Here is a 48,763-nt window from a genome sequence, read left to right on the forward strand (position 1 = left end):
GTGTTGGAGGCGTTGTTGGGTGTGGTGGCGGAGAAGACGGGTTATCCGGCGGAGATGTTGGAGCCGGGTATGGATCTGGAGGCTGATCTGGGGATTGACTCGATCAAGCGGGTTCAGATTCTGGGTGCGTTGCAGGAGCGGTTCCCGGTGTCGGGTGATGTGGATCCGGAGCGCTTGGGTGAGTTGCGGACCCTGGACGACGTCGCCGGCTTCCTCAGCTCCGCCGCCGCGCCCGCCGCGGTGAACGTCCCCGTCCCCTCGCAGGCCCTCCTGGTGGTGGACTACCCGAGCGCCCCCGGCGTCGGGCGGACCTTCGCCTCGGTCCAGGAACTGCCCGCTCCCTACCGGGTCGTTGAGGCCTACGCGGACAACCGGACCGCGCTCGTCGTGGACGACGGGTCGAAGCTTGCCAGGCCGGTGATCGGTGCGCTGCGCTCCGAGGGCTGGCGGGTCGAGGTCGTGGGGCTGCCCGGTGAGGTGGCGTCCACGCAGGGCGCCGACTCGGTGCAGCAGCTGCGGACCTGGGACGCGGCCGAGCTGGCCCGTACGGTGACCAGCGGGCGCATCGACCTGGTCGTGCAGCTGGTGGCCGCCACCGGTCAGGAGTGGGCCGACGCGGCTCAGCGCCTGGCGCACACCGTGCTCGTGGCGAAGCAGACGCAGCCCGCGCTGAAATCGGCCGCCGCAGCGGGCAACAGGGCCGGCTTCGTGGCCCTGACCCAGCTCGACGGGGCGAACGGCTATCGCGGGAGCGAATCCGGGTCGCCGCTGCTGGGCGGGGTCTCCGGGCTGGTGAAGACCCTGGGCATCGAGGTGCCGGAACTCTTCACCCGTACCGTCGACTTCGCACCGGGGCTGGACGACCGGACGATCGCCGACCGTTTCCTGGGCGAGATAGGCGACCTGGCCACGGACCTCGCGGACGTCGCCCATGACGCCCACGGTCGTCGCACGGTCGTCCCCTCGGCCGAGGCCCCCGCCGGGAGCCTCGCCGCCGTGCCGGAGATCGAAGCGAGTGACCTGCTCGTGGTCACCGGCGGGGCACGCGGCATCACGGCGGACTGCCTCCAGGCGCTGGTCGACGCACGGCCCGCCGGGCTGCTGCTCCTCGGCCGCAGCCAGGTGGCGCCCGAGCCCGAGTGGGCGGCCGGTCTGGAAGGGGCCGGTCTGAAGGGCGCGATCGCCAAGCGGATCGCCGCGGCCGGGGAGAAGCCCACCCCGCGCGGGGTCGAGGCGGTCTACCGGGAGGTGACCGGCAGCCGGGAGATCACCGAGAACCTGCGCCGGCTGCGGGCGAGCGGCTCCACCGTCGAGTACGTCGTCGTCGACATCACCGACGCCGCCGCCGTACGGGCCGCGCTGGCACCGTACGCGGGCCGGATCACGGGTGTGGTGCACGGAGCCGGTGTGCTGGCGGACCGGCTGATCGTGGAGAAGACCGCGGAGGAGGTCCACCGGGTCCTCGGTACGAAGATCCTCGGCCTCGGCCATGTGCTGGACGCGCTGCGCGGTACCGCGAACCTGCGGCACCTGGTGTTCTTCTCCTCCGTCGCCGGCTTCTTCGGCAACCGGGGCCAGTCGGACTACGCGGTCGCCAACGAGGCGCTGAACCGGCTCGCCGTCCGGCTGAAGCACGAGCTGCCGTCGGCCAGGGTGACCTCGGTCAACTGGGGCGCCTGGGACGGCGGGATGGTCACCGACGACCTGCGGCGGATGTTCGCCTCACGCGGTGTGGAGCTGGTCCCGGTACGCACCGGGGCCGGGATCTTCGCCGAACAGTTCACCGCCGAACGCGGCCACGACACGGTCATCGTCGCCGGTCCGCTGAAGCCGCTCTCGGCCGCGCCCGCCGCCGGTGCCGCGGTCTCGCTGCTGGCCGACCGCGATCTGGCGGAGCTGGCGGCGGACACCCTGCTGAGCGATCACACGATCGACGGCAAGAAGGTGCTGCCGGCCACCGCCGCGCTCGGTGCCCTGATCGGTGCCGCCGAGACGGCGAGCGGGAAGACGGTCTCCGAGGTGAGCGGCTTCCGGGTCTTCAAGGGAGTGGTCCTGGACGGGGAGGACGAAGCCCCCTCGCGGCTGCGGCTCTTCCTGGAGCCGGGCCGGGACTCCCGGCCGGACACCGTGGACGTACTCGCGTCCGCCGTGGACGGGGCCGGACAGAGCCGGCCCGCGTACGGCGGCAACGTCGTCACCGGCGACGCCGGAGCCGGCCTCGCCGACCGTACGGACCTGGCCACGACCGCCCGTGGGGCGGCCGGCACGGACGCCGGCCCGCTCTACCGCAACGGCACCCTCTTCCACGGTCCGAGCCTGCGCGGCATCCGCCGCGTCCTGTCCTCGGACGCGCAGGGCCTGCTGCTGAGCGCCCGGCTCACCGACGGGCGGCCGGCCCGCGGCGCGTACCACGGAACGCTGCACAGCCCGGTGCTGGCCGATCTGCTGCTCCAGGCCGCCCTGGTCTGGGTCCGGCAGCACCGCGGCCGGGCATGCCTGCCGATGGAGATCGCCAGGACCCGGTTCTTCGCCGGACTCCCCGCCGACCAGGACTTCCTGATCGCCGTGGAGAACATCGAGGAGGTCCGGACCGGCATCACCTGCTCGGTCACCGCGCTCGACCGTGAGGGCCGCGTGCTCCAGGTCATGGACGGGGTGTCCGTGGTGGAGGACCCGCAGCTGGAGGGCAAGTTCGGGCAGCCCGTGCAGGTCGCCGCCGGCACCGTCGCGGTCTGACACCCCGCGCGGTGCTCCCTCACCCACGGCCCCTCACCGGGCCCCCGACCGGACCCATTCGGACAATCGGAGGCTGACCCCTCATGGGCAAGTACGCGATCGTCGGCCTGGCCTGCCTCTTTCCCGGCGCCGGGACCCCCGACGACTACTGGCGGAACCTGATCGGCGGCGTGGATTCACGCACCGACGGAGACAGCCGGGTCTTCGGGCACTCCCCGCAGGCCAGGGAGACCGATCCGGAGGACAGACACCGTATCTACTGCCTCCGGGGCGGTTTCCTCGACGAGCACGACGCGAGTTCCCCGTCCGCGGGGACCGCGACCGGAGCCGACGACGCGGCCCGGGGCGACGGCGCCCCGGGCACCGGCCCCGGGGACCTCAGCGAACCGAATGGGTACCTTCTCCCACCCGACTACCTGGCCGGCCTCGACCGCTCGTTCCACTGGGCGCTCGGAGTGGCCAGGGACGCGCTGGCCGACGCAGGCTATTCCCCCGTGGCCGCGGACGGTCGGAGCAGGCGGAGGACCGGGGTGGTGTTCGGGAACTACCCGTTCCCCACCCCGGCCTCCGGCCGGCTCGTCGGAGAACTCTGGGACTCGGCGGTGGCCGACGGACTGGCCGGCGCGGGCTTCCCCGGAGACACCGATACCGCCGTACAGCCGGGCGGCTCGTCCGGAGACACCGATACCGCCGGCCAGGGGGACGGCTCGTCCGACGGCGTGGCCGCCGCCCACAACCTGTGGGCGGGCGGCATGCCCGCCCAGGTGGTGGCAGCCGCGCTCGGTCTGGAGGGCCCGCGCCTCACCCTGGACGCGGCCTGCTCGTCCGCGCTGTACGCGCTCAAGCTGGCCTGCCTCCACCTGGAGACCGGCCGCGCGGACGTGATGCTCGCCGGTGGCGTCTGCGCCCCCGACCCCACCGTCGTCCACCTCTCCTTCTCCGATCTGCGGGCCTACCCGCAGGACGGGTTCAGCCAGCCCTTCGACGCCCGCTCCCGCGGCATCGTCACCGGCCAGGGCGCCGCGATGATCGCGGTGAAGCGGCTCGCCGACGCCGAGCGCGACGGCGACCGGGTGTACGCGGTCATCGACGCGGTCGCCCTCACCAACGACGGCCCCGGCAAACACATGCTGGCGCCGAACGCCGCCGGCCAGCACGCCGCCTACGAGCTGGCCTACCGCGAGGCGGGCGTCGCCCCGTCCGCGATCCAGTACCTGGAGTGCCACGCCACCGGCACCCCGCTCGGCGACAGCACCGAACTCGGCAGCGTCGAGGAGTTCTTCGGACGCGGCCCGCTGCTGGGCTCGGTGAAGGCCAACCTCGGGCACCTGCTGACCGTGGCGGGCATGAGCAGCCTCATCAAGGTCGTCCTGGCGCTCGCGCACGGCACCATCCCGCCCACCATCGGAGTGCGGGAGCCCCTGCCCGGCACGGTCGCCGACCGTGTCGTACGGGAGCTGCGGCCCTGGCCCGAACCGGAGGCGGGAGCCCCGCGCCGTGCCGGCGTATCGGCCTTCGGCTTCGGCGGTACGAACGCCCACGTCGTGCTCTCGGCCCCGGCCGGAACGGAACACCTCGCGGACGACCGCGAGGACCGGGACGCCCCCGCCGACCCGCCGGCCCTCGCCGTCATCGGCATGGGAGCCCACTTCGGTTCGTTCACCACCCTCGACGCCTTCGAACGCGCCGGATACGAAGGGCTCGACGCCGTACGCGAGCTGCCCGAGCAGCGCTGGCGCGGTTTCGAGACCGTCGACGGCGGGCCGCTCGACCGGGCGGGACTCGCCAAGGACGGTGTGCCCCGGGCCGCGTACATCGAGGAGTTCGAGGTCGACGCGACCTCGTACCGCATTCCGCCCAAGGACCTTGACCACTTCAACCAGCAGCACCTGCTGATGATGCGTGTCGCCGAGGAGGCGCTGCGCGACGCCGGGTACGAGCGGCCCCGCCCCGGCCGCGGCGGCGCAACGGACCCGCGCCGGGTCGGTGTGGTCCTCGGCATGGAGATGGAACCCAGCGCACACGGCCACGGCTCCCGGTACGAACTGGGCCGCAAGCTCACCGAATGGTGCGAGAGCGCGGGCGTGAAGCCCTCGCCCGAGCAGCTGGCCGAGCTCACCCGGGCCGCGCGCAACGGCATCCACGACTCCATCGAACCCAACGAGGTCCTCAGCTACATCGGCAACATCATGGCCAGCCGGGTCTCCTCGCTGTGGAACCTCAACGGCCCCTCCTTCACCCTCTCCTCCGACAGCGCGGTCGGGGTCGACGCCCTGGACGTGGCCCGGCTCCTGCTCATGGACCCCACGGTGGAGGCCGTCCTCGTCGGCGCCGTCGACCTCGCCGCCGGACCGGAGAGCACCCTCGCCCGCGAACTGCTGGAACCCGGCACCGTCACCGGCGGACTCCGCGTCCTCGGGGAGGGCGCCGGCGCGGTCGTCGTGACCCGGCCCGAATCCGTGCCGGACGAACGGACCGTGTACGCCACGGTGGAGGCCCTCGCCGTCCGCCACTCGGCGGGCGTCGCCCCGGGCACCGACCCGGAGCTCGTCACCGCCGCCGCCGAGGACGCGCTCGCCGCCGCCGGGCTCACCCCCGGCGACGTCGAACTCGTGGAGGCGGGGGCGGCGGACCCCGCCACCCTCGAAGGCCTGGCCGCCACCTGGACCACCGACCGCTCCGGCGGCGAGCTGCGCACGGCCCTGTCCGGTGTGCACGGCTCCATCGGTGACAGCGGCTGCGCCTCGGCGCTCGCCTCCGTCATCCGGGCCGCCCTCTGCCTGCACCACGGCTACTTCCCGGTGGCGCCCGGCGGTGTCGACACCGCTCGGCTCGAAGGGTCCGCCTTCTTCCTCGCCGCCGACTCCCGGCCCTGGCTGCGGGCCCACCGCGAAGGCCGCAGGGCCGCATCCGTCAGCGTCACCGGTACGTCCGGCAGCCACGCGCACGTCGTGCTCACCGGCGGCCAGGTGCGCGGCGAGGTCACCGAGACCGACTGGGCGAGGTCCGGTGGCGGACTGGTCGTTCCCGTCGGCGCGGACGACATCGCCGGGCTGCTCCGTCGGCTCGGCGAGCTGCGCACGGCTCTGGACGGCGACTGGGCCGCCCGGGCCGAGGACCGGCCCGCACCCCTCAAGGCGGTGCTCGTCGCGGAGGACGCCGACGGCCTGGCCCGGCAGATCGACCAGGCGCTCAAGGACCTGCCCGGTGTGTGGGGATCCGGCGGCGAATGGCTCTCCCCCTCCGGCAGTTACTTCACCGCGCGGCCGCTGGGCGCGCAGGGGAAGGTGGCTCTGGTCTTCCCCGGGGCGTTCAACTCGTACCTGGGGCTCGGGCATTCACTCTTCCGCTCGTTCCCCGGCCTGCTGCCGCGCTTCGAGGCCCAGGCCGAACTCCCGGCCGAGCTGCTGCGCAGTGCCTCCCTGTACCCGCGCTCGCTCGCCCCGATGGGGCGGCGCGACCTGATGAAGCGGGAAGCCGAACTCGTCGAGGACATCCCGCTGATGCTGGCGGCCGGCACGAGCTACGCACTGCTCTCGACGGATCTCGTGCGTGAGGTGCTGGGCATCCCCGTGGACGGGGCGTTCGGCTACAGCCTCGGCGAGAGCAGCATGCTCTTCGCCACCGGCGGCTGGATCAAGAGCGCGCGCGGCGACGAGAAGATCAGCGCCTCGCCCCTCTTCGACGACATGCTGCGCGGCCCCAAGCGGACCGTGCGCGAACTGTGGGGTCTCGGAGACGAGGTGCCCGACAACGAGGTCTGGTCCACACACGTGCTCCTCGCACCCGCGGCGGACGTGCGGGCCGTCGTCGAGCGGTTCGAGCGGGTCTTCATCACGCACGTCAACACCCCGCTGGAGGTGGTCGTCGCCGGTGACCCGCGCCAGTGCAAGGAGGTCATCGCCGAACTGGCCTGCCGCAGCGCCCGCTCCCCGGCCAACCACGTCATGCACTGCTCCGTGGTCGACGGGGTGCTCACCGACCTCGCCGACCTCAACCACTATCCGACGGGCGACGTCGGGGACCTGGTGCTCTACAGCAGCCGGCACTACGCCCCGGTGACCGACTTCGACGCGGACACCGTCGCCGGGAACATCGCCGTGACGCTGCGCGAGACGGTGGACTTCCCGAAGCTGGTGCGCCGCGCCTACGAGGACGGCTTCCGCTCCTTCATCGAGGTCGGCCCGAGCAGTACGTGTGCGCGCTGGATCCACGAGACGCTCGGCGACGAGCCCCATCTGGCGGTCTCCGTCGACCGGCGGGGCGCCCGCGGCTCGACGGACATCGCCCGGCTGGTGGCCCGGCTCGCCTCCCACGGCGTACCCGTCGACCTCGCCCCGTTCGCCCCGCCCGTCGCGTCCTCGGACGCCCGGGGCGCCCTGGGGCTGCGCACCTTCACCGTGGGCGGGGCGCCGGTCCCGCCGCTGGTCGCCGAGGGCGCGGCGGCCACGATCGCCACGCTGCCCAAGCCCACAGCCACACGCGCACCCGCGGTCACCGCCGCAGCGGCGGTCACCGCCACACGCGCACCCGCGGTCACCGCCGCGGCGACGACGGACGTCGCCGTCGCCGCCGAAACGCCGGTGACCGTCCAGGCCACCACCGCGGCCGCACCGGGGTCGGGGGCCCCGGACGCAGCCCTCACGGCAGCCGCCCCGGTCACCACCGCGCCGGCCACGGGCGGCACGTGGACCGCCGCCGCGGCCGGACCCGGGCTGCCCCCGGCTCCCGCCACTCCCGCCCCCGCAACTGCAGGGGGCGCCGAAACCGCCACGGAATGGGACTCCGCGATGTCGATCCGCCCCGCCGCCCCACCGTCCGCATCAGCAATCGAGCTGGAGCGGGAGCCCATCACGATGATCCCGGCCGCAGCCGCGCCCGCACCACCTGCCGCCCCGTCGCAGGAGCCGCCGCGGCCGGCCATCTTCGGAGCACCGCTGCCCGCCGCTCCCGCCCGGACCGCCGAGGAGAGCACCCTCACCCTCGTACGTGGACTGCGCAGCGAGATGCTGGAGGCGCACCGGGAGGTGCTGGACGCCCAGCAGGCCCTGCGCGAACAGCTCTCCGCGCTGCTGGCCGCCGCGCCCCCCGCCCCCGCACCGGCCGCCGCTCCCGTCGATGCGGCACCCGCCGCCCCCGCTCCCGCCGCCCCCAGGCCGCCCAAGCCCGAAGGGGTCATCTGGGACGAGCACGACCTGCTGGAGTTCGCCACCGGGAAGATCGGCGACGTCTTCGGGGAGCGGTACGCCGAGATCGACGCGTTCCGCCGACGGGTGCGGCTGCCCGCGCCCCCGTACCACTTCGCGACCCGGGTCACCGCGCTGGAGGCCGAACCCGGCGAGTTCAGGCCCTCGTTCATCCGGACCGAGTACGACGTACCGGTCGACGCCTGGTACGCCGTGGACGGGCAGGTGCCGCCCGCGGTCACCATCGAGGCCGGGCAGTGCGACCTGCTGCTGATCAGCTACCTCGGGGCGGACTTCACCAACCGGGGCGACCGGGTCTACCGGCTCCTGGACAGCAGTCTCAGCTTCGTCGGCGACCTTCCGCAGGTCGGCCAGACCCTGCGCTACGACATCTGGATCGACCAGTTCGTCCGGCAGGGCGACACGATGCTGTTCTTCTTCCACTACGACTGCTACGCCGACGGCAAGCTGATCCTCAAGCTGAACAACGCCTGCGCCGGGTTCTTCACCGACGAGGAGCTGGAGAGCTCCCTCGGCATCATCCAGGGCAAGGCCGTCCCGCCCGCGGAGAACGCCGTCTTCTCCGGGTCCAGTTCCTTCAAGCCGCTGGCGACCACCGACCGTACGTCACTCACCCCCGAGGACCTGGCGCTGCTCGCCGAGGGGCGGATCGGCGAGGTCTTCGGGCCGGGCCACCGCAAGCCGGAGGGGACCAACAGCTCACTGAGGCTGCCCACCGAGCAGCTGCGCATGGCCGACGAGGTGACCCTCATCGACCGCAAGGGCGGCGCCGGGGGCCTCGGCCGGATCGAGGCGGTCAAGCATCTGGTGCCGGACGGCTGGTATTTCACCTGCCACTTCCCGGACGACCCGGTCCTGGCGGGCTCGCTGGTCGCCGAGGGGGCGGTGCAGCTGCTTGAGACGTACGCGTTCTCCCTCGGCCTGCACCTCTCCCTGCCCGACGCGCGCTTCCAGCCGGTCCCCGATCTGAAGACCGAGGTGAAGGTGCGGGGACAGATCACCCCGGACACCGAGCGCATCGAGTACCGGATCGACATCACCGACCTGACCCTGCTGCCCCGCCCCGCGATCACCGCGGACGTGATCGTGCTGCGCGACGGCAAGCCGTCGATCAGCGTCACCGGGCTCGGTATCCGGCTGGTGGAGAAGGCGGGCACGCCCTACCGCCCGGAGGCCGGCGGCAAGGTGCCGCACTTCCTGGGCCGGCTGAGCCCCGCCACCGGTGAGCGGGCCCTGCTCAGCGAGTTCCACATGGCGCACGCGGCCAAGGGCGATCTGGCGACCGCCATGGGACCGGAGTTCGAGGTCTACGCCGACAGCCGGGCCCCGTACATCCCCAACGGCGACTTCCTCTTCGTCGACCGGGTGATGGAGCTCGAAGGCACCCGGGGGGTGCTCAAGCGCGGAGCCGTCATGGTCACCGAGTACGACTCCCCGGCGGACGCCTGGTACTACGGCGACAACGGCTCGCCCTCCATGCCCAACTGCGTCTACATGGAGTCCAGCCTCCAGGCGGCCATCCTGCTCGGCTACTACCTGGGCGCCACGCTCCCGTTCCCCGACGAGCAGTTCAGCATCCGCAACCTCGACGGCCGCGCCACCCTCGTCAAGGACATCGACCTGCGCGGCAAGACCATCCAGCACCGCTCGACCCTGCTCTCCAGCGACCAGATGCCCGGGTCGATCCTGCAGAACTACCGCTACGAACTCTCCGCCGACGGCGAGGTGTTCTACACCGGGGAGTCGCTCTTCGGGTACTTCAACGCCAAGGCCCTGGAGAACCAGGTCGGTCTGGACAAGGGCAAGCACGTGCTGCCGTGGCTCGACCAGCAGCCCGACCGCCCCGCCGGGGTCCGCCGGGTCGAACTCGCCGGGTACCGGGCCGCCGAGCCCGCCCGCGGCGGCCCCCGGCTGGCCGGCGGCCACCTCGACCTGGCCGAGTGGATCGACGTCCTGCCCGGCGGCGGCAAGCACGGGCAGGGCTATCTGCGCGGCCACCGGTCCATCGCCCCCGACGAGTGGTACTTCTCCTGCCACTTCCACCGCGACCCGGTGATGCCCGGCTCGCTCGGCGTCGAGGCCCTGCTCCAGGGGCTCCAGCTGTACGCCGTCGAGACGGGGCTCACCGAAGGGCTCGTCAACCCCCGCTTCGCGATGCTCTCCGGCGTGGAGACGACCTGGTCCTACCGGGGCCAGATCCTCCGCGACGACCCGGACATGGAGTTCGACGTGCACGTCAAGGAGGTGCGCCGCACCCCGGGCCGGATCGTGCTGCTCGGCGACGCGAGCGTCTGGAAGTCCACCCTGCGGATCTACCAGCTGGGCGGCATCGGCATCGAGATCCACCACGACGGGGCCTGAAGTCCCGCCCGCGGAATCGAGATCCACCACGACCGGGCCCGAGGCCTCGTCCGACCCGACAGGAGACCAGGCATGACCAGCGACCACCAACGGCCCAGGTGGACCGGGACCGCGGCACCCGCCGTCGGCGACACCGGGGTGCACGAAGCCCTGATGCGGCTCGGGGAACCCGTCTACATCGTGCGCGGACCCTACGGACTGGGCGCGGTGAACGGCGGCGCCGTCACGGCCGGCGGCGAGCACGAGATCGTCGCCACCGCCCCGCCGCTGGGGCCCGAACGCCTCGGCAGCGCCGCGTTCCTGGCCGCGCACGGCCTGCGCCAGGCCTATATGAGCGGGGCCATGGCCAACGGCATCGCCTCCGCCGACATGGTCATCGCCATGGCGCGGGCCGGACTGCTCGGCTCGTACGGCGCGGCCGGACTCCTCCCGGAAGCGATCGAGAAGGCACTGATCCGCTTCCGGGACGAGATCCCCGGACTCCCGTACGCCTGCAACCTCATCCACAGCCCCAGCGAGGAGCGTCTGGAGCGCACGGCGGTCGACCTGTTCCTGAAGTACCGGGTGCCCTGTGTGGAGGCTTCCGCCTTCCTCACCCTCACCCCGCACATCGTGCGCTACCGGCTCGCCGGTCTCCGCGCCGGCGGCCCGGACGGTGTCGTCGCGGAGAACAAGGTCATCGCCAAGGTGTCCAGGCCCGAGCTGGCCGAGCTCTTCATGCGGCCCGCACCCGAGGCGATGGTCCGCGCCCTGGTCGACGAGGGATCCGTCACCGAGGAGCAGGCCCGGCTCTCGCGGCTCGTCCCGGTGGCCGGTGACATCACCGTCGAGGCCGACTCGGGCGGGCACACCGACCGCCGGCCGCTGCCCGCGCTGCTGCCCGTCATCATGCGCCAGCGCGACGCGATCATGCAGGAGCTCGGATACGCGCAGCGCGTCCGGGTCGGCGCCGCAGGCGGCATCGGCACGCCCGAGGCGGCGGCCGGCGCGTTCGCGATGGGCGCGGACTACATCGTCACGGGATCGGTCAACCAGTCCTGCCTGGAGGCGGGCACCTCGCCGCGGGTCAAGCAGATGCTCGCCCAGGCCGGCATCGCCGACTTCGAGATGGCGCCCGCCGCCGACATGTTCGAGATGGGCGTCGAGCTCCAGGTGCTCAAGCACGGCACGTTCTTCCCGATGCGGGCCAAGCAGCTGTACGAGCTGTACCGCGGCTACGAGGGCATCGAGGAGATCCCGTCCGCGGTACGCGAACGCGTCGAGAAGCAGATCTTCCGCCGCCCCCTGGACAGCGTCTGGGAGGAGACCGTCGACTACTTCACCCGCCGCGACCCCGACCAGCTGGCCCGTGCCGCCGACCACCCCAAGCGGCGGGCCGCGCTGATCTTCCGCTGGTACCTCGGCATGGCCTCGCGCTGGGCGAAGACCGGTGAGGCGGACCGGGCCGTCGACTACCAGATCTGGTGCGGACCGGCGATGGGCAGCTTCAACGCCTGGGTCCGCGGCACCTACCTGGCGGCGCCGGAGCACCGCCGGGTCGCCGACGTGGCACGGCAGATCATGACGGGGGCCGCCTTCCACCAGCGGCTCGCGGTGCTGCGCGGCGCGGGCGTCACCTTCCCGACGAATCTCGCCACCCGCCCGTCCCCCGAGGACGCGACGGTCGTCGGCCCGGTGGCCGGAGCACGCCCATGACCACGTCGTCGCCGCCCGCCGCCGAGGGGCGGGGCCACCCGCGCGAGGAAGCGCCGCAGCACCCCGCCACGCGCCCGCACGGGCTGACGGCACTGCCCGGCGGGGGCGAGGCGGCGGGCCCCTACCCGCGCGCCGAGCGGCTGGACGCCGCACTGGGCGACCCGTGGCCGGCGGACAACCCGTACGGGTTCGCCGCCGGAGTGGCACGGGACGCCGCCGAGGAGTACCCGGCCCGGGCGGAGGCCAGGCTGCGCGAGGCCGGTCTCCACCTCGGATATCTGCCGAAGTCCCTGGGTGGCACGCTCCGCTCGCTGGAGGAGACCCAGATCCTGGTCCGGGTCGCCGCCCGGCGTGACGTCAACGTCATGCCCGCCACGATGTTCAGCATCTCCGCCGTCATGACGGTGCTGGCCGCGGGCACGCCCGAACAGCACCGGACCGTCGCCGGCTGGGTGCGCGCCGGCCGCACGATCGCGTTCGGGCTCTCGGAGGAGCGGTCGGGCAGCGATGTGCTGGCCAACACCTGCCGCCTGGACGAGGACCGCAGACTCACCGGCACCAAGTGGCTGGTGGGCCGCGGCTCCACCGCCGAGGCGGCGGTCGTGGTGGCCCGTACGGCGGAGCGCGGGCCCGCGGCCTTCACCGCCGTGCTGCTCGGCCCGGAGGAGCTGGCCCATCCCGGAGTGCGACGGCTGCCGCCCAGGCGGACGACCGGCATGCACGGCATCGACTTCGCCGACCTGGAGTTCACCGGAGTCCCGGTGCCGCAGGGCGCCGTCGTCGGCACGGTCGGCAGCGGGCTCGCCGGGGCGATGCGGGCCCAGCAGGTCGTCCGGCTGATGAGCACCGCGGGCTGCCTGGCCACCGCCGACACGGCGCTGCGCACCGCCCTGCGCTTCGCCCGCATCCACCGCACCGGCGGGGTGCCGGTCGCCGACACCCCTTACGGCTCCCGCGAACTGGCCCTGGCCGCCGCCGAACTGTGCACCGCCGACCTCACCGCACTCGTCGCCGCCCGCGCGATCCAGGTCGCGCCGGGCGCGTTCGCCCTGTCCTCATCCGTCGTCAAGCACGTCGCCACCCGGCTCACCTCCGCATCCGCCGCCCGCAGCCGCGCAGTGGCGGGGGCGCGGGCCGTCCTGCGGGAAGGCCCAGGAGCCGTCCTGGACAAGGCGGTTCGCGACAACGCCATGGTCGAGGTCATCGACACCAGCCTGCTCGGCAACCTCCGCGCCATCGCGATGCACCTGCCGTCCTACGCGCCCGCGTACGACGGGGGAACGGCCCAGGAGGCCGGCGGCCGGGAGTCGGCGGAACGCAGGATCCGGCTCGACGCGGTCCTCGCCCTCGGCGACGACTCCTGCCTGCCACCGCTCGACCCGGCCGCCCTCGACCTCGGCGTACGGGCCAGGGACGACATCCTGCTGGGCTTCGCCGAGTACGCCGAGGAGATCGCCGCGGACCTCGTGCGGCGGGGCGACGCGTCCGCCGCCGCCTCGGTGACCGGACTGCGCGCCGACATCGCGGCCACGATCGGGTCCGCCGCCGAGGCGCAGCGGGACCGGTCGCGCTCGCCGCGGACATCCCCCGACACCCTCGACCTCGCCGACCGCCTCTGCCTGCTGTACGCGGCCGCCACGGCCGCCCTGACGTGGTGGTTCCACCGCGACCGGCCCGGCCTCTACGGCGATCCGGAGCGGGGTGGCACCGGCTGGCTCAACCCCGTGCTCGTCCTGGCCCGTGCGCTGGCCGACGGACGCGATCCGCGCCGGGCGGGGCCGGACATCGCACCCCTGGGCCGTCTGGTCACCGCGCTCGACGACCGGCGACGGCTCTTCACCGCACTGCCGGTCCGGCTGTGCGACAGCCCCCCGAACGGGGATCCGTGCCTTTTGGAGGATGACAGGACATGACTGATCTCCATGCGCTGATGGCCGATCTGGAACGGCACCTCGGCGACCCCCACGACCCCGCCGGACCCATGCCGTTCAGCCGCATCCTCGAACTCGACGAACTCCAGGAGTACCCGCACGAGTTCGTCGACCTGGTGGCCTCCTGGGGCCTCTACGACTGGATGGTGCCCGCCGCCAACGGCGGAAAGGCCGTCAACGTCGAGGACGGCTTCAACCTCTACCGGCTCGTCGCCCGCCGCGACCCCACCACGGCCACCGCGATGACCCTGGCCAGCATCAGCTACATGCCGGTGTGGATCGGCGGCACCCCGGAGCAGCGGCAGCACTTCGCCGACGTGATCAGGGGCGGCGGAAAGCTCGCCTGGGGCCTCTCCGAGCGGCTCCACGGCAGCGACATCCTCGCCAACGAGACCACCGCCCGGCGCACCGAGGGCGGCTGGCTGCTCAACGGTGAGAAGTGGACCATCGGCAACGCCACGGTCGCCGACGCGGTGATGGTCTTCGCCCGCACCTCGGAGAAGGGCGGCCCCGGCGGGTACTCCATCTTCGCGGTGGAGAAGGCGGGCCTGGCGGCCGGACAGTGCGAGCATCTGCCGGACGAGCCGCTGCACGGGCTGCGGGGCCTGGACATGAGCGGTGTCAGGCTGCGCGACTGCTTCGTACCGGACAGCGCACTCATCGGCGGCAAGGGCAGGGGCCTCGAAGTCGCCCTGAAGAGCGGGCAGCTGGTGCGGATCGCGATCTCCGGCATCGCGATGAGCTGTGCCGACACGGCGCTGCGCACCACCCTGGACTTCGCCGTGGAGCGGAAGATCTTCGGCGGCCCGGTCTCCGAGATCCCGTACTCGCAGCGTCAGCTCGTGGAGAGCTACGCGGACCTGCTGATCGCCGACGCGCTGACCCTCGGCGCCGTACGGAGCCTCCAGCTGAGCCCGGACCAGGCCAGTGTCTGGTCGTCCGTGGTGAAGTACTTCATCCCCACCTTCCTCTCCCCGTCGATCAGCCGGCTCGCCGTCGTCCTCGGGGCCCGCCACTACCTGCGGTCCCATCCCCGGCACGGGATCTTCCAGAAGGTCATGCGGGACTTCGTCATCTCCGACTTCGCCGACGGCAACACCGTGGTGAACCTCAAGAACGTCGCCCTGCAACTGGAACGGCTGCTCGCCAACGCGGTCGAGCAGGTCCCCGAGGTGGTGGCCGGCGCCACCGCCAGGACCGCGCCCCTCTTCGACCCGGCCCATCCCATGGAGCCGTACCGGCCGACCGAGCAGCAGCTGTTCAGCCGGGGCGTGGACGACCCGGTGGTGGCGCTGCGTCCGGCCGTCGCCGAACTGCGCCTGCTGGCCGCCGCGGCCTCCGGAGCGGACGCGGCCCGGCTGGCGGGCGCCGCCGAAACCGCCGCGGTGATCGTCGGCGAACTGGACCGGCTCGCCGAGGAGCACCGCAAGATCAGTGCCGAACTCGGCAAGTCCGTCGCCCAGTCGGCCGAGCTCTTCGACCTGGCCAAGCAGTACACGACCGTGTCCGCCGCGGCGGCCGTCGTCCACCTCTACCTCAACGGGCGGGAGAGCATCGCACCCCAGCTGCGCTCCCCGGCCGTACTGCTGGTCTGCCTGGAGCGGCTGCTGCGGCAGTTCCGCCCCACCGAGCGGACCGCGGGCCCCGAGGAGATCGCCGAGGTCGCGGACGCGATGCTGCACGCGCACCGCGAGGGGCAGCTCTTCTCCCTCCGCGCCTTCCACGTGAACCGGTGAACCCACGATGCAGACAGCACCCATGGACCCCGAGGAACGGCTCCCCGACCCCCTCGCCGACAGCGCCGAGGTCTGGCTGCTCGCGGAGGAGGACGTGGAGCGGTTCGCCGCCGCGACGGGCGGCCTCGAACTCCTGACCGATGACGAACGTGCGCGGCACGACCGGCTGCTGTTCCCCGCCGCCCGGCTCCGCTTCCTGGGTGCCAGGCTGCTGTCCCGTCAGGTCCTGTCGCTGTACACCGCCGAGCCGCCCGGCTCCTGGCGGTTCCGCACCGGCAAGTACGGCCGGCCCCAGGTCGAGGGCGCCAGCTGGGGACTCGACTTCAACATCACCCATACCAACGGCCTGATCGCCGCCATCGTCGTGCGCGGCAGGATCGCCGGAGTGGACGCGGAGGCCACCCCGGCCCGGCCGGAGGCGATGCAGTTCGCCCCCAAGGTCTTCACCCCGCTGGAGAACGAGGTGCTGCGCCGAAACCGGGAGGACCAGCGCGGCCACGCCTTCGCCGACTCCTGGGTGGCGAAGGAGGCCTACACCAAGGCCACCGGCATGGGCATGTGCCGGGGCTTCGACGCCTTCTCCGTGCACCGGCTGCGCGACGGCGGCCTGGCCGTCGTCGACGACGAGATCCCGGAACCCGAACGCCCCCTCTGGCAGGTCCATGTGCTCCAGGTGTGGGACCGGTTCGCCCTGGGCGTGGCCATCCGCGGCAGCGCGGACGACGCCGGTCCGCTGCCGGTGCGGCTGCGCTCCGCGATGGCCGAACTCCTGCCGGGAAGGACCCCGGCATGAGGCCGCACGCACGTACCGCGGCGGGGTGCGCCACGGGTGCTGTCCACCTCCGGCCAGTCCGCTACCTGACCCCCGGAGAACTTGCCCCCGGCAGTCGGCGAGGGGTTGCATGGAATACACATCCGTCGAAAGACAGATCAATTCCACACGGAGGACTCCCAAATGGCCCGTAAAGGGAATGCGGAGATTCTGGCGGGGTGTGAACGCGGCGAACAGGCCGCATGGGACGAGATGGTCGACCGTTTCGGCCGGCTCATCTGGTCCGTCATCCGCGGTTACCGGATGAATGACGTGGACGCCGAGGACGTTCGGCAGCTCACGTGGTTCCGGCTCGTGCAGAACGTAAGTCGTATTCGTGATCCGGAACGGGTCGGTGACTGGCTCGCGACGGTCGCGAGGCGTGAATCGATCAAGGCGGTGACCCGGGGGAAGCGACTGGTGATGGTGGGGGACAGCGAAACCCTCGAAGGGCTGTCCGGACACCACGAGAGCCCCGAGCAGATCACCTTGCGGGCGCACCACAACGAGGAGGTCCACAGGGCCGTCTCCACCCTGTCCGAACAGTGCCGCGGAGTCCTGACACTGGCCCTGGAGGATCCGCCCGCCTCCTACGAGGAGATCTCCGCCTCGCTGTCCATGACCGTCGGCTCGGTCGGTCCGATACGGACCCGCTGCCTGCGCAGGCTGCGCCGGGTCCTGGCCGCGGCCGAGGCCGGGGAGCCGCTGCCGCCCGTGAGCGCCTGCGTCCGCTGCCCGGCCGGGCGGGCGGGTGCGGAGGTGTCCGTTCCGCGGCGCCGGGCGGATCTGGTTGGCGAAGGCCCCGAAGCCGCAGCCGGACAGGAGTGACGCACATGTCTGAATACGACGTCGAAGGAGTGGTGCGGTCCGTCATCGTGGAGGCGATGGGACTCCCGCCGGACAAATACACCGAGGATCTCTCGTTCTCGTCCGACCTCGGCCTGGATTCACTGGACCTGCTCGATGTCTTCTTCCGTATCGAATGCTGTGTGCCGCTCATACTCACCGTCGAGCGGTGCGGCCGCTATTTGCAGGGGGAGGTGCCCGATACGGAATTCTGCGACGAGAACGGTGTCATCAGCAGGCGCGGTCTGGAAAGGCTGCACATCGTCATGCCGCAGATCGACCCGGACATCTGGGCCGGCCGGCTCACCCTGGACCGGATGCTGGACCGGCTGACCGTGGGCAATCTGGTCGCGATGGTCGAGCACATGCTCGGCAAGGAGCGGCCGGTCCATGTCTGAGGGCGCACGGACCGTGGTCCGGGTCGGCAGCTACGACCTGAGCGTCGAGTCCTTCGACCGGCTGGTGGCGTGGCACGGGGCCGAGGCCCTGCGGCTTCCGGCGGGACGCACATCGGCCGTCGGCTGGACGCTCCGCCAGGCGGCACTGCGGGCCCTGGCCGCGCCGCCCGCGGTCGGCTGCCACTGGGGCGACATCGACGTACGAGGACCCGAGGACGGGCCCTACACGCTGCTCTTCAAGGGCGAGGTGGCCCGCTTCGCCGACTCCGTGCTGCACGGCGACGTCCAGGTGTCGGTCACCACCGGCCGCGGCCGGGTCACCGCCTACGCCGTACTGACCCGGGACGCGGCCCCCGCCGCCCCGGCCGACCGCACCGAACCCGCCGCAGACGGCGCCGACGAGGAAACAGAGGTACGCAGGTGAGCACAGTCACCGAAGCCGCGCTGCTGACCAGCCGGGAGATCACCACGGGCGAGGAACTGGGCACGGTCCCGCTCGCCGGCGCCGGCGCCGTGGTGGCGGCGGCCCGCCGGGCGGCCGCCGCCGCCCCAGGCTGGGCCGCGCTGCCCGCCGCCGACCGGGCGGCGATCCTCACCCGGGCCGCCGACCTGATGCAGGAACGCGCCCCGCGTATCCAGGAGTTGCTGGTACGGGAGGGCGGATCCATCCCGGGCAAGGCGTTCTTCGAAGTAGGCGCGGGCGTCGCCGAACTGCGGCACGGAGCCGAGCTCGCCACCGCCCCCGAGACCCCGCACGGCCCCGGTTCCGACCCCGGCCGGCAGGACGAGGTCCGGCGCGTGCCGCTGGGCGTCGTCGGCGTGATCGTCCCCTGGAACTTCCCGCTGCTGCTCGCGATGCGTTCGGTCGCCCCCGCCCTGGGCCTCGGCAACACGGTGCTGCTCAAGCCCGATCCGCACACCCCGCTCTCCGGCGGCCGGGTCATCGCCGAGGCGCTGGCCGGCGCCGGCCTCCCGCCCGGCGTGCTGGAGGTGGTGTACGGCGACTCGGAGGCCGGCCGGGCCCTCGTGGACGCACCCGACGTGGCGATGGTGTCGTTCACCGGCTCCACCGAGGTGGGGCGCGAGATCGGCGCGTCCGCGGGACGGCTCCTCAAGCGCGTCGTCCTCGAACTCGGCGGCCAGAACGCCTTCGTGGTGCTGGCGGACGCCGATGTCGAGCAGGCCGCGTCCGCCGGTTCCTGGGGCTCCTTCCTGCACCAGGGCCAGATCTGCATGGCGGCCCGCCGCCACCTCGTCCACCGGGACCGGGCCGAGGAGTACACCGAGACCCTCGCCCGGCACGCCGCCGCCCTGCGGATCGGCGACCCGTTCCGCGAGGACGCGCAGATCGGGCCGGTCATCGACCGCTCGCAGCTCGTCGGGATCGCCGCCGCCGTCGAGGACGCCGTCGCCCAGGGCGCCCGGCTGGTGACCGGCGGACGGGCCCGGGGCGCGTACTTCCCGCCGACCGTGCTGGCGGACGTCACCCCGAAGATGGACATCTTCCGCCGCGAGGTCTTCGGCCCCGTCGCGACCGTCACCGCGTTCGCCGACGACGAGGAGGCCGTGGCCCTGGCCAACGCCTCCGACCACGGACTGACCGCGGCCGTCTACACCTCCGACGCCGCCCGCGGCCGGGAGCTCGCCGGACAGCTGCGCTGCGGCGTCGTCCACGTCGGCGACCAGCCCGTCAACCACGACCCCAGGCTGCCCTTCGGCGGGGTCGGCGCCTCGGGCAACGGCGCCGGATTCGGCGGCCGTGCCGCGCTGGAGGCCTTCACCCGCTGGCACACGCTCACCGTCAGCAACCCCGCCCGCAGCTACCCGTTCTGAGAGAGGAGACCCCATGGCCAAGGTCGAGACAGTGCCCCAGGTGGCGGACCCGCCGGAGGGAGCGGTCGTGTTCCTCATAGGCATGCGGATCAACAGCTTCTGGAAGGTGCACCGCTGGCTGCCCTCCTTCATCGCCATGGTCCCGATGCTGATGGAGCTCAACAAGAACAAGGAGCACGGGTTCCTGGGCTCCCGCACCTGGATCAACCGCACCGTGATCGTGCTCCAGTACTGGCGCAGCATGGACGAGCTGATGGCCTACTCCCGCACCATGGACGCCTCCCACCGCCCCGCCTGGGCCCGCTTCAACCGCACCATCGGCAACAACGGCGCCGTCGGCATCTACCACGAGGCGTACGAGGTCGACCCCGCCCGGATGCACACCGTCTACCGCAACATGCCGCCGTTCGGCATGGCCAAGGCCACCGCCGGCAGGCCGCAGCGGACGTCCACGCCCGTGGCGGACCACGAATAAGGGGAGGGACAGGGACCCATGGCACAACAACAAGGACCGGTGCGGGCCGGACAGGACGTCCAGTGGCGCAAGTGCGGGGCCTGCGGGGCGTTCGTCTACGGCAAGCGTTTGGACCGCAACCGCAAGGTGTGCCCGGAGTGCCAGTTCCACTTCCGGATACCTCCGCAGGTGCGCGTCGACGAGCTCGCCGACCCCGGCAGCTTCGAGCCGCTGCCCGACGACTACCGACCGCGCGACCTGCTCTCCTTCACGGACAGCAAGCCCTACCCCGACCGGCTCCGGGACGCCCGGACCAGGACCGGCCGCAACGACGCGCTGCTCAGCGGCCGGATGACGATCGAGGGCTGCCCCCTGGTGGCGGCCGTCCTCGACTTCAGCTTCATGGGCGGCAGCATGGGCTCGGTCGTCGGCGAGGGCATCGCCGCCGCGGCCCGCCACGCGCTCGCCGAACGGCTCCCGCTGCTGCTGATCGCCGCCTCCGGCGGCGCCCGCATGCAGGAGGGTGCGCTCTCCCTGATGCAGATGGCCAAGACCTCGCAGTGGATCGCCGCCCTGCGCGAGGCGGCACTGCCGGTCATCAACCTCAACACCGACCCCACCTTCGGCGGCGCCAGCGCCTCCTTCGCGATGCTGGGCGACGTCATCCTCGCCGAGCCCGGCAGCCTGATCGGATTCGCCGGACCGCAGGTCATCCGCAACACCATCCGCGAGGAGCTGCCAACCGGCTTCCAGAGCGCCGAGTTCCTGCTGGAACACGGCATGATCGACGCGGTCGTGCCCCGCGAGAACCAGCGCGAGTACCTGGCCCGGCTGCTGACCCTGCTCGGCCCCTCGGTCCCCGAACTCCCCGAGGGCACCGGGTCCGCCCTGCTCACCGAACCCGTCCCGGCCGTCCGCAGCACCCGCGAGACCGTGGCCCTGGCCCGCAACATCCAACGGCCCACCGTGCAGGACTACATCGGCTACGTCTTCGACGACTTCGTCAGCCTGCACGGCGACCGGGCCTTCGCCGACGACCGGGCGCTGACCGGCGGCATCGCCCGGATCGGCGGCCAGAGCGTGGTGGTGCTCGGACACCAGAAGGGCCACGACACCGCCGAACTGGTCCGCAGCAACTTCGGCATGCCCAACCCCGAGGGCTACCGCAAGGCACTGCGTCTGATGCGGCTGGCGGACCGGTTCGGCCTGCCCATCGTCGCGTTCATCGACACCCCCGGCGCCTTCCCCGGCATCGGCGCCGAGGAGCGCGGCCAGAGCCTGGCCATCGCCGAATGCATCCTGGAACTCTCCAGGGTCCGGGTGCCGGTGGTCTCCATCGTGACCGGCGAGGGCGGCAGCGGCGGTGCGCTGGCACTCGGCGTCGCCAACTCCGTGCTGATGCTCCAGAACGCCTATTACTCGGTGATCAGCCCCGAGGGCTGCTCGACCATCCTCTTCGGCACCGCCGAACAGGCCGGCCGGGCCGCCGACGCGCTGCGCCTGACCGCGTCCGACCTGCTGCGCCTCGGCGTGGTGGACGCCATCGTGCCGGAGCCCGTGGACGGCGCGCACACCGCCCCGTACCCCACGGCCCTCAACGTGAGAACAGCCCTCGTACAGACCATGGCCCCGCTGCTCGAACTGGCGGGCGACCGCCTCGTCGAGATCCGCCGGGACCGGTTCGACCGCTTCGGGGACCCCGAACGGCAGCCGACAGTCGACTGGGAGAAGAGTGATGAGCACTGAGACCAAGCCCGCCACGGAGGCCATGTCCGTGGAGGAGCTGCGGGCACAGACCCGGCTGCTCGCCGACGAACTGCCCGGCACCCTGCGGCGGATCACCCTGCGGGCCGGCGGGATCAGTGTGGACGTCGAGTGGGAGAACGCCCCGGCCGCCGCGCCCGCCCCCCCCCACCCCCCCCGCCCCCCGGGCGCCCCCGGCCCGGAACCCCCCCCCCCGCCCCCGCCGCCGTTCCGAGAGAGACCCCATGCACGCAGTGGCACCACCTCGCCGCACCGCCGCCGTCCGCACCGCCCTCCTCTTCCTCCTCGCGGCCCTGGCGTTCGGTACGTCCACCGGCCCGGCGCGGGCGGCCGGGGGCGACGTCACCTGGACGGTCCGCACGGCCGCCAACGACTACGGGGAGGACCGGTCGAGCTTCAGCTACGCCGTCAACCCCGGCGGCGAGGCCGAGGATGCCCTGATCGTGGCCAACCACGGCACCGACCCCCTGACCCTGGCCGTCTACGCCGCCGACGGCTTCACGACGGAGAAGGGACAGCTCGACCTCCTCACCGAGGGCAAGAAGTCCCACTCCATCGGCTCCTGGGTCCGGCCCGGCAGGAAGAGCGTCCGGATAGCCCCGGGCAGGAGCGCCGAGATCCCCTTCACCGTCGAGGTCCCGGGCAACGCGACCCCCGGCGACTACGTGGGCGGCATCCTGACATCGCTCAAGCAGGCCGACGACACCGAGGGCATCGCCGTCGACCGCCGGCTCGGCATCCGGATCAAGCTGCGTGTCAGCGGCGCCCTGCGGCCCGCGCTCGCCGTCGAGGACGTGCACGTCGGCTACAAGGGCTCCGCCGTCCCGTTCGCCCACGGCGACGCCACGGTGACCTACAGCCTCCACAACACCGGCAACGCGGTGCTCTCCGGCACCCAGAAGGTCACCCTCACCGGCCCCTTCGGGACGCTGAGCACCGAGGCCGGCAAGATCCCCGCGCCCCCGGAGCTGCTGCCGGGCGAGCGCTGGAAGGTCAGGGTCCCCGTCCACGACGTCACCCCGGCCGTCCGGCTCACGGCCACCGTCGCCGTCACCCCGCTCGTCACCGACGCCGCCGGCTCCACCACCGCCCTGGATCCCGTCAGGACCACGGCACACGGCTGGGCCGTTCCCTGGACGCTCCTGCTGTTCCTGGTCCTCGTCCTGGGCGCGGCGGCGGCGGCCTTCGTGCTCGTCCGCCGGGCGCGCGCCCGGCGGGCACGACGTGAGGAGGAGCGGGTGCGCGAGGCGGTGGAACAGGCCCTGCGGGACAAGGCGGAACAGCGCTCCTGAGAGCCCGGGGCGCGCCGGCCGGCCGCACATACGCGAACGGGCCGCCCGGCGTGCGGGCGGCCCGTCCTCATGCGTACGGCGGGTGACTCAGGAGATCAGCTCGACCTCCGCCAGCGTCGCCGCCTGCGTGCTCACGAGCCGGTACTTCGCGTACGCCCGTGGCGCCTGCACCGAGAACACCCGGGTCTGCTTGTCCCAGGCGAAGGTCTGGCCGGACCGCTTGTCGAGGTCCTTCCAGGAGGTACCGTCCGCCGATCCCTGCAGGACCCAGCCCGTCGGTGCCTTCGCCGCCGCGGCCGAGGTCAGCGTGTACTGGACCGCCTTCGTGCCCGCGGGGGCCGGCAGCTCCACCGCCTCGACCGATGCCGAGGTGGCCGAGGTGTCGTCGAAGAGGGCGCCCGCGCCCTTCAGGACGTCCTTCTTCGGCGAGGGGACCTTGTCGTCCTTGGTGATGGAGACCGGGGCGTCGTTCTTGCCGGTGCCCCAGGCCGACGGCTCGGGACCCATGTCGAAGTCCAGCACGCCGCCCTTGGCCAGCAGGTCGTGCGGCAGCGAGGTGGAGGTCCACTTCTTGCCGTTGACCTTCAGGCCCTGGACGTAGATGTTCTTCGAGCTGTTCTTCGGTGCCCTGACGACCAGGTCGTGGCCGTTCTCCAGGTGCACCGTGGTCTTGGTGAACAGGGGGGAGCCGATCGCGTACTCGCCACTGCCCATGACCAGCGGGTAGAAGCCGAGCGAGGAGAAGAGGTACCAGGCCGACTGCTCGCCGTTGTCCTCGTCGCCGTGGTAACCCTGGCCGATCTCGCTGCCCGTGTACAGGCGGCTCAGGACCTCGCGGACCTTCTCCTGCGTCTTGTACGGCTGCGAGGCCGCGTCGTACATGTACGTGACGTGGTGCGCGACCTGGTTGCTGTGACCGTACTGGCCCATCCGTACGTCACGGGCCTCCGTCATCTCGTGGATGACGCCGCCGTACGAGCCGACGAACTCCGGGCCCGCCGTCTCGGGGGTGGAGAAGTACGTGTCCAGCTTCTTCGCCAGAGCGTCCCGGCCGCCGTACAGGTTGGCGAGGCCCTTGCTGTCCTGCGGAGCGGTGAAGGCGTAGCCCCAGCCGTTGGTCTCCGTGTAGTCGTAGCCCCAGACCCGCGGGTCGTACTGGTCGGACGGGAGCCGCCAGTCGCCCTTGGCGTCCTTGCCCTGGAAGAAGCCCGCCTTGTCGTCGAACAGCTCGACGTAGTTGCGGGCCCGGTTCATGAAGTACTCGGACTCGTCCTTGTAGCGCTGCTTGTGCGTCTTCTTGTAGAGCGCCTGGCCCATCTGGGCGATGCCGTAGTCGTTGACGTAGCCCTCCATCGACCAGGACATGCCCTCGTGCGTGTCGGTGTTCGCGTAGCCGACGAACGGCGAGGTCTCCATGCCCTTGCGGCCGACACCCGAGGACGGCGGGACGACCGTGGCGTTCTTCAGGGCCGCGTCGTACGCCGCCTCGGCGTCGAACTTCACGCCCTTGACGTACGCGTCCGCGAACGCGACGTCCGACGAGGTGCCGGTCATCAGGTCCGAGTAGCCCGGGGAGGACCAGCGGGAGATCCAGCCACCGTCCTTGTACTGCTGGACGAAGCCGTCCACCATCTCGCCGGCCTTCTTCGGGGTGAGGAAGGAGTATGCCGGCCACGTCGTCCGGTAGGTGTCCCAGAAGCCGTTGTTGACGTACACCTTGCCGTCGACGATCTTGGCGCCGGTGTGCGTCGGGGTGTCCGAGCCGACCTGCGGTGAGAACGGCGAGGCGTACTTGTCCTTGCCGCCGACCTTCTCGAAGCCCGAGTTCGGGTAGAGGTAGAGCCGGTACATGCTGGAGTACAGCGTGGTCAGCTGGTCGGCGGACGCGCCCTCGACCTCGACCTTGCCCAGCAGGTCGTCCCAGGCGCCCTGGGCCTTGTTCTCGACCCGGTCGAAGGAGCGCGAGGCGGGGATCTCGGCGGCCAGGTTCTGCTTCGCCTGGTCGACGCTGATCAGCGAGGTGGCCAGGCGCAGATTGACGGTACGGTCCTTGCCCGCGTCGAAGCGCAGGTAGCCGGTCACATCGTCGCCGCCGCCCCCGGACAGCTTGCCGCTGCCGGTTACGGGGGCGTCGAAGACGCCGTACACGAAGAGCCGGGTGGCACCCGTCGATCCACCGCTCTTCACATCGGAGAACCCGGTGAAGGAGCTGGTCTCCGGATCGAGCGTGAGCCCGCCGTCGTTGGAGACGTTGTCGAAGACCATGCTCGCGTCCTTGCCCGGATACGTGAACCGCATCCGTGCCGCGTGGTCGGTCGGCGTCATCTCGGCCTTGAGGCCGTTCTCGAACTTCACCCCGTAGTAGTGGGGCCTCGCCGTCTCGTTCTCGTGCTTGAACGGCAGCGCGCGTGCCTCGCGGGAGGCGTCCGGGGTGCCGGAGGCCGCCGACGGCATCAGCTGGAACGTCTGCCGGTCGCCCATCCAGGGGCTCGGCTCATGGCTGGCGGCGAAGGCCTGCAGGGTGGGCAGGTTGTCCGCGTTGTTGCCGTGCGCGTAGTCGTACAGCCAGCTGGTCGATCCGGCGTTGGTCACCGGGGTCCAGAAGTTGAACCCGTTGGGGACCGCGGTGGCGGGGAAGTTGTTGCCGCGCGAGAAGCTGCCGGTGGAGTTGGTGCCGCGGACGGTCGAGGCGTAGTCCGAGAGGTGCGCCTTGGGCTTCTCGGGCGTCTTCGGGGCGATCTTGACGTCGTCGATCCAGCCCTGGAACTTCGACGGGCCCTTGGGGGAGTCGTACGCCACGAGGATCCGGTCGACGGTCTTGCCCGCCGCGACCGTGCCGATCTGCGAGTCGACCTTGTTCCACTGGTTGACGTACAGCCGCTTGGCGTCGGCCTGGCCCTGGGGGGTCAGCAGACCGCCGTTGGAGTCGGTGGCGTGCAGATCGCTCAGGTACGTGCCGTCCGTGAACGCCAGGTCCACGGCGACGTGCGTGGCCGGGTAGGACAGGTCCGTCTCGCCCATCTGGGGGTAGACCAGGTAGGAGAGCGTGGTGTCCCGGGTGACGGCCGTGTTGACGTCGAAGACCTTGTTGTACGAGTAGGCGTGGCCGTCGGCCTTGTGCGTACCCGCGTACCGCAGCGCCTTCTTTCCGGTGAATCCCGCGCCGGACTTGGCGGTGGGGGAGCCGGAGGGGCCGCGGTCGACCTGGCTGCGCATCTCGTCGGGGGCCGGGGCGGAGGTGTCCCCGTCGGAGAACTGGACGTCGGCGAGCTGGGTCGCGTCATCGGCGCCGTTGTTCTTCGTGATGTCCAGCCGGAAGTGCTGGTAGGCCTTGTCCGTCGTGAAGTCGTACGACTTGGTCTGGAGGCGCTCGGAGAAGCTCTGACCGGTCTGCGAATCCAGGTCCGTCCAGGTCTTGCCGTCCTCGGAGCCCTGCAGGGTCCAGTCCTTGGGGTCCCGCTCGTCGTGGTCGTCGGCCGAGGTCAGCGCGTACGTGACGACCTTGACGGGCTCGGAGAGATCGAACTCGGCCCAGGCGGTGGACTCGAAGGACAGCCACTTCGTGCCGGATTCGCCGTCGATGAGGTTCTCCTTGACCTCACCGCCGCTGGTGTTCTCATCACTCGCGCGGACATCTGTGACCTTGTCGGTCACATTGCCCGGGATTCCGGAGGAGAAGGCGCCATCGATACCCGATGTCCGCTTCTTTCCGTCAGGGCCTTCTTCGACGGTATTGCGCCAGTCCGGCTGCTTCTCGTCCGCCTCGAAGGATGAACTGAATATCCGGTCACCTGCAGGCTTATGACCCTTTTCTCCTGACCCGGCCGACTGAGCGGCGGCCGCGGTGGGGGCTGTCACGACCAGAACCAGTGAAGCCGCGATCAGCGCGGCCAGACTGTTTTGTCTCTTGCGAGAACCGTGTCGGGGCTGCATGCCGAGCCATTCCTCCCGAGGAAGTGCGCTTGGACAACGTTGTCAGAAGCGTGCGCAGGATCTAGTAGGGAGTGAAGTGCCTGGTGGTGTCAAGGGTGTTGGATGAGGACCGCCGGTCGAATCGACCGTATTGCGGAAATCGTTACATCCGGAGGAGGCCGTGCGGTGCCGAGGTATCCGCGAGGTCTCAACTCGGGAAAGACTGCCGCCCAAACCTGCATTCGATCTTGCTCAGTTGGCGACAAGTGGACTATACCTGTCGGCGTCTGCACAGGAGTTTTACGACTGCGCGACAGGGGGACACGGGGGAGGGCGACTGGGCGCCGCAGATGCGCCCGCTGCCCGGTCCCCGACGCCCCCCACTGCAATGGCTAGCCTGAAATCTGCACCACCCAAGCGCAACTGACCGCGGTGGCGGGGCCCTTCGCCTGAGGCGAATATCCAAGGGCGACCGATACACACCGCCTGAGTCCTGGAGAAGGCGAGGACTTGAGCATGGGATCCACCTCCGCCCACAAGAATGAGGGCCTTGGCCGTCGCGACGTGATCAAGCGGTCTGCCGCACTCGGTCTGATCACCGTCCCGACAATGAGCTTCCTGTCGGCCTGTGCGAGCAGCGACAGCGGCAGCGACGACTCGGTCAAGAAGGGCAAGACCAGCGCGAAGAACCCGCTGGGCGTCAATGAGACGGCCGCACTCGACGTGGTCATCTTCGACGGCGGTTTCGGCGAGCAGTACGCGATCGACGCCGAGAAGAAGTACACCGCGGCGTTCCCGAAGGCGAAGGTCAAGCACTCCGCGACGCAGAAGATCCAGTCGCAGCTGCAGCCGCGCTTCAACGGCGGCACCCCGCCCGACCTGATCGACAACTCGGGTGCCGAGCAGATGGACATGGGTGTCCTCGTCGGCAAGAAGCAGCTGCTCGACCTGACGCCGCTGATGGACGCCCCGTCCGTCGACGACCCGGCCAAGAAGGTCCGCGACACGCTGCGCCCGGGTGTGCTGGAGATGGGTCAGTTCGAGGGCGACCCGGTCTGGGTCATGTACTACGCGTACACCGTGTACGGCGTCTGGTACTCGCAGACCGCGCTGGACAACCTGGACGCCCAGTACCCCGAGAACTGGGACGACATGCTCGCCCTCTGCGCGAAGGCGAAGAAGAAGGGCATCGCCGGCTGGACGTACGCGGGCAAGTACCCGTACTACCTGCCCTTCTCGCTCTACCCCTTCATCGCCAAGATCGGCGGCCGGGAGGTTCTCGACAAGATCGACAACCTGGAGCCGAACGCCTGGAAGGACCCCGCCGTGAAGGCGGCCTTCGAGGCGTACTACGAGCTGTACAAGAAGGGGTACATCCTCAAGGGCACCCCGGGCCTGACCCACATCCAGTCGCAGACGGAGTGGACCAAGGGCAAGGCGCTCTTCATCCCGAACGGCTCGTGGGTGGAGAACGAGGCGGCGCCGACCACGCCCAAGGACTTCAAGATGATGGTCGCGGCGCCGTCCAGCCTGGACTCGTCCGACAAGCTTCCCTTCGGCACCATCTGGGCCGCCGGCGGCGAGCCCTTCGTCGTCCCGGCCAAGGCGAAGAACAAGGAGGGCGGAATGGAGCAGCTGCGCATCATGCTCTCCGAGGAGTCCTCCAAGAACTTCACCAAGCAGGTCAAGTCGCTGAGCGCCTTCAACGGCGGCACCGACGGCCTCACCCTCTCCACGGCCATGCAGGCCGGCGTCGACGTGCTGAAGAAGGCCGGCGACAACGTGGTGAACCCGCGTCTGCAGGACTGGTACGCCAAGCTCCAGAAGGAGCAGATCGGCACGGCGGGCATCGGCGAGATGATGGCGGGCCGCCTCACGCCGGCCGAGGCGATCAAGAAGATCCAGGGCTACGCTGACGCCGCGGCCAAGGACCAGTCCATCAAGCACTACAAGCACCAGTGAGTAACCGTCACCAGCGGCGGCACCCGCGGAAAGATCGGGGTCGGTAAACGATGCAGCACGGCAAGTACCGCTTCATTGTGGGCTTCTTGGTAGTCCCCTTGGTGTTGTACGCGGTCTTCGTCATGTGGCCGTTCATCCAGGCCATCTTCTACTCGTTCACGGACTGGACCGGTCTGAGCCCGGACTTCAAGGTAGTCGGCTTCGACAACTACACCAGGATGCTGAAGGACGACATCTTCTGGAAGTCGCTGCAGCACAGTGTGCTGCTCGTGCTGGTGCTGCCGCTGGTGACGCTGGGCCTCGCGCTCTTCTTCGCCTTCATGCTGAATGTCGGGGGCCGGCGGCGGAAGAACGCCGCGGTCTCCGGTGTTCGGGGCTCCGGTTTCTACAAGATCGCCTACTTCTTCCCGCAGGTGCTCTCGATCGTCATCGTCGCCCTTCTCTTCCAGTTCGCGTTCAACCCGCGCAGCGGAATGCTGAATTCGGGGCTGAAGGGAATCGGTCTCGGCTCCATCCAGCCCGACTGGCTGGGCGACCCGAGCCTGGCGCTCATCTGCGTCATGATGGTGCTGGTCTGGTCGACGGTCGGATTCTTCGTCGTCCTCTTCTCCGCCGGAATGGCGTCCATTCCGAAGGACTTCTACGAGGCGGCGCTCCTGGACGGGGCCAGCCGCGTCACGACGTTCTTCAAGATCACCCTGCCGCTGCTCTGGGACACCGTGCAGTCCGGGTGGGTCTACATGGGCATCCTGGCGCTCGGCGTCGAGGCGTTCACGGCCGTCCAGGTCATGACCGTGGGCCCCGGTGGTCCCGACTACTCGACCTCGGTCCTGCCGCTGTACGTCTACCAGACGGCCTTCCGAGACGGCCAGGCCGGATACGCGACGACGATCGGTGTCGGACTGCTCATCGTCACCATGGCGTTCGCCGCCATCGTGATGCGGCTGGGCCGGCGCGAGCGGCTGGAGTTCTGATGCTGCGCTTCCCGGGACACGACGCCCGGATTCCCAGCAGGCAAGACAGCCCGGTCCCGGCGGCCGGCTCGACAGTACGAGGTGAGCACACGTGAAGGCCACTGAAACCCCTCCCGTGGTCACGGTGAAGGAACCGGCCCCCGTGTCCAAGGCGCCCGCCCCGGCCGGCAAGGAGAAGAGCAGCGAGGGCAAGGTCCTCAACGTCTTCTCGCACGGTGTGCTGATCATCTGGGCGATCCTGGTGGTCCTGCCGCTGCTCTGGGCGATCATGGCCTCGTTCAAGACGGACGACTCGATCCTGTCGACGCCGTGGGCGCTGCCGGACAAGCTTCACTTCGAGAACTGGTCGCGCGCCTGGGGTCAGGCGCACATGAGCGATTACTTCTTCAACACGATCGTCGTGGTGGGCGGTTCGCTCATCGGTACGCTGCTGCTCGGCTCGATGGCGGCGTACGTACTGGCCCGGTTCGACTTCCCGGGCAACCGCTTCATCTACTACCTGTTCATCGGCGGGATGAGCTTCCCGATCATCCTGGCGCTGGTCCCGCTGTTCTTCGTGATGAACAACATGGGCATGCTGAACACACGGCACGGACTGATCCTGGTCTACATCGCGTACTCACTGCCGTTCACCGTCTTCTTCCTCACCTCGTTCTTCCGGACGCTGCCGAGTTCGGTGGCGGAGGCGGCGATGCTCGACGGCGCCTCGCACACCCGGACGTTCTTCCAGGTGATGCTGCCCATGGCGAAGCCCGGCCTGATCAGCGTCGGTATCTTCAACTTCCTCGGACAGTGGAACCAGTACCTGCTGCCGACGGTGCTCAACACCGATCCGAAGTACCGGGTGCTCTCCCAGGGGCTCGTCGAACTCGCCAACGGGCAGGGGTACAAGGGCGACTGGTCCGGTCTCTTCGCCGGTCTGGTGATGGCGATGCTGCCGGTCCTCGCGGCCTACATCATCTTCCAGCGCCAGGTCGTCGCGGGGCTCACCGCGGGCGCGGTGAAGTAACCCCTCGAACGCCTTCCCGCCCGACCGAACCGCCCGCCGGCAGTCCTGCCGACGGGCGGTTCGTCTGTGTACGGGGCGGTTCGCCGCCCTCTTCGTGCGTGGGTCCCGTGCTCATCCGAGGCTTCGACTGCTCAAGGTCTTGACGGGGAGTACCCCAAAACGCTCAGCTTAGAGTTCACATGTTGGAGAATATGGCAGGAGTGAGAGAGTCGATGGAGACTCCGGGGTCGCAGACATCTCTGCATCGCGCCAACCTTGAGCGGGTAGTGCGCGCCGTACGCATGGCGGGTTCACTCACCCAGGCGGAGATCGCCAGGAGCACGGGCCTCTCCGCGGCCACCGTCTCCAATATCGTTCGCGAACTGAAAGAGGGCGGCACGGTCGAGGTGACCCCCACCTCGGCGGGCGGCCGCCGCGCCCGCAGCGTCTCGCTCAGCGGGGACGCGGGCATCGTCATCGGCGTCGACTTCGGACACACCCACCTCAGGGTGGCGGTCGGCAACCTGGCCCATCAGGTGCTGGCCGAGGAATCCGAGCCGCTGGACGTGGACGCCTCGTCGGCCGACGGCTTCGGACGGGCGGAACAGCTGGTCAACCGGCTGATCGAGACGACCGGGATCAGTCCCGGCAAGGTGATCGGGGTCGGCCTCGGTGTACCCGGCCCGATCGACGTCGAGTCCGGCACGCTGGGCTCCACGTCGATCCTGCCGGGCTGGACGGGCATCAACCCCAGGGAAGAGCTGGCCGGACGCCTCGGGGTGCCCGTCTACGTCGACAACGACGCCAACCTCGGGGCGCTGGGCGAGCTGGTCTGGGGGAGCGGCCGGGGGGTCAGGGACCTCGCGTACATCAAGGTCGCCAGCGGTGTCGGCGCAGGTCTGGTGATCGACGGGCACATCTACCGGGGCCCCGGCGGCACGGCCGGCGAGATCGGCCACATCACCCTCGACGAGTCGGGCCCGGTCTGCCGCTGCGGCAACCGGGGATGCCTGGAGACGTTCACCGCCGCACGGTACGTGCTGCCCCTGCTCCAGCCCAGCCACGGGCCCGATCTCACCATGGAGCGGGTGGTCCAGCTGGCCCGTGAGGGCGATCCGGGCTGCCGCCGGGTGATCGGTGACGTCGGACGCCACATCGGCAGCGGAGTGGCCAACCTGTGCAATCTGCTCAACCCCAGCCGGGTGGTCCTCGGCGGTTCGCTCGCGGAGGCGGGCGAACTGGTCCTCGGGCCGATCCGGGACTCGGTCGCGCGCTACTCGATCCCCAGCGCCGCACGGCAGCTGTCGGTGCTCCCGGGGGCCCTCGGCGGGCGGGCCGAGGTGCTCGGTGCGCTGGCCCTCGTCCTGAGCGAGATGGGTGATTCAACCCTTTTGGAGAGCACGCTTCCGGCCGCGAGCCCTGCCTTCACTTAGATAACGAATGGCACCGTTGTCATCTCGTTAAGGATTTACTCCTTGACGCTGGCCTCGCGGCCGAGTTGACTTCCAGCCACCTCGGCCGCAACGCTGCGGCCTCGTCAGGGAGGCACACCCGCAATGAACGCAATGACGCGACGCATCGTCATAGGCACGGCCGCAGTTTCCATGGCCGTCTCCCTCGCAGCCTGTGGCAAGGCGGGCGACGATAAGGACAGCGGCAGCGGTGGTGACAGCAAGACCATCGGTCTGCTGCTGCCGGAGAACAAGACCACGCGCTACGAGACCTTCGACCGCCCGCTGATCGAGGCGAAGATCAAGGCTCTCTGCTCGGACTGCGACGTCAAGTACAACAACGCCGCGCAGGACACCGAGACCCAGAAGAAGCAGTTCGACGCGCTGGTCACCCAGGGCGTGAAGGTCATCATCCTGGACTCGGTCGACTTCAAGGCGACGAAGTCCTGGGTCCAGCAGGCGGACAAGAAGGGCGTCAAGGTCGTCGCGTACGACCGTCTCGCCGAGGGCCCGATCTCCGCGTACGTCTCGTACGACAACGAGAAGATCGGCCGCCTCCAGGGCGAGGCCCTGGTCAAGGCGCTGGGCGACAAGGCCAAGGACAGCAATGTCGTCATGATCAACGGTTCGCCGACCGACCCGAACGCCCCCTTCTTCAAGAAGGGCGCGCACAGCGTCCTGGACACCCAGGTCAAGAAGGTCGTCTACGAGCAGGACATCCCGGACTGGTCGCCGGACGAGGCGAACAAGAAGATGGGTGCCGCCATCGACTCGCTGGGCAAGAAGGGCTTCCAGGGCGTCTACTCGGCGAACGACGGCATGGCCGGTGGCATCATCACCGCCCTCAAGAAGCAGGGCGTGAAGGTCCCGGTCGGCGGCCAGGACTCGGAGCTCGCCGGTCTGCAGCGCATCATCGCGGGTGAGCAGTCCTTCTCGATCTACAAGCAGATCAAGCCGCAGGCGGAGACCACCGCCGGAATCGCGGTCGACCTGCTCAAGGGCAAGAAGTTCGACTCGCTGACCAACACCAAGGTCGACAGCCTCTCGGGTGAGTTCAAGGGCACCCCGTCGCGGCTGTACGACGCCTCGGTCGTGACCAAGGACAACATCGCCTCCACGATCATCGCGGACGGTGTCTACAAGGCCTCCGACATCTGCACCGCCGAGTTCAAGGCGGCCTGCGACGCCGCCGGCATCAAGTAACACCGGCGGTCGCCCGTAAGGGCCCTCCAGCCAGTCCGGCACCCGCCCCGTCAACGCCCCGCAAAGCGGGGGCGGGGCCGGACTCTTCTCACCGGTTCCGGTCGTCGGACTGCCGCCGCCCCAGGCCCTGTGCCGCAAGGCGACGACGGTGGTCCGACGGCCCGAGCCGGCGCCCCTGTGCAATGCAGCACCATCCCCGCCGGTCAGGCGGCGAAGGAGATGATTCACGTGTCCGCTACGCCCGTGCTGGCGTTGCGCGGAATCTCCAAGCGGTTCGGCGCCGTCCAGGCGCTCACCGATGTGGACCTGGAGATTCACCCCGGCGAAGTCGTTGCCCTGGTCGGCGACAACGGCGCCGGCAAGTCAACCCTTGTCAAGACCATCTCGGGTGTCCACCCGATCGACGAAGGCGCCATCGAGTGGGAGGGCGGGACGGTCCGGATCAACCGGCCGAACGACGCCCAGGACCTCGGAATCGCCACCGTCTACCAGGACCTGGCGCTCTGCGACAACCTCGACGTCGTCGCCAACCTCTTCCTCGGCAACGAGCTGCGCAGCGCCTCCGTCCTCGACGAGATCGGGATGGAGAAGCGCGCCAAGGAACTCCTGGACACCCTGTCCATCCGGATCCCGAGCGTCCGCATCCCGGTCGCCTCGCTCTCCGGTGGCCAGCGCCAGGTCGTCGCCATCGCCCGCGCCCTGATCGGTGACCCCAAGGTCGTCATCCTGGACGAGCCGACCGCCGCCCTCGGCGTCGAGCAGACCGCCCAGGTGCTCGACCTCGTGGAGCGGCTGCGCGAGCGCGGTCACGGCGTCATCCTCATCAGCCACAACATGGCCGACGTGAACGCCGTCGCGGACAAGGTCGCGGTGCTCCGACTGGGCCGCAACAACGGCGTCTTCGACGTCGCCTCCACGTCCCACGAAGAGATCATCGCCGCGATCACCGGCGCCACGGACAATGCCGTCACGCGCCGTCAGGCACGCTCAGTCACGAAGGAGGACGCGAAGTGAGCGACCTCGCCAAGACCCCCGGGTCTTCCGCCGAGAAGACCGAGAAGGCCGAGCAGAGCGCCACGGTGCCGGCCCAGGCGACCGAGGAGTCGGCGGCGCCCATCCCCGCGGTCGACCCGCGCCTCCTCGTGCGCGAGGAGGGCTTCAAGGGCTACTGGTCGGAGTTCACCCGCAAGGTGCGCGGCGGTGAGCTCGGCTCGCTGCCCGTCTTCGTCGGCGTGATCGTCATCGCGATCGTCTTCCAGCTCCAGAACAGCAACTTCCTCTCCGCCAGCTCCGTCGCCAACATCGCCGTCTACAGCTCCGGCCTCGGCATCATGGCGGTCGGCATCGTGTTCGTGCTGCTGCTCGGCGAGATCGACCTGTCGGTCGGTTCGGTCGCCGGTGTCGGCGCGGCCGTCTGGGCCGTGGTCAACGTGAACCACGGCTGGCCCGAGTGGCTGGCGATCATCACCGCGATCCTCTCGGGTACGGCGCTCGGCGCCCTGCACGGCTTCTTCTTCGCGAAGATCGGGGTGCCGGCCTTCGTCGTCACCCTGGCCGGCTTCCTCGGCTGGAGCGGTCTGCAGGACTGGATGATGGGCGGCGAGGGCTCGATCAACACGCCGTCGGGCAGTGTCGTCGAGAACCTCACCAACTACTTCTTCGAGGACAAGGGCGTCGGCTACGGCCTCGCCCTGGTCGCCGTGCTCGCGTACGCCGCCTCGCTCCTGGTCGACAGCAAGCGCCGCAAGGCCGCGAGCCTGCCGGCCCGGCCGACCGCGGAGATCGTGCTGCGCACCGGCGTCGTCGCCGTCCTGTGCTTCGTCGTCGCGTACGTCCTGAACGAGCCCGATGGTGCCCGCGGGCTGCCGCTGGCCCTGGTGCTCTTCCTCGCCGTCCTGGTCATCGCGGACTTCGTGGCCCGCCGTACGACCTTCGGCCGCCAGGTCTTCGCGGTCGGCGGCAACCCGGAGGCCGCGCGCCGCGCCGGTATCAGCGTGGACCGGATCCGGATCATCGTCTTCTCGCTCTCCGGCACGCTGGGTGCCTTCGGCGGTCTCTTCATCGCCAGCCTCTCCGGCGGTGCGACCAAGAGCGTCGGAGCCGGCAACACCCTGATGCTGGTCATCGCGGCCGCCGTCATCGGTGGCACCAGCCTCTTCGGTGGCCGGGGCAAGGTCTGGTCCGCGCTCCTCGGCATGATCGTCATCCAGTCGATCCAGCAGGGCCTGAACATGATCGGCATGGCCAACGCCGTGCAGTACATGATCACCGGCGCGGTTCTCCTCGCCGCCGTCGTCATCGACTCGGTCTCCCGCCGTACGCAGAAGACCGCGGGCCGCGCGTAGCCCCACCGGGCCCGGCGGGGCCCGGTGAGACCGCAAGGCCGGCCAGTGCCCGGCGCCCCCACGGGGGTGCCGGGCACCGGCGTGTTCCGGGGTGGGGCCACAGCCGCTTCCGGTCACGTGACATTAGTGTGTGGCGCACAGTATCGTGCCAGACGTGGGCACCGATGAACTGATCCTCAGCCAGGCCCAGGAGCTACGCCGCGGCACGGTCGTCCTGGCCTGTCTGACGCTCCTGGAGGAACCGCGGTACGGCTACGCGCTCCTGGAGACGCTCGGCGAAGCCGGGATCGCCGTGGACGGCAACACGCTCTACCCGCTGCTGCGCCGCCTGGAGAAGCAGGGGCTGCTCGTCAGCGAGTGGAACACCGGCCAGTCCCGGCCGCGCAAGTTCTATTCGATCAGCCCCGATGGCGCCCGGGTCCGCACCGGGCTGCTGCGCGAGTGGCGGGCCCTTGACGCCTCGATAGCAAGACTGACCAGGGGGGACCGTTGAGTAAGCGGCATGTTCCAGGCACCGGAGCGCTGACGGACCGCTACGTGGCGGAGGTCGTCCGGCGCATCCCGGCCGGCCGGCGCGGAGACGTGGCCGACGAGTTGCGCGTCACGATCGCCGACACCGTCGATGCCCGCGGGCCGGCCGACGCGGAGGCCACCGAACGCGAGGTGCTCACCGAGATGGGCGACCCGGTCCGGCTCGCCGCCGACTACGCGGACCGGCCGCTCGCACTGATAGGGCCAGGGCTCTACCCGACGTACGTACGGCTCCTCGCCGTCCTGCTCCTCACCGTGCTGCCGGTCGTCACCGTCATGAGCGCGGCGCTCGACATCCTGGACGGGCAGGGCGCCGGGGCGGTGATCGGCGGGGCCGTCGGGACGGTCCTCTCCCTCGGCGCCCAGATGATCGCCTGGCTCACCGTGGTGTTCGCCCTGGCCGAGCGGTCCGGCAAACGGTTCGCCGCGCCCGGCAGGGCCTGGACCCCCGACGACCTGCCCGAGCCCCGCAACCGGAAGGAGCGGGAGGCCCAGGGATACGCCGGGCTCGCCTGGCACGGGCTGCTGCTCGCCCTGATCGTCTGGCAGCACACCGCCCAGCCGTACCGGACCGACGGCGGCACACACATCGACGTGCTCGACCCGGACCTGTGGTCGGGCTGGGTCTGGCCGGTGCTCGCCGGTCTGGCCGGCCTCGCGGCGCTCGACGTCATCCGGGCGGTACGGACCCCGACACGGTCCCTCGCACTGTGGAGCATCGCCGCCCGGGTGGTGTTCACGCTGCCGCTGGCGTGGGTCCTGTACCGGCGGGAGTTCTTCAACCCGGCGTTCCTGTCCGACGTCAACGGTGACTGGCAGGTCCCGGACGCCTTCTACACCGTGGTGGTCCTGCTGGTCCTGGTGGCGGGGGTGCGCGAGGTGGTGCGGCGGCTGGGCGAGCTGCGGGCCTGAATCCGCGGCGTCGATCCGGTCACACCGCCCGGCCGGAAACGGCCGGGACGAATCCGGGAACGCGCTGGTGGATCCGGGGCCACCGGCCGGACCCGGTGGGACAGCACACGCCCGCCCGATGTCCGTGGCGGCGAACGGAACATTAGACTCATCGGATCGGCATGCTCGACCAGCACAATCGCAAGGAGGCACGGTGACACAGCCGCGCGAAGCGCGTCATGCACGGGCGGTGGTGGGCGACGGATGGGATCTGCTGACCCGCATCGGCGGACCGCGTGACCTGGACCGGCTCACCCCCGAGCAGCTGGAGCAGCTCGCCGAAGAGATCCGGACCTTCCTCGTCGACGCCGTCTCCAAGACCGGCGGACACCTCGGACCCAACCTGGGCGTGGTCGAGCTGACCATCGCCCTGCACCGGGTCTTCGACTCGCCGAAGGACAAGGTCCTCTTCGACACCGGCCATCAGAGCTATGTGCACAAGCTCCTCACCGGCCGTCAGGACTTCTCGAAGCTCAAGAGCAAGGGCGGCCTCTCCGGCTACCCCTCGCGTGCCGAGTCCGAGCACGACGTCATCGAGAACTCGCACGCCTCCACGGTGCTCGGCTGGGCCGACGGCCTCGCCAAGGCCAACGAGGTGCTGGGCCGCCCCGACCACGTCGTCGCGGTCATCGGTGACGGAGCCCTGACCGGCGGCATGGCCTGGGAGGCGCTCAACAACATCGCCGCCGCCAAGGACCGCCCCCTCGTCATCGTCGTCAACGACAACGAGCGCTCCTACGCGCCGACCATCGGCGGCCTGGCCAACCACCTCGCCACGCTGCGCACCACCGACGGCTACGAGCGCTTCCTGGCCCGCGGCAAGGACCTCCTGGAGCGCACCCCCGTCGTCGGCAGGCCGCTGTACGAGACCCTGCACGGGGCCAAGAAGGGCCTCAAGGACTTCATCGCCCCGCAGGGCATGTTCGAGGACCTCGGGCTGAAGTACGTCGGCCCGATCGACGGCCACGACTTGGAGGCGCTGGAGTCGGCGCTCCAGCGGGCCAAGCGCTTCGGTGGCCCCGTCATCGTGCACTGCCTCACCGAGAAGGGCCGCGGCTACACCCCGGCGCTGCTCGACGAGGCCGACCGCTTCCACGCCGTCGGCAAGATCCACCCCGACACCGGCCTGCCCGTCGCCACCTCCGGCCTCGACTGGACCTCCGTCTTCGGCGAGGAGATGGTCAAGCTCGGCAGGGAGCGCGAGGACATCGTCGCGATCACCGCGGCCATGCTCCAGCCGGTCGGCCTCACCAAGTTCGAGAAGGCCTTCCCGGACCGGATCTACGACGTCGGCATCGCCGAGCAGCACGGCGCGGTCTCCGCGGCGGGCCTGGCCACCGGCGGGCTGCACCCCGTCTTCGCGGTGTACGCGACCTTCCTGAACCGCGCCTTCGACCAGGTCCTGATGGACGTCGCCCTGCACAAGTGCGGAGTGACCTTCGTCCTGGACCGGGCCGGGGTCACCGGCACGGACGGCGCCTCGCACAACGGCATGTGGGACATGTCGATCCTGCAGTGCGTGCCGACCCTCCGGATCGCCGCCCCGCGCGACGCCGACCAGGTCCGCGCCCAGCTGCGCGAGGCCGTCGAGGTCGACGATGCCCCGACGGTCGTCCGCTTCTCCAAGGGCGCGGTCGGCCCTTCGGTCAAGGCCGTCGCCACGGTCGGCGGCATGGACGTGCTCCGCGAGCCCGGCACGTCCCGGCCCGACGTGCTGCTCGTCTCCATCGGCGCGTTGGCCCCGATGTGCCTGGAGATCGCGGAACTGCTGGACGCCCAGGGCATCTCGGCCACGGTCGTCGACCCGCGCTGGGTCAAGCCCGTCGACGAGGCCATGGCCCCGCTCGCCGCACAGCACCGTGTCGTCGTCACCGTCGAGGACAACAGCCGGGCAGGCGGCGTCGGCTCCGCAGTCGCCCAGGCGCTGCGCGACGCCGACGTCGACGTACCGCTGCGCGACTTCGGCATCCCGCCGGTCTTCCTCGACCACGCCTCCCGCAAGGAGGTCATGGCCGAGATCGGGCTGACCGCACCGGACATCGCCCGCCAGGTCACCGGCCTGGTCGCCAAGCTCGACGGCCGCTACGAGACGGACGCGGAGAGCCGTTCCGTGGCGGAGCCCGTCCGGGACTGATCCGTCCGAGCCGCACCCCCGATTGGGCCGGTCGCCCACCCTGTACGGGTGGTCCGACCGGCCCATTCGCGTGAAACCCCGCCTTGCGGGGCGTGGCGTGGGCAGGCAGGTCCGAATGATGGCGTGCACGACGAGTGCGTGGAGGTACGCCGGTGAGCACGCAGCAGGACCTGCCCCCCAGCCGGGACGGGCTGTTCAGGACCAAGACGATCGAACAGTCCATCCGCGACACGGAGGAGCCGGAGCACGCCCTCAAGAAGTCCCTCTCCGCCCTGGACCTCACGGTGTTCGGGGTGGGTGTCATCATCGGCACCGGAATCTTCGTCCTCACCGGCAAGGTGGCCAAGGAGACCGCGGGCCCGGCCACGGCCATCGCCTTCGTGGTCGCGGGTGTCGTCTGCGCCCTGGCCGCGCTCTGCTACGCGGAATTCGCCTCCACCGTCCCGGTGGCCGGCTCCGCGTACACCTTCTCGTACGCCTCGCTCGGTGAACTGGTCGCCTGGATCATCGGCTGGGACCTGGTGCTGGAATTCGCGCTGGGCACGGCGGTGGTGGCGGTCGGCTGGTCCGGCTACGTCCGCTCGCTGCTGGACAACATCGGCTGGTCACTGCCGAACGCGCTGTCCGGAACCGACGCGACGAAAGGATTCGGCTTCGACGTCCTCGCCTTCGTCCTGGTCCTGATCCTTACGGTCATCCTGGTGCTGGGCATGAAGCTGTCCGCCCGGGTCACCACGGTGGTGGTGGCCATCAAGGTGGCCGTGGTGCTGATCGTGATCATCGCGGGCCTCTTCTTCATCGACACCGCGAACTACTCGCCGTTCATCCCCGCGGCCCAGCCGCAGCCCTCCGGCTCCGGGCTCGACGCTCCGCTGGTCCAGCTGATCTTCGGCTACGCCCCCACCAACTTCGGCGTGATGGGCGTCTTCACCGCGGCCTCCGTCGTCTTCTTCGCCTTCATCGGCTTCGACGTGGTCGCCACCGCCGCCGAGGAGACCAAGATGCCGCAGCGCGACATGCCGCGCGGCATCATGGCCTCGCTCCTCATCTGCACGACGCTCTACGTCGCCGTATCGATCGTCGTCACCGGAATGGAGCACTACACCGAGCTCTCGGTGAGCGCCCCGCTCGCCGACGCCTTCAAGGCCGTCGGGCACCCCTTCTACGCCGGGGTCATCAGCTTCGGCGCCGCCGTCGGCCTCACCGTGGTCTGCATGATCCTGCTGCTCGGCCAGACCCGGGTGTTCTTCGCGATGAGCCGTGACGGGCTGCTGCCGCGGTTCTTCTCGAAGACCCACCCGCGGTTCCGCACCCCGTACCGTCCGACCATCCTGCTCGGCGTGATCATCGCGATCGTCGCCGGTTTCACCAGCATCGACGAGCTCGCGACGCTGGTGAACATCGGTACGCTCTTCGCCTTCGTGGTCGTCGCGCTGGGCGTCATCGTCCTGCGCCGCACCCGCCCCGGACTGCACCGTGCCTTCCGCACCCCATGGGTCCCGCTGATCCCGATCCTCTCGGTCGCCGCGTCGGTCTGGCTGATGCTCAACCTGCCGGCGGAGACGTGGCTGCGGTTCGGTATCTGGATGGTCATCGGCGTGGTCATCTACTTCGCCTACGGACGCAAGCGCAGCCGGGTGAACATCACCACGGGGGACTGAGCCACCGGGGCCGCCACGGGCCGGGGGCCGCGCCCGCGGCAGCCGGCCCGCCTGCCGCCCCGTCAGCCGCCGGTCGCCGGAGACCTCTTGGCCGACTCCGGGATGGCGGCGTCCTCGCGGAGCGCCTTCCAGAGCGTCCTGGCCTGTGGCTGGGCGGCGACCACCCGGTTGGGGTCCGCCTTGTCGTACGCCACCGGAAGCATGATGGTCTCCATCGAGCCCGGGTCCACTCCGTTCATCGAACGGGCGAACCGGGTCAGGGACTTGAGGGAGGCGAGCCCCTCGTCGGTGGTGAGGGACTTGGTGGCGGAGTTCGCGATCCTGTAGGCGTTGGCCGGACTGCCCAGCAGGTCCTGCGACTTGACCTCGCTGAGCAGGGCGAGGAGGAACTGCTGCTGGAGTCCGATGCGGCCGAGGTCGCTGCCGTCGCCGATGCCGTGCCTGGTGCGGACGTAGGAGAGGGACTCGGTGCCGTCGAGCCGGTGCTCACCGGCGGTGAGATCGAGACCGGATGACTTGTCGTGGATGTCCTGGGGGACGTCGACGGTGACGCCGCCGATGGCATCGACGAGGTCCTTGAAACCGGCGAAGTTGATCTCCAGGTAGTGGTCGACGCGGATTTCGCTCATCTTCTCCACGGTCTTGACCACGCAGGCCGGACCGACCTGGGAATAGACGGAGTTGAACATCACGCGGTCCGCGGCCGGCACGGTCGAACCGTCGGCCTTTGTGCACTCGGGCCTGGTCACCAGGGTGTCGCGCGGTATGGACACGGCGACGGCCTCGTCGCGGCCCTCGGGGATGTGCACCACCATCGCGGTATCGGAGCGTGCCCCGCTGACTCCGCCCCCGCCGCCCAGCGCCTTGTTCTCCGCGCCGGCGCGTGAGTCCGAGCCGATAACCAGCAGGTTCTGGCCGCTGGTGGGGAGCTTCTCGGGCCGTTTGTCGTTCTCGAGCGCCTTGTTGATGTCGACGCCCTTGATGTTCCCGTCGAGCCGGCTGTAGAGCCAGTAGGCTGTTCCGCCCGCGGCAATCACGAGTACCAGGACCGACAGCAGGACGGCCCGCCGTATTCGCTGGCCCCTCGTCCGCACGCGCTTGCGCCCACGGCGGGGGTTGCCCGGGGAACTCCGGTGGTCAGGTGTGATGGCGTCTTGGCTCATCCTGAGAGAGTCCTCACAACTAAGGCCTGGTCAGGGCGTCGGTGTTGGGGGTGGGACTCGGGTGGGGGGCTGAGCCGGTCCGCGTGTTCCGGGGCTGAGAACTATAGGCAGTCGAGCACGTGTACGTACGGGGGCTGTGGCGTGGACGTAACGGTGGAGGCTCGCGGCGGGGCTGTTCGGCGGCAAATCGTACGCTGGTGAGCCCCGGATTACACGCTCTTGCCGGGGCTTAGGATGTAACGGATTCGAAATGCTGCGCGATTTGTTGGACGTCAGTTCTTGAAAGGTAATCGCAGACTCATGCTCGGACAGGATGCCCGTGCGACCTCGAAGGTTGCCCCCGGCGCCCAGGCACTACGCGGCATCTGGCTCACCCGTGGCAAGGACGGGCGGATCACCGCGTACGTCCCCGGAGAGGAGGGCCTGCGCCGCTGGACGGAGAAGCGCCCCGGCGGTCCGGAATGGGATGCCCCCGATGTGGTGCCGCTGCCGATGCTGACGCATCTGTCCGTGACACAGAACGCCGAGGCGTACGTCCACTTCGCGGGCCGGCGCGAACGGCCCGCCGCCGACGGGGAAGGCGTCACCGTCGACATCGTGCACGCCATCCAGTACCAGACGGGGCGCCCCGTCTCGGCGTGGAACTCACTGGGGAACCCGCACAAGGAGGCCGACGTGGGCGCCCGGTTCGGCGCGCCGGTCGTCGTGGTGAACGGGGCGGGCGAGGTGAACATCGCCGTCCGCAACGGGCGCGGCGGGATGATGGTGCGCCGCGAGCGCAAGGACGGCAAATGGCGCGGCTGGGAGGACCTTCGCTGCACGCGCATCAAGGAGGTCCCCGCCGTGGTGGCGCTCAGCACCGGCTCCATCGAGATCTTCGCGGCGACCAACAAGGAGACGCTGCACTGGGAGCAGGAGAAGCCCAGCGGTGGATGGGGCGAGGTCCGGCGCTCACCGGTCGTGGTGAGACCGGGCTCCCTCGCCGTGCTCGAAACATCGGCCGGCCGTGCCACCTACTACTGGACCGACTCCGAGAGCGGCGTCGTCGCCTACCGCGCCGGTGACCCGCCCGTACCCCTCGGCGGTGTGCCCGGCACGGGCGCACACGCAGTGATCCGCACGGAACTGGACGGCCTCGACTGCACGGTGCTCGCTCACCGGGGGGCGAACGGCGCGGCGGCCGTCGGAGTCGCCATGACGGAGAACGAGGCCAACGGCATGTGGTGGTCGGACACCGGCGTGCCCTGCGCGAACACTCCGGCCCTGACGCACGACGCCCTGGGCCGGGTGGTGATGGCGGTCGTCGGCGAGGACGGGACCCCGCGTGTGGCCCGCCAGACGGACGGACCCGGGCTGAGCCTCGACCAGTGGCGCGAGCTCTGAGCCGTCGGGCACACGCGCACGAGGGCCGCACCGGAAACCTCCGGTGCGGCCCTCGTGCGTTCGGCGACGGACGTTACGCGGGAACGCTCGCCACGCCCTGCGCCAGGAACTTCTTCCCGTTGACCCGCTCGGAGACGCCTTCGCGGTCCAGGTACGGGGTGATCCCGCCCAGGTGGAAGGGCCAGCCCGCGCCGGTGATCAGGCAGAGGTCGATGTCCTGGGCCTCGGCGACGACGCCCTCGTCCAGCATCAGACCGATCTCCTGCGCCACCGCGTCCAGGACGCGGTCGCGGACCTGCTCCTCGGACAGGACGGAGTCGCCCTGCTTCAGGAGCGCGGCGACCTCGGGGTCCAGCTCCGGCTTGCCGGAATCGTAGACGTAGAAGCCGCGCTTGCCGGCCTTGACCACGGCGGCCAGGTTCTCGGAGACGGTGAAGCGCTCCGGGAAGGCGCGGTTCAGGGTCTCGGAGACGTGCAGGCCGATCGCCGGGCCGACCAGCTCCAGGAGCACCAGCGGGGACATCGGCAGGCCGAGCGGCTCGATGGCCTTCTCCGCGACCTCGACCGGGGTGCCCTCGTCGATGACGTTCTGGATCTCGCCCATGAAGCGGGTGAGGATGCGGTTGACGACGAACGCCGGGGCGTCCTTCACCAGGACCGCGGTCTTCTTCAGCTTGCGGGCCACACCGAAGGCCGTCGCCAGCGAGGCGTCGTCGGTCTGCTCGCCGCGGACGATCTCCAGGAGCGGGAGGATCGCGACCGGGTTGAAGAAGTGGAAGCCGACGACCCGCTCGGGGTTCTTCAGCTTCGACGCCATCTCGGTGACCGAGAGGGACGAGGTGTTGGTGGCGAGGACCGCGTGCGCCGGGGCGACCGCCTCGACCTCCGCGAACACCTGCTGCTTGACGCCGATCTCCTCGAAGACGGCCTCGATGATGAAGTCGGCGTCGGAGAAGCCCTCCGCCTTGTCCAGCACACCGGAGACCAGGGCCTTGAGGCGGTTGGCCTTGTCCTGGTTGATGCGGCCCTTGCCGAGCAGCTTCTCGATCTCGGCGTGGACATAGCCCACACCCTTGTCCACGCGCTCCTGGTCGATGTCGGTCAGTACGACCGGGACCTCCAGGCGGCGCAGGAACAGCAGGGCCAGCTGCGAGGCCATCAGGCCTGCGCCCACCACGCCGACCTTGGTGACCGGACGGGCGAGGTTCTTGTCCGGGGCACCGGCCGGGCGCTTGGCGCGCTTCTGGACCAGGTTGAACGAGTAGATCCCGGAGCGCAGTTCGCCGCCCATGATCAGGTCCGCGAGGGCCTGGTCCTCGGCGTCGAAGCCGGCGGACAGGTCGCCGTCCTTGGCCGCGGCGATGATCTCCAGCGCGCGGTACGCGGCCGGGGCCGCGCCGTGCACCTTGGAGTCGGCGACGGCCTTGCCGCGGGCGACGGCCTGGTCCCAGGCGTCACCCCGGTCGACCTCGGGGCGCTCCACCGCGACCGTGCCGTTCAGCACGTTCCCGGTCCAGATCAGCGACTGCTCCAGGAAGTCGGCGCCCTCGAAGAGCGCGTCGGCGATCCCGAGCTCGAAGACCTGCTTGCCCTTGAGCTGACGGTTCTGGTTGAGCGAGTTCTCGATGATCACCGTGACCGCGCGGTCGGCGCCGATCAGGTTGGGGAGCAGCGCGCAGCCGCCCCAGCCGGGGACCAGACCGAGGAAGACCTCGGGCAGCGAGAACGCGGGCAGCGCCTTGGAGACGGTGCGGTACGAGCAGTGCAGACCGACCTCGACACCGCCGCCCATGGCCGCGCCGTTGTAGTACGCGAACGTCGGCACCGCGAGCCCGGAGAGGCGGCGGAAGACGTCGTGGCCGCCCTTGCCGATGGCGAGCGCGTCCTTGTGGTCCTTCAGCAGCTCGACGCCCTTGAGGTCGGCGCCGACCGCGAAGATGAACGGCTTGCCGGTGATGCCGATGCCGGTGATCGTGCCCTCGGCGGCCTCCTTCTCGACCTGGTCGATCGCGGCGTTCAGGTTCGCCAGCGACTGCGGTCCGAAGGTGGTCGGCTTGGTGTGGTCCAGGCCGTTGTCCAGGGTGATGAGGGCGAAGTTGCCCGCACCTCCCGGGAGGTCGAGGTGGCGTACGTGCGCCTGGGTGACGACCTCGCCGGGGAACAGCTCGGCCGCACCCTTCAGAAGCTCAGTGGTGGAGCTCACTTGTTGCCTCCGTCTGCGTCGAAGTGCGGGTTCTCCCAGACGACCGTGGCGCCCATGCCGAAGCCGACGCACATGGTGGTCAGGCCGTAGCGGACCTCCGGCTGCTCCTCGAACTGGCGGGCCAGCTGAGTCATCAGCCGGACGCCGGAGGAGGCCAGCGGGTGGCCGTAGGCGATCGCGCCGCCGTACTGGTTGACGCGGGCGTCGTCGTCGGCGATGCCGTAGTGCTCCAGGAAGGCGAGCACCTGCACGGCGAACGCCTCGTTGATCTCGAAGAGACCGATGTCCGAGATGGACAGGCCCGCCTTGGCGAGGGCCTTCTCCGTCGCCGGGATCGGGCCGTAGCCCATGACCTCGGGCTCTACGCCCGCGAAGGCGTAGGAGACGAGGCGCATCCTGACCGGGAGGCCCAGCTCGCGGGCGACGTCCTCGGCGGCGAGCAGCGAGGCGGTGGCGCCGTCGTTGAGACCGGCGGCATTACCGGCCGTCACGCGGCCGTGGGGGCGGAACGGGGTCTTCAGACCGGCGAGGGACTCCATGGTGGTGCCCGGACGCATCGGCTCGTCGGCGGTGACCAGGCCCCAGCCCGTCTCGCCCGCCTCGGCGTTGGTGCGGCGCACGGAGACCGGCACCAGGTCCTGCTGGATCTTGCCGTTGGCGTAGGCCTTGGCGGCCTTCTCCTGCGAGCGCACCGCGTACTCGTCGGTGCGCTGCTTGGTGATCGTGGGGTAGCGGTCGTGCAGGTTCTCCGCGGTCATGCCCATGAACAGGGCGGACTCGTCGACCAGCTTCTCCGACACGAAGCGCGGGTTCGGGTCCACGCCCTCGCCCATCGGGTGGCGGCCCATGTGCTCGACGCCACCGGCGACGACGACGTCGTACGCGCCGAAGGCGATGGAGCCGGCCGTCGAGGTGACGGCGGTCAGGGCGCCCGCACACATGCGGTCGATGGAGTAACCGGGGACGGACTGCGGCAGACCGGCCAGGATTCCGGCGGTGCGGCCGAGCGTGAGGCCCTGGTCGCCGATCTGGGTGGTCGCGGCGATGGCGACCTCGTCGATCGTCGCGGGGTCCAGGTCCGGGTTGCGGCGCAGCAGCTCCCGGATGGCCTTCACGACGAGATCGTCGGCGCGGGTCTCGTGGTAGATGCCCTTCGGGCCCGCTTTGCCGAACGGGGTGCGGACGCCGTCGACGAAGACGACGTCCCGGATGGTACGAGGCACGGTGGCTCTCCTCCAGGGTGCGGGATGGCACTGCTGCGGGGCACGCCCGAAAGCGCGCCGCCGCTCCTCATGCTACTTGCGGGTAACCAGACTGCCCACCCCTTGTGGCCGGAGCGGCGAAGGTCACATACGCGAAATGGCCCGGACGGCCTCGAAACCGGCCCGTCCGGGCCATGGAACTCGGTGCGGCCTCCCCCCGGGGCCGCACAACCTGGCGTGAATACGCCCCTGGCCGATGCCTGCTCAGGCCTCCGGAGTCAGCGCGTGGACCAGCAGAGGGGCCACCTGCTCGATCTGCCAGTGCCGCGCCCCGTACCCGGCGAGGGCGCTCTCCACCGCGTCCGGTGTCGGGTTCTTCGGCGGTTCCCAGCAGACCCGGCGCACGGTGTCGGGGGTGATCAGGTTCTCCTGGGGCATGTGCAGCCGCTCCGCGAGCTCGGACACCGCGCTGCGGGCGGCCGAGAGGCGTGCGGCGGCCGCGGGGTCCTTGTCCGCCCAGGCGCGCGGCGGCGGCGGGCCCGTCAGCGACTGACCGGGCTGCGGAAGCTCCGCGTCGGGCAGCTCCTTCGCCCGGTCGACGGCGGCCTGCCACTGCTCCAGGTGGCGACGGCCCATGCGATGACCGAAGCCGGGCAGTGCGGTCAGCGCCTGGACGTTGGCCGGGAGCGCCAGTGCGGCCTCGACGATCGCGGCGTCGCCGAGGACCTTGCCGGGCGAGATGTCGCGCCGCCGGGCGACCTGGTCGCGGGTGTTCCACAGCTCCCGCACCACCGCCATCTGACGGCGGCGGCGGACCTTGTGCATTCCGGAGGTACGGCGCCACGGGTCCTGGCGCGGGGGAGCGGGCGGGGCCGCGGCGATGGCGGCGAACTCCTCCTGCGCCCACTCCAGCTTGCCCTGCCGGTCGAGCTCGTCCTCCAGCGCGTTGCGCAGGTCGATCAGCAGCTCGACGTCGAGCGCCGCGTAGCGCAGCCAGGGGTCGGGGAGCGGGCGGGTGGACCAGTCGACGGCGGAGTGCCCCTTCTCCAGCGAGTAACCGAGCACGTTCTCCACCATCGCGCCGAGGCCGACCCGCGGGAAGCCCGCCAGCCGTCCGGCCAGCTCGGTGTCGAAGAGCCCGGTGGGCGTCATCCCTATCTCGCGCAGACAGGGCAGATCCTGGGTGGCCGCGTGCAGGATCCACTCGGATCCGTGCAGCGCCTCGCCGAGCCCGGACAGATCGGGGCAGCCGACCGGGTCGATGAGGGCGCTGCCCGCGCCCTCGCGGCGCAGCTGGACCAGATAGGCACGCTGTCCGTAGCGGTAGCCGGAGGCGCGCTCGGCATCGACGGCCACCGGGCCGGAGCCCGCGGCGAAGGCCGCGATCACCCCGGCGAGGGCGTCGTCGGAGGCCACCACCGGTGGGATGCCCTCGCGAGGTTCGAGCAAGGGGATCGGCGCCGGGGCGACGTCGTCCGGGGGGGCGCCCCCGGTGGTTCGCAGTGAAGTGTCTGCTGCGGTCTCTTGGGCGTCGGTCACACGTCAAGGGTATCTGTGTATGCACGGAGCCCATCGACGGAACGTTCCGTCGACGGGCGGCCATGCACGTATTCCAGCCGGAGGCGCATCGGTGCAC

General features: G+C 70.5%; 30 protein-coding genes. 25 read left to right on the plus strand and 5 right to left on the minus strand.

The genetic code is table 11. The features are described 5' to 3' along the window. The 13 genes from ACFVJX_RS27190 to ACFVJX_RS27250 all read left to right on the plus strand — a co-directional run. Positions 1–2,736, plus strand: a 2,736-nt coding sequence (locus tag ACFVJX_RS27190) for an SDR family NAD(P)-dependent oxidoreductase (protein WP_384135487.1), incomplete at its 5' end; no start/stop codon positions are given. An 83-nt stretch (positions 2,737–2,819) separates the two neighbouring features. Next, positions 2,820–10,304: a beta-ketoacyl synthase N-terminal-like domain-containing protein gene (locus ACFVJX_RS27195; RefSeq protein WP_384135489.1), complete on the plus strand. Its 7,485-nt coding sequence runs from the start codon at positions 2,820–2,822 to the stop codon at positions 10,302–10,304. A 72-nt stretch (positions 10,305–10,376) separates the two neighbouring features. Continuing rightward, positions 10,377–11,999, plus strand: coding sequence for a PfaD family polyunsaturated fatty acid/polyketide biosynthesis protein (locus tag ACFVJX_RS27200; RefSeq protein WP_384135491.1), 1,623 nt, complete (start codon positions 10,377–10,379; stop codon positions 11,997–11,999). After that, complete coding sequence (locus tag ACFVJX_RS27205) at positions 11,996–13,912, plus strand: acyl-CoA dehydrogenase family protein (protein WP_384135493.1); 1,917 nt, start codon at positions 11,996–11,998, stop codon at positions 13,910–13,912. The genes ACFVJX_RS27200 and ACFVJX_RS27205 overlap by 4 nt, the downstream gene beginning before the upstream one ends. Continuing rightward, positions 13,909–15,666 carry an acyl-CoA dehydrogenase gene (locus ACFVJX_RS27210; protein WP_384135495.1) on the plus strand — a complete coding sequence of 586 codons (1,758 nt, stop codon included), beginning with the start codon at positions 13,909–13,911 and terminating at the stop codon, positions 15,664–15,666. The genes ACFVJX_RS27205 and ACFVJX_RS27210 overlap by 4 nt, the downstream gene beginning before the upstream one ends. Positions 15,667–15,673: 7 nt before the next feature. Further along, complete coding sequence (locus tag ACFVJX_RS27215; protein ID WP_384135497.1) at positions 15,674–16,459, plus strand: 4'-phosphopantetheinyl transferase family protein; 786 nt, start codon at positions 15,674–15,676, stop codon at positions 16,457–16,459. 162 nt (positions 16,460–16,621) lie between these two features. Continuing rightward, entirely contained in the window at positions 16,622–17,305 is a 684-nt protein-coding gene (locus tag ACFVJX_RS27220) for an RNA polymerase sigma factor (protein ID WP_384135498.1), read from the plus strand. A 5-nt stretch (positions 17,306–17,310) separates the two neighbouring features. Next, positions 17,311–17,721: a phosphopantetheine-binding protein gene (locus ACFVJX_RS27225; RefSeq protein ID WP_384135500.1), complete on the plus strand. Its 411-nt coding sequence runs from the start codon at positions 17,311–17,313 to the stop codon at positions 17,719–17,721. Next, positions 17,714–18,145: a hypothetical protein gene (locus ACFVJX_RS27230; protein ID WP_384135502.1), complete on the plus strand. Its 432-nt coding sequence runs from the start codon at positions 17,714–17,716 to the stop codon at positions 18,143–18,145. Before ACFVJX_RS27225 ends, ACFVJX_RS27230 begins: the two co-directional genes overlap by 8 nt. Beyond that, a complete protein-coding gene (locus tag ACFVJX_RS27235; RefSeq protein WP_384135504.1) occupies positions 18,142–19,554 on the plus strand; it encodes an aldehyde dehydrogenase family protein in 1,413 nt (470 codons plus the stop codon). Before ACFVJX_RS27230 ends, ACFVJX_RS27235 begins: the two co-directional genes overlap by 4 nt. Before the next feature lie 13 nt (positions 19,555–19,567). Then, the gene (locus tag ACFVJX_RS27240) at positions 19,568–20,029 is read left to right on the plus strand and encodes a DUF4188 domain-containing protein (RefSeq protein ID WP_384135506.1); all 462 of its coding nucleotides are present in this window, start codon (positions 19,568–19,570) and stop codon (positions 20,027–20,029) included. Positions 20,030–20,047: 18 nt separating this feature from the next. Beyond that, entirely contained in the window at positions 20,048–21,754 is a 1,707-nt protein-coding gene (locus ACFVJX_RS27245) for an acetyl-CoA carboxylase carboxyltransferase subunit alpha (RefSeq protein WP_384135507.1), read from the plus strand. Between the two features lie 242 nt (positions 21,755–21,996). Beyond that, positions 21,997–23,064 carry a WxL protein peptidoglycan domain-containing protein gene (locus ACFVJX_RS27250; protein WP_384126773.1) on the plus strand — a complete coding sequence of 356 codons (1,068 nt, stop codon included), beginning with the start codon at positions 21,997–21,999 and terminating at the stop codon, positions 23,062–23,064. 87 nt (positions 23,065–23,151) lie between these two features. On the opposite strand, the gene ACFVJX_RS27255 is transcribed toward ACFVJX_RS27250, so the two are convergent. Further along, positions 23,152–26,997, minus strand: a complete 3,846-nt coding sequence (locus tag ACFVJX_RS27255) for a GH92 family glycosyl hydrolase (RefSeq protein WP_384126775.1) — start codon at positions 26,995–26,997, stop codon at positions 23,152–23,154. A gap of 495 nt (positions 26,998–27,492) precedes the next feature. Between ACFVJX_RS27255 and ngcE the strand changes: the two genes are divergently transcribed. The 11 genes from ngcE (at position 27,493) to ACFVJX_RS27310 (ending at position 41,176) form a co-directional block, all read left to right on the plus strand. Further along, positions 27,493–28,938 carry an N-acetylglucosamine/diacetylchitobiose ABC transporter substrate-binding protein gene (ngcE, locus tag ACFVJX_RS27260; protein ID WP_384126777.1) on the plus strand — a complete coding sequence of 482 codons (1,446 nt, stop codon included), beginning with the start codon at positions 27,493–27,495 and terminating at the stop codon, positions 28,936–28,938. A 50-nt stretch (positions 28,939–28,988) separates the two neighbouring features. After that, positions 28,989–29,912, plus strand: a complete 924-nt coding sequence (locus tag ACFVJX_RS27265) for a carbohydrate ABC transporter permease (RefSeq protein ID WP_384126778.1) — start codon at positions 28,989–28,991, stop codon at positions 29,910–29,912. Between the two features lie 91 nt (positions 29,913–30,003). Next, positions 30,004–30,921 carry a carbohydrate ABC transporter permease gene (locus ACFVJX_RS27270; protein ID WP_384126779.1) on the plus strand — a complete coding sequence of 306 codons (918 nt, stop codon included), beginning with the start codon at positions 30,004–30,006 and terminating at the stop codon, positions 30,919–30,921. 212 nt (positions 30,922–31,133) lie between these two features. Further along, a complete protein-coding gene (locus ACFVJX_RS27275) occupies positions 31,134–32,333 on the plus strand; it encodes an ROK family protein (protein ID WP_384126800.1) in 1,200 nt (399 codons plus the stop codon). A gap of 123 nt (positions 32,334–32,456) precedes the next feature. Further along, a complete protein-coding gene (locus tag ACFVJX_RS27280; RefSeq protein ID WP_384126780.1) occupies positions 32,457–33,554 on the plus strand; it encodes a sugar ABC transporter substrate-binding protein in 1,098 nt (365 codons plus the stop codon). 219 nt (positions 33,555–33,773) lie between these two features. Beyond that, on the plus strand, positions 33,774–34,568 hold the full coding sequence (locus ACFVJX_RS27285; protein ID WP_384126782.1) for an ATP-binding cassette domain-containing protein: 795 nt from the start codon (positions 33,774–33,776) through the stop codon (positions 34,566–34,568). After that, positions 34,565–35,899, plus strand: coding sequence for a sugar ABC transporter permease (locus tag ACFVJX_RS27290; protein WP_384126783.1), 1,335 nt, complete (start codon positions 34,565–34,567; stop codon positions 35,897–35,899). Before ACFVJX_RS27285 ends, ACFVJX_RS27290 begins: the two co-directional genes overlap by 4 nt. Before the next feature lie 154 nt (positions 35,900–36,053). Then, positions 36,054–36,392 carry a PadR family transcriptional regulator gene (locus ACFVJX_RS27295; RefSeq protein WP_384126785.1) on the plus strand — a complete coding sequence of 113 codons (339 nt, stop codon included), beginning with the start codon at positions 36,054–36,056 and terminating at the stop codon, positions 36,390–36,392. Continuing rightward, on the plus strand, positions 36,389–37,342 hold the full coding sequence (locus tag ACFVJX_RS27300) for an HAAS signaling domain-containing protein (protein ID WP_384126786.1): 954 nt from the start codon (positions 36,389–36,391) through the stop codon (positions 37,340–37,342). The genes ACFVJX_RS27295 and ACFVJX_RS27300 overlap by 4 nt, the downstream gene beginning before the upstream one ends. 193 nt (positions 37,343–37,535) lie before the next feature. Next, positions 37,536–39,515 carry a 1-deoxy-D-xylulose-5-phosphate synthase gene (gene dxs / locus ACFVJX_RS27305; protein WP_384126787.1) on the plus strand — a complete coding sequence of 660 codons (1,980 nt, stop codon included), beginning with the start codon at positions 37,536–37,538 and terminating at the stop codon, positions 39,513–39,515. Between the two features lie 152 nt (positions 39,516–39,667). Further along, positions 39,668–41,176: an amino acid permease gene (locus ACFVJX_RS27310; protein WP_384126789.1), complete on the plus strand. Its 1,509-nt coding sequence runs from the start codon at positions 39,668–39,670 to the stop codon at positions 41,174–41,176. Between the two features lie 62 nt (positions 41,177–41,238). Here ACFVJX_RS27310 and ACFVJX_RS27315 read toward each other — a convergent pair whose 3' ends face one another. Further along, positions 41,239–42,339 (minus strand): LCP family protein, encoded by a 1,101-nt coding sequence (locus ACFVJX_RS27315; RefSeq protein WP_384126791.1) that lies wholly within the window; start codon positions 42,337–42,339, stop codon positions 41,239–41,241. Positions 42,340–42,639: 300 nt separating this feature from the next. Here ACFVJX_RS27315 and ACFVJX_RS27320 point away from each other — a divergent pair, with 300 nt between their 5' ends. Then, entirely contained in the window at positions 42,640–43,722 is a 1,083-nt protein-coding gene (locus ACFVJX_RS27320) for a hypothetical protein (RefSeq protein ID WP_384126792.1), read from the plus strand. A gap of 73 nt (positions 43,723–43,795) precedes the next feature. Here ACFVJX_RS27320 and ACFVJX_RS27325 read toward each other — a convergent pair whose 3' ends face one another. From ACFVJX_RS27325 to ACFVJX_RS27335, 3 genes are all read right to left on the minus strand, one after another. Then, on the minus strand, positions 43,796–45,925 hold the full coding sequence (locus tag ACFVJX_RS27325; protein WP_384126793.1) for a 3-hydroxyacyl-CoA dehydrogenase NAD-binding domain-containing protein: 2,130 nt from the start codon (positions 45,923–45,925) through the stop codon (positions 43,796–43,798). Further along, positions 45,922–47,148, minus strand: a complete 1,227-nt coding sequence (locus ACFVJX_RS27330; protein ID WP_384126794.1) for a thiolase family protein — start codon at positions 47,146–47,148, stop codon at positions 45,922–45,924. Before ACFVJX_RS27330 ends, ACFVJX_RS27325 begins: the two co-directional genes overlap by 4 nt. 243 nt (positions 47,149–47,391) lie before the next feature. Then, positions 47,392–48,666: an HRDC domain-containing protein gene (locus ACFVJX_RS27335; protein ID WP_384126795.1), complete on the minus strand. Its 1,275-nt coding sequence runs from the start codon at positions 48,664–48,666 to the stop codon at positions 47,392–47,394. Between the last annotated feature and the right edge of the window lie 97 nt (positions 48,667–48,763).

The organism is Streptomyces sp. NPDC127177, assembly GCF_042672475.1.
GTDB lineage: Bacteria > Actinomycetota > Actinomycetes > Streptomycetales > Streptomycetaceae > Streptomyces.

Excerpts from the sequence above, each read along its gene's own strand:
- ACFVJX_RS27195 (WP_384135489.1), top strand. The coding sequence starts at position 2,820 with ATGGGCAAGTACGCGATCGTCGGCCTGGCCTGCCTCTTTCCCGGCGCC.
- ACFVJX_RS27200 (WP_384135491.1), top strand. The coding sequence starts at position 10,377 with ATGACCAGCGACCACCAACGGCCCAGGTGGACCGGGACCGCGGCACCC.
- ACFVJX_RS27205 (WP_384135493.1), top strand. The coding sequence starts at position 11,996 with ATGACCACGTCGTCGCCGCCCGCCGCCGAGGGGCGGGGCCACCCGCGC.
- ACFVJX_RS27210 (WP_384135495.1), top strand. The coding sequence starts at position 13,909 with ATGACTGATCTCCATGCGCTGATGGCCGATCTGGAACGGCACCTCGGC.
- ACFVJX_RS27215 (WP_384135497.1), top strand. The coding sequence starts at position 15,674 with ATGCAGACAGCACCCATGGACCCCGAGGAACGGCTCCCCGACCCCCTC.
- ACFVJX_RS27220 (WP_384135498.1), top strand. The coding sequence starts at position 16,622 with ATGGCCCGTAAAGGGAATGCGGAGATTCTGGCGGGGTGTGAACGCGGC.
- ACFVJX_RS27225 (WP_384135500.1), top strand. The coding sequence starts at position 17,311 with ATGTCTGAATACGACGTCGAAGGAGTGGTGCGGTCCGTCATCGTGGAG.
- ACFVJX_RS27230 (WP_384135502.1), top strand. The coding sequence starts at position 17,714 with ATGTCTGAGGGCGCACGGACCGTGGTCCGGGTCGGCAGCTACGACCTG.
- ACFVJX_RS27240 (WP_384135506.1), top strand. The coding sequence starts at position 19,568 with ATGGCCAAGGTCGAGACAGTGCCCCAGGTGGCGGACCCGCCGGAGGGA.
- ACFVJX_RS27245 (WP_384135507.1), top strand. The coding sequence starts at position 20,048 with ATGGCACAACAACAAGGACCGGTGCGGGCCGGACAGGACGTCCAGTGG.
- ACFVJX_RS27250 (WP_384126773.1), top strand. The coding sequence starts at position 21,997 with ATGCACGCAGTGGCACCACCTCGCCGCACCGCCGCCGTCCGCACCGCC.
- ACFVJX_RS27255 (WP_384126775.1), bottom strand. The coding sequence starts at position 26,997 with ATGCAGCCCCGACACGGTTCTCGCAAGAGACAAAACAGTCTGGCCGCG.
- ngcE (WP_384126777.1), top strand. The coding sequence starts at position 27,493 with ATGGGATCCACCTCCGCCCACAAGAATGAGGGCCTTGGCCGTCGCGAC.
- ACFVJX_RS27265 (WP_384126778.1), top strand. The coding sequence starts at position 28,989 with ATGCAGCACGGCAAGTACCGCTTCATTGTGGGCTTCTTGGTAGTCCCC.
- ACFVJX_RS27275 (WP_384126800.1), top strand. The coding sequence starts at position 31,134 with ATGGAGACTCCGGGGTCGCAGACATCTCTGCATCGCGCCAACCTTGAG.
- ACFVJX_RS27280 (WP_384126780.1), top strand. The coding sequence starts at position 32,457 with ATGAACGCAATGACGCGACGCATCGTCATAGGCACGGCCGCAGTTTCC.
- ACFVJX_RS27285 (WP_384126782.1), top strand. The coding sequence starts at position 33,774 with ATGATTCACGTGTCCGCTACGCCCGTGCTGGCGTTGCGCGGAATCTCC.
- ACFVJX_RS27315 (WP_384126791.1), bottom strand. The coding sequence starts at position 42,339 with ATGAGCCAAGACGCCATCACACCTGACCACCGGAGTTCCCCGGGCAAC.
- ACFVJX_RS27320 (WP_384126792.1), top strand. The coding sequence starts at position 42,640 with ATGCTCGGACAGGATGCCCGTGCGACCTCGAAGGTTGCCCCCGGCGCC.